The organism is Flavobacterium sp. CR10 (genome assembly GCF_055814415.1).
The window spans coordinates 5,418,894-5,476,564 of sequence record NZ_CP185985.1 but is presented as its reverse complement, the minus strand read 5'-3'; the positions used below and the strand labels follow the sequence as shown (position 1 = coordinate 5,476,564).

General features: G+C 33.8%; 55 protein-coding genes (1 of these 55 only partly in view). 22 read left to right on the top strand and 33 right to left on the bottom strand.

All coding sequences use genetic code 11. The annotated features are described in order from the left end of the window. Positions 1-39: 39 nt before the first annotated feature. A complete protein-coding gene (gene mtaB / locus ACNRYB_RS23030; RefSeq protein ID WP_473728890.1) occupies positions 40-1,374 on the top strand; it encodes a tRNA (N(6)-L-threonylcarbamoyladenosine(37)-C(2))-methylthiotransferase MtaB in 1,335 nt (444 codons plus the stop codon). Between the two features lie 150 nt (positions 1,375-1,524). Here the strand turns inward: mtaB and ACNRYB_RS23025 are convergent, their stop codons facing one another. The 9 genes from ACNRYB_RS23025 to ACNRYB_RS22985 all read right to left on the bottom strand — a co-directional run bounded on the left by ACNRYB_RS23025 (position 1,525) and on the right by ACNRYB_RS22985 (position 9,459). Further along, positions 1,525-2,031, bottom strand: a complete 507-nt coding sequence (locus ACNRYB_RS23025) for a hypothetical protein (protein ID WP_473730263.1) — start codon at positions 2,029-2,031, stop codon at positions 1,525-1,527. Positions 2,032-2,147: 116 nt separating this feature from the next. Continuing rightward, a complete protein-coding gene (locus ACNRYB_RS23020) occupies positions 2,148-2,864 on the bottom strand; it encodes a 3-ketoacyl-ACP reductase (RefSeq protein WP_473728889.1) in 717 nt (238 codons plus the stop codon). Positions 2,865-2,978: 114 nt separating this feature from the next. Next, a complete protein-coding gene (locus tag ACNRYB_RS23015; RefSeq protein WP_129745024.1) occupies positions 2,979-3,566 on the bottom strand; it encodes an LURP-one-related family protein in 588 nt (195 codons plus the stop codon). Positions 3,567-3,666: 100 nt separating this feature from the next. Further along, the gene (locus ACNRYB_RS23010) at positions 3,667-4,026 is read right to left on the bottom strand and encodes a hypothetical protein (RefSeq protein WP_119792632.1); all 360 of its coding nucleotides are present in this window, start codon (positions 4,024-4,026) and stop codon (positions 3,667-3,669) included. Positions 4,027-4,031: 5 nt separating this feature from the next. After that, entirely contained in the window at positions 4,032-6,152 is a 2,121-nt protein-coding gene (locus ACNRYB_RS23005) for a vWA domain-containing protein (RefSeq protein WP_473728888.1), read from the bottom strand. A gap of 70 nt (positions 6,153-6,222) precedes the next feature. After that, positions 6,223-7,194, bottom strand: coding sequence for a hypothetical protein (locus ACNRYB_RS23000; RefSeq protein WP_473728887.1), 972 nt, complete (start codon positions 7,192-7,194; stop codon positions 6,223-6,225). Between the two features lie 2 nt (positions 7,195-7,196). Beyond that, the gene (locus ACNRYB_RS22995) at positions 7,197-7,697 is read right to left on the bottom strand and encodes an RNA polymerase sigma factor (protein WP_473728886.1); all 501 of its coding nucleotides are present in this window, start codon (positions 7,695-7,697) and stop codon (positions 7,197-7,199) included. A gap of 192 nt (positions 7,698-7,889) precedes the next feature. Continuing rightward, positions 7,890-8,513: a hypothetical protein gene (locus ACNRYB_RS22990; RefSeq protein ID WP_129745032.1), complete on the bottom strand. Its 624-nt coding sequence runs from the start codon at positions 8,511-8,513 to the stop codon at positions 7,890-7,892. Positions 8,514-8,622: 109 nt separating this feature from the next. Continuing rightward, complete coding sequence (locus tag ACNRYB_RS22985; protein WP_473728885.1) at positions 8,623-9,459, bottom strand: DUF6929 family protein; 837 nt, start codon at positions 9,457-9,459, stop codon at positions 8,623-8,625. Positions 9,460-9,552: 93 nt separating this feature from the next. Between ACNRYB_RS22985 and ACNRYB_RS22980 the strand changes: the two genes are divergently transcribed. The 3 genes from ACNRYB_RS22980 to ACNRYB_RS22970 all read left to right on the top strand — a co-directional run bounded on the left by ACNRYB_RS22980 (position 9,553) and on the right by ACNRYB_RS22970 (position 12,628). Next, a complete protein-coding gene (locus tag ACNRYB_RS22980; protein ID WP_473728884.1) occupies positions 9,553-10,431 on the top strand; it encodes a PPK2 family polyphosphate kinase in 879 nt (292 codons plus the stop codon). Positions 10,432-10,687: 256 nt separating this feature from the next. Continuing rightward, the gene (locus tag ACNRYB_RS22975; RefSeq protein WP_473728883.1) at positions 10,688-11,707 is read left to right on the top strand and encodes a sensor histidine kinase; all 1,020 of its coding nucleotides are present in this window, start codon (positions 10,688-10,690) and stop codon (positions 11,705-11,707) included. 207 nt (positions 11,708-11,914) lie between these two features. Continuing rightward, a complete protein-coding gene (locus ACNRYB_RS22970) occupies positions 11,915-12,628 on the top strand; it encodes a LytR/AlgR family response regulator transcription factor (protein WP_473728882.1) in 714 nt (237 codons plus the stop codon). 2 nt (positions 12,629-12,630) lie between these two features. Here the strand turns inward: ACNRYB_RS22970 and ACNRYB_RS22965 are convergent, their stop codons facing one another. Both ACNRYB_RS22965 and ACNRYB_RS22960 read right to left on the bottom strand, forming a co-directional pair. Continuing rightward, positions 12,631-13,566: a DUF6268 family outer membrane beta-barrel protein gene (locus ACNRYB_RS22965; RefSeq protein WP_473728881.1), complete on the bottom strand. Its 936-nt coding sequence runs from the start codon at positions 13,564-13,566 to the stop codon at positions 12,631-12,633. A 165-nt stretch (positions 13,567-13,731) separates the two neighbouring features. Then, positions 13,732-14,250 carry a hypothetical protein gene (locus tag ACNRYB_RS22960; protein ID WP_343708062.1) on the bottom strand — a complete coding sequence of 173 codons (519 nt, stop codon included), beginning with the start codon at positions 14,248-14,250 and terminating at the stop codon, positions 13,732-13,734. Between the two features lie 189 nt (positions 14,251-14,439). Here ACNRYB_RS22960 and ACNRYB_RS22955 point away from each other — a divergent pair, with 189 nt between their 5' ends. From ACNRYB_RS22955 to ACNRYB_RS22945, 3 genes are all read left to right on the top strand, one after another. Further along, the gene (locus tag ACNRYB_RS22955; RefSeq protein WP_129745044.1) at positions 14,440-15,822 is read left to right on the top strand and encodes an MATE family efflux transporter; all 1,383 of its coding nucleotides are present in this window, start codon (positions 14,440-14,442) and stop codon (positions 15,820-15,822) included. A 69-nt stretch (positions 15,823-15,891) separates the two neighbouring features. After that, positions 15,892-16,119, top strand: coding sequence for a hypothetical protein (locus ACNRYB_RS22950; RefSeq protein WP_008468034.1), 228 nt, complete (start codon positions 15,892-15,894; stop codon positions 16,117-16,119). A 46-nt stretch (positions 16,120-16,165) separates the two neighbouring features. Continuing rightward, a complete protein-coding gene (locus ACNRYB_RS22945) occupies positions 16,166-18,103 on the top strand; it encodes an LTA synthase family protein (RefSeq protein ID WP_473728880.1) in 1,938 nt (645 codons plus the stop codon). Positions 18,104-18,286: 183 nt separating this feature from the next. Here the strand turns inward: ACNRYB_RS22945 and meaB are convergent, their stop codons facing one another. The 5 genes from meaB to ACNRYB_RS22920 all read right to left on the bottom strand — a co-directional run bounded on the left by meaB (position 18,287) and on the right by ACNRYB_RS22920 (position 22,050). Beyond that, positions 18,287-19,384 (bottom strand): methylmalonyl Co-A mutase-associated GTPase MeaB, encoded by a 1,098-nt coding sequence (meaB, locus tag ACNRYB_RS22940; protein WP_473728879.1) that lies wholly within the window; start codon positions 19,382-19,384, stop codon positions 18,287-18,289. Positions 19,385-19,705: 321 nt separating this feature from the next. Further along, positions 19,706-20,347 (bottom strand): NAD(P)-dependent oxidoreductase, encoded by a 642-nt coding sequence (locus ACNRYB_RS22935; protein WP_473728878.1) that lies wholly within the window; start codon positions 20,345-20,347, stop codon positions 19,706-19,708. A 57-nt stretch (positions 20,348-20,404) separates the two neighbouring features. Further along, the gene (locus ACNRYB_RS22930) at positions 20,405-20,812 is read right to left on the bottom strand and encodes an RrF2 family transcriptional regulator (RefSeq protein ID WP_343708057.1); all 408 of its coding nucleotides are present in this window, start codon (positions 20,810-20,812) and stop codon (positions 20,405-20,407) included. A gap of 148 nt (positions 20,813-20,960) precedes the next feature. Beyond that, positions 20,961-21,425: a DoxX family protein gene (locus ACNRYB_RS22925; RefSeq protein WP_473728877.1), complete on the bottom strand. Its 465-nt coding sequence runs from the start codon at positions 21,423-21,425 to the stop codon at positions 20,961-20,963. A gap of 58 nt (positions 21,426-21,483) precedes the next feature. Beyond that, on the bottom strand, positions 21,484-22,050 hold the full coding sequence (locus ACNRYB_RS22920; RefSeq protein WP_473728876.1) for a Crp/Fnr family transcriptional regulator: 567 nt from the start codon (positions 22,048-22,050) through the stop codon (positions 21,484-21,486). 106 nt (positions 22,051-22,156) lie between these two features. Here ACNRYB_RS22920 and ACNRYB_RS22915 point away from each other — a divergent pair, with 106 nt between their 5' ends. After that, positions 22,157-23,068 carry an AEC family transporter gene (locus tag ACNRYB_RS22915; protein WP_473728875.1) on the top strand — a complete coding sequence of 304 codons (912 nt, stop codon included), beginning with the start codon at positions 22,157-22,159 and terminating at the stop codon, positions 23,066-23,068. A 112-nt stretch (positions 23,069-23,180) separates the two neighbouring features. Further along, positions 23,181-23,819, top strand: coding sequence for a peroxiredoxin (locus ACNRYB_RS22910; RefSeq protein ID WP_290967008.1), 639 nt, complete (start codon positions 23,181-23,183; stop codon positions 23,817-23,819). A gap of 184 nt (positions 23,820-24,003) precedes the next feature. Here ACNRYB_RS22910 and ACNRYB_RS22905 read toward each other — a convergent pair whose 3' ends face one another. The 4 genes from ACNRYB_RS22905 to ACNRYB_RS22890 all read right to left on the bottom strand — a co-directional run bounded on the left by ACNRYB_RS22905 (position 24,004) and on the right by ACNRYB_RS22890 (position 29,217). Continuing rightward, positions 24,004-26,241 (bottom strand): cation:proton antiporter domain-containing protein, encoded by a 2,238-nt coding sequence (locus ACNRYB_RS22905; RefSeq protein ID WP_129745056.1) that lies wholly within the window; start codon positions 26,239-26,241, stop codon positions 24,004-24,006. A 169-nt stretch (positions 26,242-26,410) separates the two neighbouring features. Next, the gene (purB, locus tag ACNRYB_RS22900; protein WP_066033777.1) at positions 26,411-27,757 is read right to left on the bottom strand and encodes an adenylosuccinate lyase; all 1,347 of its coding nucleotides are present in this window, start codon (positions 27,755-27,757) and stop codon (positions 26,411-26,413) included. Between the two features lie 69 nt (positions 27,758-27,826). Further along, complete coding sequence (locus ACNRYB_RS22895) at positions 27,827-28,519, bottom strand: sterol desaturase family protein (protein ID WP_473728874.1); 693 nt, start codon at positions 28,517-28,519, stop codon at positions 27,827-27,829. Then, complete coding sequence (locus tag ACNRYB_RS22890) at positions 28,516-29,217, bottom strand: SIR2 family NAD-dependent protein deacylase (RefSeq protein WP_473728873.1); 702 nt, start codon at positions 29,215-29,217, stop codon at positions 28,516-28,518. The genes ACNRYB_RS22895 and ACNRYB_RS22890 overlap by 4 nt, the downstream gene beginning before the upstream one ends. Before the next feature lie 166 nt (positions 29,218-29,383). On the opposite strand from ACNRYB_RS22890, the gene cysC reads away from it, so the two are divergent. From cysC to ACNRYB_RS22870, 4 genes are all read left to right on the top strand, one after another. After that, positions 29,384-29,911: an adenylyl-sulfate kinase gene (gene cysC / locus ACNRYB_RS22885; RefSeq protein ID WP_473728872.1), complete on the top strand. Its 528-nt coding sequence runs from the start codon at positions 29,384-29,386 to the stop codon at positions 29,909-29,911. Between the two features lie 5 nt (positions 29,912-29,916). Then, the gene (locus ACNRYB_RS22880) at positions 29,917-30,606 is read left to right on the top strand and encodes an aspartyl/asparaginyl beta-hydroxylase domain-containing protein (protein WP_473728871.1); all 690 of its coding nucleotides are present in this window, start codon (positions 29,917-29,919) and stop codon (positions 30,604-30,606) included. A gap of 1 nt (position 30,607) precedes the next feature. After that, complete coding sequence (locus tag ACNRYB_RS22875; protein ID WP_473728870.1) at positions 30,608-31,576, top strand: sulfotransferase family protein; 969 nt, start codon at positions 30,608-30,610, stop codon at positions 31,574-31,576. A 61-nt stretch (positions 31,577-31,637) separates the two neighbouring features. Next, positions 31,638-32,300, top strand: a complete 663-nt coding sequence (locus ACNRYB_RS22870) for a TrmH family RNA methyltransferase (protein WP_129745068.1) — start codon at positions 31,638-31,640, stop codon at positions 32,298-32,300. An 88-nt stretch (positions 32,301-32,388) separates the two neighbouring features. On the opposite strand, the gene ACNRYB_RS22865 is transcribed toward ACNRYB_RS22870, so the two are convergent. The 7 genes from ACNRYB_RS22865 to ACNRYB_RS22835 all read right to left on the bottom strand — a co-directional run bounded on the left by ACNRYB_RS22865 (position 32,389) and on the right by ACNRYB_RS22835 (position 42,125). After that, the gene (locus ACNRYB_RS22865) at positions 32,389-33,984 is read right to left on the bottom strand and encodes a PepSY domain-containing protein (protein WP_473728869.1); all 1,596 of its coding nucleotides are present in this window, start codon (positions 33,982-33,984) and stop codon (positions 32,389-32,391) included. Between the two features lie 82 nt (positions 33,985-34,066). Further along, positions 34,067-36,223 (bottom strand): TonB-dependent receptor, encoded by a 2,157-nt coding sequence (locus ACNRYB_RS22860; RefSeq protein ID WP_473728868.1) that lies wholly within the window; start codon positions 36,221-36,223, stop codon positions 34,067-34,069. An 85-nt stretch (positions 36,224-36,308) separates the two neighbouring features. Then, complete coding sequence (locus ACNRYB_RS22855) at positions 36,309-36,653, bottom strand: hypothetical protein (RefSeq protein WP_111378385.1); 345 nt, start codon at positions 36,651-36,653, stop codon at positions 36,309-36,311. A gap of 234 nt (positions 36,654-36,887) precedes the next feature. Next, entirely contained in the window at positions 36,888-40,232 is a 3,345-nt protein-coding gene (gene secA / locus ACNRYB_RS22850) for a preprotein translocase subunit SecA (protein WP_473728867.1), read from the bottom strand. An 87-nt stretch (positions 40,233-40,319) separates the two neighbouring features. Continuing rightward, positions 40,320-40,541 carry a DUF2795 domain-containing protein gene (locus ACNRYB_RS22845; protein ID WP_007138072.1) on the bottom strand — a complete coding sequence of 74 codons (222 nt, stop codon included), beginning with the start codon at positions 40,539-40,541 and terminating at the stop codon, positions 40,320-40,322. A gap of 238 nt (positions 40,542-40,779) precedes the next feature. Next, entirely contained in the window at positions 40,780-41,349 is a 570-nt protein-coding gene (locus ACNRYB_RS22840; protein WP_473728866.1) for a cob(I)yrinic acid a,c-diamide adenosyltransferase, read from the bottom strand. Positions 41,350-41,432: 83 nt separating this feature from the next. Then, complete coding sequence (locus ACNRYB_RS22835; protein ID WP_129745078.1) at positions 41,433-42,125, bottom strand: ABC transporter ATP-binding protein; 693 nt, start codon at positions 42,123-42,125, stop codon at positions 41,433-41,435. A 273-nt stretch (positions 42,126-42,398) separates the two neighbouring features. On the opposite strand from ACNRYB_RS22835, the gene ACNRYB_RS22830 reads away from it, so the two are divergent. Continuing rightward, positions 42,399-43,058, top strand: coding sequence for a hypothetical protein (locus tag ACNRYB_RS22830; protein WP_473728865.1), 660 nt, complete (start codon positions 42,399-42,401; stop codon positions 43,056-43,058). A 57-nt stretch (positions 43,059-43,115) separates the two neighbouring features. On the opposite strand, the gene ACNRYB_RS22825 is transcribed toward ACNRYB_RS22830, so the two are convergent. The 4 genes from ACNRYB_RS22825 to ACNRYB_RS22810 all read right to left on the bottom strand — a co-directional run bounded on the left by ACNRYB_RS22825 (position 43,116) and on the right by ACNRYB_RS22810 (position 47,419). Further along, the gene (locus ACNRYB_RS22825) at positions 43,116-43,907 is read right to left on the bottom strand and encodes an O-methyltransferase (protein WP_473728864.1); all 792 of its coding nucleotides are present in this window, start codon (positions 43,905-43,907) and stop codon (positions 43,116-43,118) included. 22 nt (positions 43,908-43,929) lie between these two features. After that, on the bottom strand, positions 43,930-44,400 hold the full coding sequence (locus ACNRYB_RS22820; RefSeq protein WP_129745084.1) for an FKBP-type peptidyl-prolyl cis-trans isomerase: 471 nt from the start codon (positions 44,398-44,400) through the stop codon (positions 43,930-43,932). A gap of 101 nt (positions 44,401-44,501) precedes the next feature. Then, positions 44,502-46,364 carry an ABC-F family ATP-binding cassette domain-containing protein gene (locus tag ACNRYB_RS22815; protein WP_129745086.1) on the bottom strand — a complete coding sequence of 621 codons (1,863 nt, stop codon included), beginning with the start codon at positions 46,362-46,364 and terminating at the stop codon, positions 44,502-44,504. 89 nt (positions 46,365-46,453) lie between these two features. Beyond that, positions 46,454-47,419 (bottom strand): T9SS C-terminal target domain-containing protein, encoded by a 966-nt coding sequence (locus tag ACNRYB_RS22810; protein WP_473728863.1) that lies wholly within the window; start codon positions 47,417-47,419, stop codon positions 46,454-46,456. A gap of 150 nt (positions 47,420-47,569) precedes the next feature. On the opposite strand from ACNRYB_RS22810, the gene ACNRYB_RS22805 reads away from it, so the two are divergent. Then, entirely contained in the window at positions 47,570-48,988 is a 1,419-nt protein-coding gene (locus ACNRYB_RS22805; RefSeq protein WP_473728862.1) for an undecaprenyl-phosphate glucose phosphotransferase, read from the top strand. Positions 48,989-48,992: 4 nt separating this feature from the next. Here ACNRYB_RS22805 and ACNRYB_RS22800 read toward each other — a convergent pair whose 3' ends face one another. Next, entirely contained in the window at positions 48,993-49,730 is a 738-nt protein-coding gene (locus ACNRYB_RS22800; protein WP_473728861.1) for a tyrosine-protein phosphatase, read from the bottom strand. A gap of 111 nt (positions 49,731-49,841) precedes the next feature. Here ACNRYB_RS22800 and ACNRYB_RS22795 point away from each other — a divergent pair, with 111 nt between their 5' ends. Beyond that, on the top strand, positions 49,842-51,032 hold the full coding sequence (locus ACNRYB_RS22795) for a DUF5009 domain-containing protein (protein WP_473728860.1): 1,191 nt from the start codon (positions 49,842-49,844) through the stop codon (positions 51,030-51,032). A 292-nt stretch (positions 51,033-51,324) separates the two neighbouring features. Here ACNRYB_RS22795 and ACNRYB_RS22790 read toward each other — a convergent pair whose 3' ends face one another. After that, positions 51,325-51,903, bottom strand: a complete 579-nt coding sequence (locus tag ACNRYB_RS22790; protein ID WP_473728859.1) for a hypothetical protein — start codon at positions 51,901-51,903, stop codon at positions 51,325-51,327. 157 nt (positions 51,904-52,060) lie between these two features. On the opposite strand from ACNRYB_RS22790, the gene ACNRYB_RS22785 reads away from it, so the two are divergent. The 6 genes from ACNRYB_RS22785 to ACNRYB_RS22760 all read left to right on the top strand — a co-directional run. Next, positions 52,061-53,209, top strand: coding sequence for a hypothetical protein (locus ACNRYB_RS22785; RefSeq protein WP_473728858.1), 1,149 nt, complete (start codon positions 52,061-52,063; stop codon positions 53,207-53,209). A 31-nt stretch (positions 53,210-53,240) separates the two neighbouring features. After that, entirely contained in the window at positions 53,241-54,404 is a 1,164-nt protein-coding gene (locus tag ACNRYB_RS22780; RefSeq protein WP_473728857.1) for a glycosyltransferase family 2 protein, read from the top strand. Between the two features lie 84 nt (positions 54,405-54,488). Continuing rightward, positions 54,489-55,847 (top strand): dihydrolipoamide acetyltransferase family protein, encoded by a 1,359-nt coding sequence (locus ACNRYB_RS22775; RefSeq protein ID WP_473728856.1) that lies wholly within the window; start codon positions 54,489-54,491, stop codon positions 55,845-55,847. Between the two features lie 219 nt (positions 55,848-56,066). Beyond that, positions 56,067-56,837, top strand: coding sequence for a 3'-5' exonuclease (locus ACNRYB_RS22770; RefSeq protein ID WP_248727902.1), 771 nt, complete (start codon positions 56,067-56,069; stop codon positions 56,835-56,837). An 88-nt stretch (positions 56,838-56,925) separates the two neighbouring features. Continuing rightward, positions 56,926-57,537, top strand: a complete 612-nt coding sequence (locus ACNRYB_RS22765) for a fumarylacetoacetate hydrolase family protein (RefSeq protein ID WP_473728855.1) — start codon at positions 56,926-56,928, stop codon at positions 57,535-57,537. Beyond that, a protein-coding gene (locus ACNRYB_RS22760) for an Hpt domain-containing protein (protein ID WP_008468078.1) crosses the window boundary here: on the top strand, positions 57,537-57,671 show its 5' portion. Its footprint extends 210 nt past the window's final position; the window shows 135 of its 345 coding nt (coding positions 1-135); the start codon lies at positions 57,537-57,539; its stop codon lies off the right edge, out of view. Before ACNRYB_RS22765 ends, ACNRYB_RS22760 begins: the two co-directional genes overlap by 1 nt.

The following is a 57,671-nucleotide window of genomic DNA, read 5'->3' as shown; positions in this document are numbered from 1 at the left end:
AAATTTTTTGACAACGATTTCATTAATTTAAGACAAATTATGGAAAATAGAAAAAAAGTTGCCTTTTATACGCTGGGTTGTAAACTGAATTTTTCAGAAACCTCTACAATTGCCAGAAGTTTTAATGACGAAGGTTTTGACCGCGTCGATTTTGAAGATGTTGCAGATATCTATGTGATTAATACCTGCTCTGTAACAGAAAATGCCGATAAACAATTTAAACAGGTTGTCAAGAAAGCCATGAAGCTTAACGATAAAGCTTTTGTTGCCGCTGTTGGCTGTTATGCGCAATTGAAACCAGAAGAATTAGCCTCAGTTGATGGAGTTGATTTGGTTTTGGGAGCTACAGAAAAATTCAAAATCACAGACTATATCCATGATTTGAGCAAAAACGATATGGGTGAAGTTCACTCGTGCGAAATTGCCGAAGCCGATTTCTACGTAGGAAGTTATTCTATTGGAGATCGTACAAGAGCATTTTTGAAAGTTCAAGATGGTTGCGATTATAAATGTACCTATTGTACAATTCCGTTGGCAAGAGGAATTTCGAGAAGCGATGCTTTAGAAAATGTATTGAAAAATGCCAAAGAAATTTCTGCACAGAATATTCGTGAAATTGTTTTAACCGGTGTAAATATTGGTGATTACGGAAAAGGAGAGTTCGGAAACAAAAAGCATGAACATACTTTTCTGGATTTAGTTCAGGCTTTGGATAAAGTAGAAGGAATTGAGCGTTTGAGAATTTCGTCTATTGAACCAAATTTATTGAAAAACGAAACAATTGAATTTGTTTCTAAAAGCCGAACTTTTGTACCGCATTTTCATATTCCGCTGCAATCAGGAAGCAATGATATTTTGAAATTAATGAAACGCCGTTATTTACGAGAAGTATACACGGAGCGCGTTGCTAAAATTCGCGAAGTAATGCCTCATGCTTGCATTGGTGTTGATGTTATTGTAGGTTTTCCTGGAGAAACAGATGAGCATTTCTTAGAAACCTATCATTTCTTAAATGATTTGGATATTTCTTATCTGCACGTTTTTACTTATTCAGAAAGAGACAATACAGAAGCAGCAGAAATGGAAGGCGTAGTTCCTTCAAATGTTCGCGCTAAACGCAGTAAAATGCTTCGAGGTTTGTCAGTTAAAAAACGCCGAGCTTTTTACGAAAGCCAATTAGGAACCAACAGAACGGTTCTTTTTGAAAGTGAAAATAAAGAAGGATACATTCACGGATTTACTGAAAATTACGTAAAAGTAAAAACGCCATGGAATCCAGAATTGGTAAATACTTTGCAAGAAATCAACTTAACAAAAATAGACGAAGACGGAAGTGTTCGCATTGAGTTTTTGAATAAACTGGCGGAAGCTTAAAGATAAAGTTTGTCATTCCGAGGAACGAGGAATCACACTCGAAACTCGACAAAGATTGACAATTATAGCATATGGAATTACAAGTGTGATTCCTCGTTCCTCGGAATGACAAAAAAAGCCTCTTATTAGAGGCTTTTCTGTTTTTATAAATTACTCATTATCCTGAACAACCAATTTCAAAGAATTAATATAATCAGTATCAAATTCTATAACTCGAATTTTTTCCGGATTAAAGCCTAGTTCTCCTCCAAATTGACCTCTTGTGTCTAAGAAATCTATGGTTAGCTCTTGATCATTTAATGTTATTAGTTTTCCTAAGTAAGCAGATTTAGATGATTTTTTGGCAATTTGAAAAATGCCATATTTCTGGGAAACGTAATTAATAATTGAAGCTAAATCTTTGATTGGGATAATATCATCAGAATTAATTTTTAATCCCTTCAAACGAATTACTTTTTCTGTAAAAGCTAGATCATGATCTCGGTTTACGGCTTCAATATTTTTATTTCTCAGGATAACAAAACCATCCAAAACAAAATCTACAGGATTATTTCGAAGCAAAATCCAATCATCAGAATAATCAATTAAAAACCCGCTGAAGATTTCTTTTTTATCCTGAAATTCTATTTCGACCAATTGTCTTAAATATTGTTCCATCATGTTTTTTTAAAATTCCAATAATTAAATTCCAAACACTAAACTTCAAAAATCAAATCCCAAATTCCAAATGCTATGAGATTGGAATTTGGAATTTAAATGTTGTAATTTATTTTTTAAGGATTAGTAGACCAAATACTGCTGTTTTTGATAAACACTCTTCGGTTTAATTTTAACTGTGCAATAATTAAATCTGCCATATCCTCAGACTGCATTACTTTTTCTGGGTTTCCGTCAGTTAAGTTTAAGTCTTTTGCCATGTCAGTAGCAACAGTACTTGGCGTTAGCGCCGTAACACGAATATTGTGTTTTCTCATTTCCTGCATCAAAGAATCGGTTAAACCTAAAACCGCAAATTTAGAAGCACTGTAAGCGCTTGTTAATGCATTTCCGTTTAATCCGGCAGTTGACGAAATATTGATAATATCTCCAGTTTGTCTTTCGATCATGTTAGGGATAACGGCACGAGTAGTGTAATAAGTTCCCATTAAATTCACCTGAATAATTCTTTCCCAAGCTTCTGGCTCCAATTCTAAGAATTTTCCAAAAGAAGCAATTCCAGCGCTATTGATTAAAATATCGATGTGTTTAAATTCAGCGATAGCTTTTTCAACGGCAGAATTGGTAGAATTAATATCAGAAACATCAGCAGACAGCGCCAATGTTTTTACGCCAAGTTTTGCAGTTTCTGCAGCAAGCTGATCAATATCATTTTGAGTTCTTGAAACCAAAATTAGGTTTACACCTTCTTTTGCCAAAGCAATTGCTACAGCTTTTCCAATTCCTTTTCCTGCGCCGGTAATAAAGGCATTTTTATTTTTTAAGTCAGTCATGATTGTGTTTTTAGAAATGCAGAAAGCATCATTTTAAGTCTTACAAAAATAAGCTTTTGAAAACTAAAATGATGCTTTAAAAGGTATTCTTAATCTAAGTTTAACAACTTTTTGTTATTCTTTCAGAACCATATCAATACACATGACAGCTCCTAAAATCAATTGTCTCAACGGACTGTCAGCAGCAACTGTTTCTTCAATTTGAAGCACATAATTGTCGGCACTTGTAAAAAACTCTTTTCCTAATCCTGCCCATTTTTTACTTACTTGTGCCAATTGCTTGTTTTCGTGTGAGAATTTAAAATCCCAGCCAGTCCATTTTCCTTGCAAAGTAGCCACAGGTTTTTCATTTTTATCTAGGATGTTAAATTTTCCTCCGATTGAAAAGAATTTCTGTTTGAAAGTTCCAATCAAACGATCTTTTTCGTCTAATACTTCAACAGTAGATCTAAAGATGGCAACACCTCTTCTTACTGTAATTAACTTTTCTCCAGAGGCAGTTGTAATTTCAACATTAAACGGAGTTGCTCTTTTGTAATCTGTAAAACGAAATACTTTTGTGAAGAAGCCAAGATTGTTCTCTCGGCAGTTCATGATGATTTGATTGGTTTCTGGATGATAGATATCGTAGTTGTTTGCGGCTTTGAACATTCCAACATGTTCTTTTACTAAAAATAGATTTTGGCTTAAAATAGGATTCATACGTGTGTAAAATAAGTTTTAGAAATAAAGCCGCAAATGTAATACAATATTTATTAATTGCTAATTGCCCAATCAGACAAAGAACTTCAATAAACCATCTTTAATCTGCCTTCTTTTTACTAATTATGACAATCGCACCATTTGCTCCTTGGTCTCCATAAATTAATTTAGCTTCATTTGGTTGTAATGCTTTCATAGACTCAATAGCATCGGGTTTAATTTTGCTAATCTTTTCTTTATCAATGATTTTTCCGTCCAAAACATATAAAACTTGAATGAGTGAAGCTCTGTTAGGTCCGCATATAATTACTTTAGCTGGCTGAACTTGCTTGGAATCACTAATGGTTAGTTTTTTTGTTTCTTGAATCGTGTCTTTTTCTACCTTGGAAGCTGTTTTATCCTGAGCCTTTGCTATATAGCTTATCAGAAAAAGGAATGAAAGAAATTTTATTGCTCTCATGTTTATTAATTATACTGTTTAGAAGTTTCAACCAAACGAATAAACTCAGCTTTGTAACCTTCGCCATCATTTGAATTTCCTTGCTTCGCCAATTTTACAATTTCTTCAGAAGACTTGTCTGCAATTAATTTTGAATCTCTTAATTTCAAACCAAACCAAGCTACGGCAGAACTAAATTTCATATCATCGCTCGCTTTATCCAAAGCAACCGATTTGTTCTCGATTACCTGAACCATTTCAATACTTTTATCGCCATCAGGTTTTTTGTAACGGAATTTTATAGTTGCCAATTCGTTGCTGTAATTGTTTGAACTGGTTTCAGTTTTAGTGTATTTTAAAGGATCTGGCTGTTCAGCTAAATAATCACTTTTTACACCAGCAGGAATAATTTCATACAAAGCCGTTACCGTATGATTGCTTCCCAATTCACCCGCATCAATCGCATCATTTTTAAAATCTTCTGGACGTAATTTTCTGTTTTCATAACCAATCAAACGATACGCTTGAACTTGTTTCGGATTAAATTCGATCTGAATTTTTACATCTTTCGCGATAGCAAACATCGAACCTTTGAATTCTTTTCCTAAAAAGCGATTGGCTTCCTGAATGTTATCGATATAAGCGTAGTTTCCGTTTCCTTTATCGGCCAAGATTTCCATTTTGCTGTCTTTGTAATTCCCCATTCCGTAACCTAGACAAGTCAAGAAAACGCCTGTTTTTCTTTTTTCTTCAATGAGTTTTTCCATATCTGAATTAGAAGAACTTCCGACATTGAAATCTCCGTCCGTTGCTAGAATTACACGATTGTTTCCGCCTTTAATAAAATTTTCAGTTGCCGTTTTATAAGCCAGTTCAATTCCTGCTCCTCCAGCTGTACTTCCTCCAGATTGTAATTTATCCAAAGCATCAATAATTGTTTTTTTCTCATCTCCAGAAGTTGGAGGTAAAACCATTCCTGCCGCACCCGCGTACACTACAATGGCAACTTTATCTTTTGCGCGTAATTCATTTACCAATATTTTTAAAGATTGTTTCAATAAAGGCAATTTATTCATGTCGCTCATTGAACCCGAAACATCAATTAGGAAAACAAGATTTGAAGCAGGTAAATCATTAGTTGGAATGTTTTTTCCTTGCAAACCAATCTTTAAGATTTTGTTGTTTTTATTCCAAGGCGAGTCGCTCACTTCTGTATTGATAGAAAACGGATGTTCATTTTTTGGCTGCGGATAAGTGTATTTAAAGAAATTTACCATTTCTTCTACACGAACCGCATCTTTAGGGACTTGCTGGCCATTGTTTAAAAAACGTCTGATATTGGTATAAGAAGCATTATCAACATCTATAGAAAATGTAGAAAGCGGAGCTGTTTTTGGACTTTCGAAAGTATTTTCAACAAAAGCATCATAATCTTCCTGAGTTGGTTCTGTTGGAATTGGCATAATGTTTAATTTTTTATCCAGTTCTTTTTCAGAAAGGTTTTTATAGATTTCATTTTTAGTTGAAATAACCACAACACCGTTTGAAGCTTTGCTTCCATAAATTGAAGTCGCAGCTTGGTCTTTTAAAACCGAAACATTATCGATATCATTCGGATTTATTTTTGCCATTTGATTGGCTTTTGCTGGAACTCCGTCAATAATGTACATTGGTTCATTTTTTGGAGAAACTGATTCATTTGCTCGAATAGAAACAGTTGGACTTGGAGCGTAAAGGGAATTACTTTCAGCTTGAACTTTTGCTCTTTTTCCTTTGCGTTCCGAGACAGAACCGGTTAGCATTGATTTTTTTTGGACACCATAACCAACCACTACAACTTCGTTTAATGTCTGATTATCTGGAAGAAGTTTGATATTAATTGTATTTGAATTTTGAACCTTTTGACTTTGGCTTTTATATCCAATGAAACTGATAACCAACATGTCACCTGTTTTTGCTTGAATACTGTATTGGCCATCAAAATTTGTATAAACACTGGTTTTTGTGTTCTGATTTAAAACGGTTACACCTGGAAGTGGCTGTTTTGTTTCATCTGAAACGATTCCAGAAATGGTTCTTTCTTGTGCTATGGTTACGAAACATATAAGCATAGCAATGGCTGATGAAATAAGTTTTAGACTTTTCATGATAATAAGTTTTAGAATTAATGTTTGGGTTTTGCTTTGTCAAAGCTGCAGACTTTGACAAAGCATAAGATTATTTTTTCGGAGCTGGTTTTCCGTTTTTTGTAGTAATTATAACAACTCCTTTTTTGCCTCTTTCGCCATATTTTTCGGTCGCTTCAAGGTCTTGCAAAATGGTTATGGTTTTAATGTCTTGTTTGTCTAAAGGCGCATATGGGCTTGTTGGATTTTTGCCAAATAAATCATTTTCTGAATAGTAAATTCCATCAATAATGTACAAAGGTTCATCAAGGACAACAAGAGAATCTACATTTTCTGGATTTAGATTTGGAAGCTCATCTCGCATCATTTTGTCTTTTTTTGCATCGTCGCTGTGAGCCATTGCATTTCCGTTAAGAATTACTAAAGGTGCACTCTTTTTTGCTTTTTGCGTTGGAGCGGCCGAATAGGCAACTTTTGCAGATTCTCTTTGAGAATAACCTGAATAGCCCATATCTGAAGTCACTTCTTTTTTTGAAGAAACATTATCTTCTTCTTCAAAAGTTTCATGTAATAATGTTTGAGCTGGCATTGTCGTTTCTGCCGTAATTTTTGGTGTCGGAGCAGACTGAAAAGCTTCTGCCTGTGGAACTGCTATTTCTTGAACAGCAACTCGTTGTTTGTTTTTAGTTTGATTCTCCAAAATTTTAACCGCTTCTTCGTTTGAAACTATCCCAGAATCTGAAGATGGAGTTGCATCTTTTTGAATTAAAACAGGCTCTTCGGTTTGAGGCTGTTCTAATTTTTTTTCTTCCAAAACTACTTTTGGAGTTTCTGTTATGGTTTCTTTATTAGAATGTAAAAACTGAAAGCCTAGAGAAAGCAATAATAGAAGAGAAGCTGCAACTGCGATTTTTTTCCATAATGCTATTGTTTTTTTGTCTTCTTTTTTGTCCAGTTTTTCTTCTACGCGCGCCCAGACTTTTTCCATTCCTGGGAAGTCTTGAAACTCGGCTTTTTGCGAAGCTTCTTTTATTTTATCGAATAATCTATCTTGATTGTCCATGACTATTTTGCTTTTTGATAATACAGTTTGTTAACCAGTTCTTTCAGTTTGGTCTTAGCGGCATTCAATTGTGATTTTGAGGTGCCTTCAGAAATCTTCAGCATTTCGGCTATTTCTTTGTGTGAGAAACCTTCAATGACAAAAAGGTTAAACACAGTTTTACAGCCGTCAGGAATATGGTTTAATAAATTAAGTAAATCTTCTTCTTCCAATGTATTCAGTTCGTCGACAGAAGGCTGCGAAAGCAATTTCACATCGTCTAAGTACATATTAAAGTTGGTTTCTTTTCTAATCATCGCCAAACAATGATTTACAGTTATGCGTCTTGCCCAAGCTTCAAAAGCATAAGCTTCTTTTAACTGTTCTAGTTTGGTGAAAATAGTAAAGAAAGAATCGGCCAAAGCTTCTTCGATTTCCTCTTCCTTTTTTAAATATCTTTTGCAAAGGCGGTACAACTTTGGCGCCATGTATTCGTACACCTGACGCTGGGCATCGCGGTGCATTTTTTTACAGTTTGCTATTTGAGTCTCGTTTATCACAATTGTTGTCTTTCTTGTATAGAGAGTAAAAAAGATAAAAAGGTTGGGACGGGGGTGAAAAAAATATTAAAATATTTTTTTTAGGTTCAGAGTTGCAAAGATTCAAAGTTACAAAGGTTTTATCGTAGAGACGCACTGCTTTGCTTCTTATCGTAATTATTCTCCTAAGCAAACATCATTATAAAATTCTACAATTTCTTTAATGTCTTCGAAAATCCATTTGTCGCTTTTTAGTTTTTTTACGATAAAATCGCAGTCGGCAAAAACTTTCGAAGTGTTTTTTCGCCATGAGTTTACAATCCCGCAGTTTAAACATGTTGGATATTTGTCTTTTTGTTTTTTGACATAATAAAATTCAGAAGATTCAGTTGGTTGGGAAAAAGAATTGGTTTGAGGATTGTAAGTTGCCGGTCGTTCATCATGAGGATTATAAATTTGATCGAGAAGACTAAAATCTGAACCAAATTTTTTATATAAGGTAGCTTCTCCTTTAATAATGATCTCGACCAGTTTTGGCTTGTCTAATGAATTTAATTTCACATATTCAAAAGTCCGTCTAGCATTAAAATTAAGAAACGTGATTTTTTTAACAAACTCTTCATTCCAAGTATCAGGCTTGTCTTCGGGCGCAACCTTAAATTTTATTTTGTTGAAATTTAAAGAAGCAAATCCTTCAATAGAATCTCCATCTTTGAAGTAAATTATTGCTTCTTCTGTTTGAGAATAAATTTTAAGGCTGATAAAAAATAGGATGAATATAATTCTGTAGAGTTGTTTCATTTAAGGGAGTATTTTTAACCTTTGTGTTTCTCTGCGAATACCTTTGTGAATCTTTGTTTAATAGCTCTTTCGCAAAGATTCACAAAGCGACAGAGAGATTCGCTAAGTTTTATTTAATCGGCAAAGTCAATTTATAAATCTTCGTTTCTAAAACTTCTGTATCATTATCTTCGCAAAGCAAAAATTCGATTTTGTTGTTTTCTTTTTTATAGAAAGTCAGACCTTCAAATTTATTGGTTGCTGTAATTTTTTGAGTGAAATCTATTTTCATGGTTTTTACATCAATTCTTCCGATGAAACTTCCTAGAATTTCTCCGTCATCATAAGTCGATTTAGTGTCTTCGGCAGTTGAGAGGAAATAGATTTTATCGTCGACCAAAACAGCATCTGTAAAACTGGAACGAACGCCTTTTATTTTTGGCAGTTTGTAATTAACAGAAATTAGAGCAAATTCTTCTCCTAGATTTTTGGCGTGAATGGTAAAAATGGTGTTTTTGTTTGAAACGCCATTTCCGCGATTGAATAAATACCAGTTTTCGCCATCAAAAATAGCGCCTTCTAGATTAAAGTCTTCTGGTTTAATTTCTCCGAAATTCTGCATTACAGCATATAGATCGACTAAATTGTTTTTTTGTAAAACAGTTTTCGATTTCAAATCAAATTCAATCATTTTGTTTCGGTTTTCGGTTGAACCAGAACCAAAAACATAAAGCGTATCATTATGATGTGTAAGTGACTCAAAATCGGGTTTTAAGTTTTTCGGAATATTCTGCGTTGGATTGTCAATCAAAGCATGCTGATTCAATTGCTGATTTTGCATATTGTATTCGTAAAGAAATCCGCTGTTGTCACCAATTACATAAATCGCATCGTTATTGTAAAATAATCCCGATGCCGAGCCGATTCCGATAATTTGAAATAATATTTCTAATGTGAATTTTTCCATGAAATGTTGTTTTTTATTGCAATGAATAGCAGTTCCGATAGCTATCGGAATTCGTAAAATTACTATATTTATAAGACAAAAAATGAAAAAGATATGAAATCAATAGACCCGAAAGATTTTAAAGTTGTAGATAAAATAAAGCTTAAAGAAATTCCAACTTTATTAGATGTAAAAGCTGACGATGACGAAAAAGAAGAAAAACTAGATAAAGTTCAAGCTAAATTGAGCGATTTGCAAGACGTAATGTATGCGCACAACAAATATAGCGTTTTGATTTGCCTGCAAGGAATGGATACTTCGGGAAAAGACAGTTTGATTCGAGAAGTTTTTAAAGAATTTAATCCGCGTGGAGTAGTGGTGCATAGTTTTAAAACACCAACTTCGGCAGAACTGGAACATGATTATTTGTGGCGTCATTATATTGCGCTTCCAGAAAAAGGAAAGTTTGCTATTTTTAATAGAACACATTATGAAAATGTTCTAGTAACACGCGTACATCCTGAATATGTTTTGGCTGAAAACCTTCCAGAGATTAATTCTGTAGATGATATTACGCCTGATTTTTGGAAAAACAGAATTGAACAGATTAATAATTTTGAGAAACACATTTGCCAAAACGGAACAATCGTAATGAAATTCTATCTGCATTTGAGCAAAGAAGAACAGCGCCAACGTTTGTTGCGCCGTTTGGAAGAAGAAAAGCACAATTGGAAATTTTCGCCAGGCGATTTGAAAGAGCGAGGTTATTGGGATGAATATATGAAGTATTATGAAGAAGCGATAAATAAAACTTCTACGCCACATGCTCCATGGTATATTGTTCCTGCTGATGACAAAGAAATGTCACGATATATTGTAGCGAAAATTATCTGGGAAGAAATGAAAAAACACACAGATATTAAAGAACCTGAATTGGACGAGAAAACGGCTATAAATATAGAATTATATAAAAAAGAATTAGGAGAGAAATAATTAGAGAATTGAGATAATTAGTCAATTAGATAATTTTTTTGACCCCGATAAGTTTTTAATAAACTGTCGGGGTTATTTTATATTGCTTTTAAATTCCATTTGTCAAAATAAAAACGCAGTTCGTCAAACTAATTTGAATAACGCTTGTGGTTTATGCTACTTTGCTGTTTGTTTAAAAAATATAGAACTACTTTTGAAGTTAAATTTCTCAACAAATTATTTATAGATGATTGCAATCAATAAAAATAGGCATTGGATGTTTTTAGTCTTTTTTTGGAGCTTATTAGGCATCACGATTTGGGCGCAGATGATCGAAGATTACGATTTTTCGACCGCTACGATTCAGGCCGTCTTGGTTTTGTTATGTTCTGCTGTTTTAGCTCATGTGTTAAGTGATGTTATATTGCCAAAAGCGCTAAAACAAAATAAAATGAACTCGTTTGCGGTACAAAGCGTTATTGTTGTGCTGCTTTTGGCATTTTGTCTGTCATTGATTTATATTGTTTTTTCTGATTCGGTTATGAGAAGAAAAGCATATCCTGAAGCAGCAGATGTGGATTCTCTTCATTTTTTATGGGCGCGATTTTATGGAAACATTCCGTCAGCGATTTTAATTTGCGGTACTGCTTGTGGACTTCGATTTTATCAGGAGCACAGCGTTATCGAAAAAAATCATGCACAATTGCAGCAAGTTCATTTAGAAGCTCAAATCAAGATTTTACAAGATCAGATCAATCCGCATTTGATGTTTAATGTATTAAATCATATTCATATTCTAATGCAAAGCGATGTAAAACTAGCTTCAGATTTATTGGTTCAGTTTTCGGATATTTTGAGGTATCAATTGTACGAATGCAATAAGGAATATGTGCCTTTGCATCTTGAAATTAAATATCTTAAAGATTTAATTGCTGTTGAAGAAACTCGTTGGGGAAACGAATTGGAAGTGAAAAGCAAATGGAGCATTGAAAATGGACAGCTTCAGATTGTACCGTTGCTTTTGGTTCCTTTAATTGAAAATTCTTTCAAACATGTTTCCCGACTTCCAAATCAAAAAGGATATGTTCATTTATCTTGCGAGCAAATAAATCATCAGCTGAATTTTAAAATAGAAAACTCTTATACGGAGCGATATAAAATACCTTCAAAAAATCAAGGATTAGGCTTAGAGAATGTAAAGAAAAGACTGGAAATACAATATCCAGAAAAACACAAATTAGATATCCATAAAACTGATTCTGATTTTACAGTTACAGTGACTTTAGGTTTAAAATGATTTTTTAGCCACAAATTGCACGAATTAGCACGAATTTTAAATCTGCAATGCTTTGTGTTCTAAGCATTCTTTACAAAAATTAAAACTTTGCGAACTTTGCGTAAAACCTTTGTGAACTTTGCGGTTAAAATTTTTAGCCACAGATTAAAAGGATTAAAATGATTTTGAAAATTTTTAAAGAAAAAATCTACCAGAAACAAAAAAACTATGAAAATGAAATGTCTCATTATCGATGATGAACCTATAGCAAGAAACGGAATAGCAGATTTTGTTTCTAAAATTGATTTTCTCGAAACTGTTGGCACTTGCGCTTCGACTCTAGAAGCCACTTCTTATCTTCAGGAAAAGCAGATCGATTTGATGTTTTTAGATATCAATATGCCTTATCTTACGGGATTAGAGTTTTTAGAATCATTAGAAAATCCGCCATTGGTGATTTTTACAACCGCTTACTCAGAACATGCTTTAGATGGATATCGACTTCAAGTTGTAGATTATTTATTAAAGCCCATTACTTTTCAGCGTTTTTATCAGGCTTCATTAAAAGCAAAGCAATGGCATCAAATGTTGAATTCGCCAAAACAAAATCAATTGGATCCGTTTTTATATGTGCGTCAGGAAGAAGGATTTCAGAAAATTTCTTGGATTGACATTTTATATATCGAAGGAATGCAAAATTATGCTAAACTTCATTTTAAAGATAAAGTGCTGATTATTCATCAAACTATGATTTCATTAGAAGAAACACTTCCAAAAGAAATTTTCTTTCGAATCCATAAATCATTTCTCGTAAATGTTACGCATATAGATTCTATTTCTGGCGGACGCTTATTTATAAAAGGACAAGAACTACCTATTTCAAGAACACGTCGTGAGGAATTATTGAAAGAGGTAGTCTATAAAAACTTACTTAGCAGATAGCTCTAGAATTTCCATTTTAGGGCTATTGCTCCATAAAAGGTGGTGGTGAATCTTGGATCTGCAATATCTTTTTCCTTAAAGATTTCTTTAATTTTTCGGTTTGTTGTCGAAAAACTTCGAAGCAGAGTAGTTCCTCCAGTTGGTTCTAAAGTCCAGTGTTTTCCAAATTTCATCTGAGGTCGTAAGCCTGCAATTATCTGTTGATATCCAAGTAAGGTAGATTTATTTCCAATTTTGGTTTCGGCAGTCATTCCGCTTAATTCTACTACTGCTTTTAAGTCAAACGTATCAGACATTCGATAGCCAACTTCTGCGCCTTCTGGAAAAGCAACTTTAAAATGCAGCGCTCCTGTAGATTCCCAGTTAAAATAAATTCCAGGAAGAACCATCGGCACACCAAAACTATTAGTCAAGACCGGACCTGCACCCAAAGCCAGTTTAGGATTGAATTGTTTGATAAAAAGAATTCCGCCTTGAAGCAGGACATCATCTTTATTAATTTCGACCATATCTGTATAAACACCTACAGAAGCCATTATTAATAAAGACCAAGAAGAAGAAATAGAACGCAAATGTTTAACTCCAACTTGCGTATTGAGCAATTCATCTGGAAATCCGCCTTGAAATTCTACTGGAAGATCTTGAATGTTGTAATTCCTGTTTTCCATTTTGGCATAACTGGCATTAAAAAATACCGACCATAGTTTTGGATGATCGTATTTGTCCATTTTTAAAGACAATGGCACTTCAAAAGCCAGCTGTGCTCTTTTAAAATTACTTTCTGCATTTGTTTTTGTGCTGTCCATTGGCCGTACATATTTAGAAAATGGGACATAATCGAGTTTAAATTCACCTGAAATTCCTGATTGTGAACGTGCAGCTAGGGTAGCCAATAAAAAAAGAAAAAGATGCGATAGATAAAAGATTGTTTTGTTCATGATTTGATTAATTTTTCTGCGAATTACCACGTTCTAAATCAATCCCGAAAAATCATTTGACTACCAGCACTTTTTTTTTGACCAACGGTATAGAATAAAAAATCCGACAACTATATAAGCTGTCGGATTTTTACCAAAAACAAAATAATAAATTAAACCTATTTTTTATAGTTTAAAACCATAAGCAACACGCAATGCTACTTGATTGGTTCTAAAATCATGATAATCTTCGTAACGAACACTTAAATCGATGTACTTGTTGGCATAACCAATTCCTGGAGCCCATAAAAAGGTAGTTTTATCGTAACCGTTTGTTACAGCAAAACCAGCACCCAGCTCTCCTAAAACATAAAATTGATCTTTTAAGACAAAAGCTTTAAAACCTGCTTTTGCTGGAATGAATCCAAGATCTTTTACGTTATTTCCAAGTTCATCTTTCCCCATAAATAAATTTGTAAATCCCGTTGTTAAGGTTAATGATGTTTTTTTAGAAAGATCGTACTGTAAACGTACATCCCCACCCAGAGACCAGTCATAATCGTTATCGGTTGGAAGTCCTCCATTTAAACCGACTCCTAATCTAAAACCCTGATCGTAATTTTCGACTTCGCTATCTTGAGCAAAAGTTGTGTTGGCAAATAAAAACGTGAACGCAGCTAGGCATAACATCTGTAATTTTTTCATGGCTTATATTTTTGAAATTTCTATGATGTAAAATTATATGCAAGGCGTTTGGAGTTTGTTATACAATTTTTAAAAATCGTTACATAATATTGAGTTCGTCTTATTTTTGTCTTAAAATTGGGATATATTTTTATTAATAGGATAGAATTCCAAGCTTCTGAGTATCTTTGCGCACAAAATTGAATACAAGTGAATTTAAAGCAGTACACCAAAGAGTTTTCGTATAATTTAAGACTTGCATATCCTGTCATTTTAGGAATGGTCGGACATACCTTAATTGGTATTGTCGATAATATAATGGTTGGTAAAATAGGAAGTACAGAATTGGCGGCAGTTTCGCTTGGAAATAGTATGATTTTTATCGCCATGTCTTTAGGAATTGGTTTTTCTACAGCCATTACGCCAATTGTTGCCGAAGGTGATGCAGAGAAAAATGATACTAAAATTCGATCTGCTTTTCATCATGGATTATTTCTTTGTACAATTCTAGGATTGGTGCTTTTTACCGTAATTATGTTTGCAAAACCCATTATGGAATTGCTGAAACAACCTGCAGATGTAATTGTGTTGGCAAAACCCTATTTAGGATGGGTGGCTTTTTCTCTAATTCCGTTGGTAATGTACCAAGGATATAAGCAGTTTGCAGACGGAATGTCGTTAACCAAATATTCTATGTATGCCATGGTAATGGCAAACGTTCTTCACGTTGGTATAAACTATGTTTTAATTTATGGGATTTGGATTTTTCCAAAAATGGGAATTATCGGTGCCGCTTTAGGAACGGTAATTTCTAGGATCTTTTTGGTAATGTTTATGCATATCATGCTTTCGCGAAGAGACGATTTAAAACGCTTTTTTAAAGGTTTTAGTTTTAATGAAATAAAAAAAACAACCATAAAAAAGATCATCAGTATCGGATTTCCTTCTGCAATGCAGATGCTTTTTGAAGTAGTTTTATTTACGGCTTCAATCTGGCTTTGTGGAAATATCGGGAAAACAAGTCAGGCAGCAAATCAGATTGCTTTAAGTTTGGCGTCGATGACTTTTATGTTTGCAATGGGATTGAGCGTAACTTCTATGGTTCGTGTAAGTAATCAAAGAGGATTGATGGATTATAAAAAACTGATTGTTGTAGCGCGTTCTATTTTCCTTCTTGCTATAATCTTAGAAACGGTTTTTGCCATTTTCTTTATCGTTTTCCACGATTATCTGCCTTATATTTTCTTGAATATGGAAAATACAGGACAAATTTTGGATAATGAAGAAGTAATTGCCATTGCATCAAAACTGCTTTTAATAGCTGCGATTTTCCAGATTTCTGACGGAATTCAAGTTGTGGTTTTAGGTGCTTTACGCGGATTACAAGATGTAAAAGTGCCTATGTACATTACCTTTGTAGCCTATTGGGTTATTGGTTTTCCTATTTCGTATTATTTAGGAGAACACACAGAATTGAAAGCTCAAGGTGTTTGGGTCGGACTTTTGGCTGGATTAACTGCGGCTGCAATTTGTTTGTATGCTCGTTTTCATTACTTAACAAAAAGATTGGTTAAGAATTCAGATGCAGAATAATTAAATTTGAAAAAATAAAAGGCTGATTTTAGCAAAACAATAAATAATCAATTACTAAAAAATAAATATATGGAATTACCTAAATTTTTACTTGGAGACAACACTGATTTCCCAGATGATATTTTTATCATCCACCTAGATTATCCAAGATTTATTATCAATTTGAAAGATGATGAGGTTGAATTTTTAGAAGAACCTGAAGATTTGGATGAAGCAGAATTAAACGCCGAAATGGAAAGTTTAATTGAAAAGGCAAATGAGTTTTATGATAGAGAAATAAACCGTTACGAAGAGTAATCGTGTTTTTTGAAAATCACTTTTACGTTCTTAATATTTTTTATTGATGAAGAAATTATCTTTTTTAAGGCCTATATTAAATTTTATAGCAATCGGATTATTGATAACCACTCTAAGCCGAATCTTTTTGTTTTTTCTTTTTAAAGAAAGAGTAGAGCAGACACCAGATTTCTGGTATATTTTTCCAATCGGGCTCCGAATGGATTTGATATTACTTTGCTACCTATCTTTTTTGCCAGCGGTTTTGATTACTTTTTTGCCAAATAAGTGGATAAAATTCACAAACAAATTTTTGGTAATCTATAGTTTTCTATTCCTGTTTTTAATTCTTTTTGTAGAATTAGCTTCGCCAGATTTTGTCAAACAATATGATACAAGGCCGAATAAGATTTTCTTAGACTATCTTATTTATCCGAAAGAAGTGGTTGGAATGCTTTTGAAAAGTTATCTGACTTCTATCATCGTGACATTCTTGATTTTGGGAGTTGTGATTTATTTTGCTTTCAAAAAGGGAAAAAAATATTTTAATACAACCAGCGCAGATTACAAATTCAAATTAATGGTTTTTCCATTAGTGGCATTTTTATTGTTTTTTGGAGCACGTTCGAGTCTAACTTCAAAACGACCTATTAATGCCAGTAATGCTGTTTTCTCAACAGATCAATTAACGAATACTTTAGGATTAAATTCATTTTATACGGTTGCATTTGCGGCGTATTCCATCAAAAATGAAGGAAATACCAAAATGTATGGTAAAATGGATGAAGCCGAAGCGATTGCTCGTGTGAAAAAATACATGATTGCTGGGCCAAATGATTTTACCGATAAAGATATTCCGTTTTTGCACGTACAGCAGCCAGATTCTGTTGTGCAAAAGCCATACAATCTAGTTATCTTTTTACAAGAAAGTTTAGGTGCAGAATATGTTGGGATTTTAGGAGGAAAACCATTAACTCCAGAATTTGATAAATTATCTAAAGAGGGAACTTTGTTCACCAATTTGTATTGCACAGGAACCAGAAGCGTTCGTGGAATTGAAGCGGTTGTGACCGGATTTTTGCCTTCGCCATCAGAAAGTGTTGTAAAGCTTGGAAACTCACAGCAAGGATTTTTTACTTTAGCGGAAGCATTAAAACAAAAAGGTTACGATACCAGTTTCATTTATGGCGGAATGGCCAATTTTGACAACATGGCTTCTTTTTTCAACGGAAATGGTTTTACAGACATTGTGGACCAAACTGATTTTGATTCTGATGGAAATAAATATGCTTTCAAAGGAACTTGGGGCTATTCTGATGAAGATTTGGTGACCAAAGCCAATCAGTATTTTAAATCAAAAGGCGATAAACCGTTTTTCTCTTTAATGTTCTCGACTTCAAATCACGAACCTTTTGAATATCCGGCAGGAAGAATTAAACCTTATGATAAAAAGCCTAATACGGTAAACAATGCCATGAAATATGCTGATTTCTCTATTGGAAAATTCTTTGAAATGGCTAAAAAAGAACCGTATTTTAAAAATACAATTTTCATTGTAATTGCAGATCACAATACCAGAACGTATGGTAAAAATTTAGTTCCAATCAATAAATTCCATATTCCAGCATTTATCATGGGGCCAGGAGTTCCAAAAGGAGCTATTTATGATAGACTGGCAAGTCAGATTGATATTCCGCCGACATTATTAGGATATTTGGGTATGCCGTTTGAAACACCAATGGTAGGACGAAATCTAACTAAACTAGATCCGAAAGTACAAGGAAGATCAATTATGCAGTTTAATGATATCAATGCATTTAGAGTAGAAAGCCAAGTGGTGATCATGCAACCCAATTTGAAACCACTTCAATTTGAAATTAAAAACGATACCACTTTAATTCCTGTAAAACTAAACGAAGATTTAGCAAAAGATGCTTTAGCGCACGTTATTACAGCAGGAAATTTGTATAAAGAAAGTAAGTATAAGCTTAGACCTAAAAAATAGGTTCAAAGGTGTAAAGTGACAAAGGTTCAAAGGTTCAAAGGTTTTACTTTGGACCTTTTTCTTTTTTAGTGAAATTGAAATGCTTTGCGGGTTCTCGACTCCGCTCGAACAGACAAGATTGTGTATTGAGATTGTTGAGGAATTAAAAGGAGCAAAGCGACTTTTTTCTACTTTGCACCTTTGTCACTTTGAGCCTTTATCAAAATATAATTTTAATAACTCAGCAGCAGCTGCAAACGATGAAATTTCATTGTTTTGCACTGCTTTTTTGTTTTTTTCTAAAAGCGAAATTATTTCAGGCTGATTATAGAAATTCTGTTTCAGTTGTTCGTTGATGGTTTCCATCATCCAGAAGTGATTTTGCTCATTTCTTTTTTCTTGGAAAAACCCAGTTTCTTTCGTCATTTCAAAATAATCAGAAATAGTGTTCCAAACTTCAGGAATTCCATCTTTTGTCAACGAACTGCAAGTAGTTACTTTCGGTTGCCAATTTGATTTTTTTGAAGGAAATAAATGCAAAGCGCGATTAAATTCTACTTTCGCCTGATTTGCTTTTTTTACATTATCGCCGTCAGCTTTGTTAATGACAATGGCATCTGCCATTTCCATAATGCCGCGTTTAATGCCTTGAAGTTCGTCGCCAGCACCAGAAATCTTTAAAAGTAAAAAGAAATCGACCATGCTATGAACGGCAGTTTCACTTTGGCCTACACCAACGGTTTCAATAATAATAGTGTCAAAACCTGCGGCTTCACAAAGAATGATAGTTTCTCGGGTTTTGCGAGCTACACCGCCTAAAGTTTCTCCAGAAGCACTTGGACGAATAAAAGCATTTTCATCTTTCACCAATTCTTCCATTCGGGTTTTGTCGCCGAGAATACTTCCGTGCGAAAGCGAACTGCTAGGATCAACCGCTAAAACGGCGACTTTTTTTCCTAATTCTGTCAAGTGTTTTCCAAAAGCCTCGATAAAAGTGCTTTTCCCAACACCTGGAACGCCTGTAATTCCAATGCGAATTGATTTATTGGCATGAGATAAACAGCCTTGAATAACTTGGCCAGCTTTATCAAAATGGTCCGGATTGGTGCTTTCAATTAAAGTAATCGCGCGACTGAGAGAAGTTCGGTTTCCTTCTAATATACCATCAATTAATTCTTGAGAAGTGGGTTGTTGCCTGCGTTTGCTTTTAATTTGATTGATAGCCGAAATGTTGGTGATTTCGGGAGGTGAAATTCCAGCTTTTTCGGATATGCTGCCAGTTTGTTTATTAGAATTTGACAAAACGCACTTTTTAGAAATGTAAAAGTACAGAAAACAAAAACAGTTTCAAAAAGTTAGTTTGCCACGAAGTACACTAATTAGCACGAATTTGTTCTAGCTTTTTTGTCTTCCTGAGCGAAGTCGAAGGACACGCAAGTAGCTCGATAAAGATTGGTTACATGCAAAGAGACCCGACAGGTTTTAAAACCTGTCGGGTCTAAATGGTATTGCGGAATTACTTTGTGTGTCCTTCGACTTCGCTCAGGAAGACATCGCATTTGCGAAAAGTTCTGAAAAAAAACTTAGAATCTTAGTGCCTTAGCAACTTAGCATCTTTAAAAATTAATATCCAGCCGTAAACCTAACTTGGTGATGTTTTGGAGTTTCTACTTCATCAGCAATTACAACCGCTAAATCTTCTACAGATAAAATACTTCTTTGCTCGTCATTGAAAACAGGATTTTCTAAGCCTAAACGGTATTTTCCAGTTCTTCCTGTTTTAGTTCCAGCGTGCATTTCGAAAGCAGGACTAAAGAATGCCCAATCCAAATCTTTTTCTTCTTTGATGATATTTAAATAATGTCTCGCTGCATTGGCACCAGGAAAAATCTCTTTTGGAAAATCTGGAGTATCAACAGCCTGTAAATCTGGAGCAACATATAAACTTCCTGCGCCACCGATTGTGATGAAACGTTTAACGCCAGATTTTTTAACCGCTTCTTGAATAGCTTTTGAACCTGCTAAAAAGTCATCGTAAATATTAGGGTTAGTCCAACCTGGATTGTAGGTATTCACAACTGCATCATGACCTTTCAAGATTTCTGCCAAAGCGTCAACGTTAAAAATATCTGCAGCAACCCAAGTAGCATTTGCCGTATCTTTTGGAGTTCTTGCAATAGCAGTAATTTCATGTTTTCTGTCTGCTAATTCGTTTAAAATTGCTGAGCCAACAAATCCTGTAGCTCCGATAAGTGCGATTTTCATAATATATAAATTTATTTAGTAATAAAAAATGTTACAGTTTAGATTAAAAAAATAGTTTTAAAACTGATTCGAAAAATCTTCCAATGAAATTCCCTCCAGCTGTTTGCTGACATTTTGATTCATTTCGCTATACAAAGCTTCCAAATGCTGATTGATGTTTTTTCCAACAGGGCAATCAGGATTCGGCTGATTTTTTGCGAAACCTAAACCAATCGTTTCAAAGGTCATTTCGAATATTTGTTTTAAAGTCAGATCAGCAGCGTTAACTGCCAATTTGGTACCGCCATTTTTTCCTTCTTTACTTTCTACAATATGATGTGCTTTTAGGTTGGCAATTTCTTTTCGAACCAAAACAGGATTTAGATTAATACTGCCCGCAATATATTCCGATGACAAATAATCATTGGGGAATTTATGGAGCAAAGTAAGAATGTGAATCGTTATGGCAAATTTACCTGAAATCATACTGTAATAAAATATGTTACAAATTTACATCTTTTTGTAACACAAAACACTAATTTAACTAAAAATTAATTATAGCAATTAAAATTACAAAATATACTAATGGAAAAAGCACGTCATTCATATTAAAGATGTGCTTTTTTCGAATTGACTATTTTGATTTTTGATTGATTCCTAGTGAAGAAAAATATACCCATGCTATAAAAAGAAGTTGCATTGGTATTCTGATCCATAAATACGATAAACCTTTGCCAGTATAGTCGGCTGTCTGTAAATTGATATTGTGGATTGCGGCATAGATGTTAGCTGGAAGCAGTAAAATAAAAAATAAAATCAGCAGTTTTCCTGTAAGGACTTTGGTTTTCGGGAGTAGCAATCCAATTGCTGCAATTAATTCTATGACTCCTGTAACTAAAACAATAGTATTTGCCCAAGGCAAAAAAGAGATCATCATTGCCATTCCTTTAGCAAAAACAAAATGAGCAATAGCAGTAAATACTAGCATAACTGCCATAGCGACTCTGCCAGCAAATGCTAATTCAAACCGTTTAGTGGTGAGCCAAATAATAAGCAGCGTCGCGATAAAAACTCCAAAAAGCACGATTAAGGTTTCCATATCTTTTTTTTATTGTACAAAGTTGCGCAGTAAAGAAAGCTAAAACAATGAACCTGGGTTAATAAATTCGTTTTCTGATTCGGCTTAAAGCTTGTGGAGTAATGCCAATGTAAGAGGCAAGATATTTTTGCGGAATTTTTTGTATTAAATGCGGTTGCTCTGTGAATAAATTAAGATATCGCTGCTCAGCAGAATCGTTTAGCAAAGACAGTTCTCTCTTTGATTTTTTAATAAATAAATCTTCGCTTGCTAATCGGCCAATGGTATTGCCAATTTTAGTTTTGGCATAAATGTCTTGAAGATCATTATATGAAACGCGCCAAAGTATGGTGTCAGAAAGCGCTTCGATTGTATAGTTTACAGGTAATCTGGTAATAAATGAATCATAGCCACTTGTAAATTCGCCATCAAATACAAAAGTAAAGGTCAAATCTTTATTCTCGGAAGGAACATAATATCTAAGAACTCCTTTTTCTATAAAGGAAAGATAATTTTCTATATGACCAGTTTGAAGTATTGCAGTTTTCTTTGGAAATTCCTGTCGAATGAGTTTTGACGAAAAGATATTCCAATCTTCATCAGAAAGTTTGGTCATTAGTTCAAGATTATCCCTTATTTGCTGCATAGATTTTTAGAATTACATATTAAAAGTAACAAAAAACTCAAAGAGAGAGGATAATTTGTTCAGTCCATCAATTTATAATTTCCTACTTTTGTCTTGAAGCCATGATATGAACAACTTTATACTAATATTTCTCTTTCTTTCGCTAGGTTTAGTTTTGCAGCACGTAAAACAGTTTCCCACTCATATCTATAAGACGCTCAATAAAATTGTTATTTATTTCTGCCTTCCTGCGATTACTTTATATCACATTCCGAAAATAAAATGGAGTAGCGAATTGCTATTTCCTATAGGAGCAGGGTGGGTTACTTATATTTTGGCTTTTATATTTTTTCATTTTTTAGGAAGAAGAAATGGCTGGTCTAATAAATTGATTGGATGTTTGATTTTGACGGCAGGATTAAGTAACAGTTCTTTTCTCGGATATCCGATTATTGAGGCTTTATTCGGAAAGAAAGGTTTGGAAACGGCTGTATTAGTTGATCAGCCAGGAACTTTTGTAGTAGTTTCTACACTTGGCGTTTTTACAGCGGCTTTTTATTCTAAAGGAAGTCCGAACGCATTAGGGATTTTCAAAAAGATTATCACGTTTCCGCCATTTTTGATGTTTGTTTTGGCATGCCTGATGAATATTTCCGATTATAATTTAAATGAAAATATCCAATTTGTATTACTGAAAATCGGAAGTTTAGTAACACCTTTAGCTTTGCTCTCTGTTGGCTTGCAATTGACTTTTGATCGAAAAAGCCAGCACTGGAAATTTTTACGACTTGGACTTTTCTTTAAACTGCTTTTGATTCCTTTTATAATTTTTGTGCTCTATGTTTTCATTTTTAATCAGCATTCTGAAGTTATAAAAATTACGATCATGGAAACCGCCATGGCGCCAATGATAACGGGCGCAATCTTAGCTTCAACATACGGATTAAAACCAAAATTGAGCAGTATGATGATTGGCTTCGGAATCCCGATTTCTTTTATAACGCTTGCTTTTTGGTACTTCATTCTTACTTTTATTTAAGAGTAAAATACTAATTATATCGAAAAAGTAGAATTTTAACTTTTTTTAAGAAAATCGATGTTTTCTATATGCTTTTTTTGGTTAATTTTAGAGGAACTAAAAAATATAAATTATGTCAACATTAAGATTAGGCGATATAGCTCCAGATTTTCAAGCAGAAACTACGCAAGGACCAATTAGTTTTCACGAATGGCTAGGAGATTCTTGGGGTGTTTTATTTTCTCATCCAGCAGATTTTACGCCAGTTTGCACAACTGAATTGGGAACAGTGGCGAACTATGTGCCAGAATTCAAAAAAAGAAATACTAAAGTTATTGCTCTGAGTGTAGACGGTTTAGATTCGCATAAAGAGTGGATTAAAGATATCAACGAAACTCAAAATACAGAAGTAAATTTCCCAATCATTGCCGATGAGGATAAGAAAGTAGCTAATTTATACGATATGCTTCATCCAAATGCAAGCGATAAATTTACAGTGCGTTCGGTTTTTGTTATCGGACCAGATAAAAAAATCAAATTAACGCTGACTTATCCAGCTTCAACAGGAAGAAATTTTGACGAATTACTTCGTGTAATTGACAGTTTACAATTAACAGCAAATTACAGTGTTGCAACGCCAGCAAACTGGAAAGATGGAGAAGATGTGGTAATCGCGCCTGCAATTCCAGATAGCGATATTCCAGCAAAATTTCCAAAAGGTCATACGCCAATTAAACCTTATTTGCGTTTGACACCGCAGCCGAATAAATAATTTTAAGGTTCTGAGATACTAAGATGCTAAGGTTCTAAGTTTTTTAGAATTTTAGCATTTTTTGTTTTTAAGAAAAACAAAGAAAATATAAAAGCGTTGAAATTTTCATAAATTGAAAATCTCAACGCTTTTATAGAAAAACTTAGAATCTTAGCGCCTTAGAACCTTAGCATCTTTAAAAAACTTACTTGGCTGCCAACAAAGCATTCATTCTTTTTTTATCTCCTACAACCCACAGAATATCATTTTTCTCTAAGATCAAACTAGATTCTGGATTTAGGATACGGTTTCCGTTTCGCTCAATTCCTACGACCATTCCGTCTGTTTTGGCTCTGAATTGGCCAATACTTTTTTGAATGAATTCGTCTTGAGAAACTTCAAGCTGACGCAAAACAATATCGGTTTCTTCTACTTTTGTAGGAGGTTCTGTTTCGTTTTGAGTTAAGAATTTTGTGAATTCTGCGATTTGTGCATCAGTTCCGATTACGCAAATTTCATCGCCTGGAAATAGACGTTCTGTTTTGGTAGGAATCGGAATTGTGACTTCTCCTCTTTTAATGTAGGCAATGTTGATTCCTAACTGTTCACGAATCTTCAATTCCTGTAAAGTCTGCCCCACTAAATTGGATTCTTTTTTAATTTCGAAGAAAGACATGTGTCCGTCCCACGGCATTAAATTGGCATATCTTCTGTCGATCTTTTTGTTTTCGCGATCGTTGAGGTTTTTCAAAAAGTGATTTTCAATTTTATGGTATTGCTCATTTAGTTTTTTAGGGAAAATTTGATACGCTCCAATTGCAATAATCAGCGCAACGAAAGCGACTAAAGGAGAGAAGAAAATATTCAATAGGAATCCGACAAAGAATAAACCAAGACTCATTCTTATCAGGATTAGCATTAAAAGTGCACCGCGGTATTTGCGTTCTTCCCATAGCGCTTCGACTTCATCAACTTTTACACGACGGAGCGAAAGTGCCCATAAAAATGGTGCAATTACAACCAATGTCAGTAAAGCCGCTAAAGTATTTCCGAATCTTGTGTCGGCAACCAATGGCGCTACAAATTTGGAAGACAATAATATAATGGCCGTAATAATAATAGTATGAAGAATAATTTGCGTAATCGAAGAGCGAAGTACAATCTGCCAAGTACTGACAGACTTAATGGCTTGCGCATTCACACTATAGCGGTTAATATTTTTAACCCATCTTTTTGGCATTTTTGCTTCTAAAAATAAAGCAAATCCTTCCGAATATTTAATTAAGAACGGAGTTGTAAACGTGGTAATGGCAGATACAGCCACAATAATTGGGTATAAGAAATCGCTTGTAACTTTTAATGACATTCCGAGAGTAGCAATAATAAACGAGAACTCTCCAATTTGTGCCAAACTCATTCCCGTTTGAACCGATTGTTTTAAGGGCTGACCAGAAATCAAGGCTCCGATAGAAGAACTAAAGGCTTTTCCAAATATGGTCAATAAAGTAATTATAGCAACAGGAAGTGCATAATTTACCAATGTTACAGGATTAATTAACATTCCGACTGATACAAAGAAAACAGCGCCAAAAAAGTCTTTTACAGGCTGAATTAAATGTTCAATTTTTTCTGCCATCGTAGTTTCAGCAATAATAGATCCCATGATAAAAGCACCTAAAGCTGGAGAAAAACCAACATTTGAAGCAAAAATTACCATCATTAGACATAATGCTAATGAGATGATGAGTAGCATTTCATCTGTCATCAGATGTTTAGCTTTTTTGAAAATAGTTGGAATAATAAAGATTCCCCCTAAAAACCAGATAATTAAAAAGAAAATAAGTTTTAAAACAGATTGTAATAATGCTGTTCCCGAAACCTGATCGCTCACAGCAATAGTTGATAGCAAAACCAGCATCAGAATGGCCACAATATCTTCGACAATTAAAGCCCCGAAAACAATTCCAACGAACTTTTTTCCTTTTACGCCCAATTCGTCAAAAGCTCTGATGATAATGGTTGTAGACGAAATAGAAAGTGTTGCTCCCAAGAAAATACTGTCCATTTTTCCCCAGCCCATCCATTGCCCGACTGCATAACCAATTACGGTCATAAACAAAATCTGGGTTATGGCGGTGACAGATGAAGTCCCTCCAACCTTCATTAGTTTCTTAAAGCTGAATTCGAGTCCTAAACTAAAAAGTAAAAATATAACCCCAATTTCTGCCCAAACTTCGACACTTTTCATGTCGGTTATAGATGGGAAAAAATCAAAATGGTTTCCGGCCAAAAATCCTGCGATTAGGTAGCCCAAAACCAAAGGCTGTTTCATTTTTCTAAATAATAGAACGGCGATTCCGGCGGTCATCAGGATTAATCCTAAATCACTAATTAAAGGTTGTAAGTGGTGTGAAGTTTCCGCAGCGGCATTTAATGCAATCATATAAAAACGTGGTATTTTTTTAGCGGCTGATCCAGCTTTTTATTTCAAATGAAATTCATTGGCTCCTATTAAAATAAAAGGAGTCTAACCTGGATTTGCCTCTGGATTTAATAAAAAAAAGCTATCTCGATAAAGATAGCTTTTTTTGGTAAAATATTTGGTATTTTTCTTAAATTCCTGTGTAATTACTAGGCGTTATAGCCAATAATTCTGCTCTAACGGCATCTGAAACTTCTAGAGTCGCAATAAAGTTATGAATCGCATTTTTGTCAATCGCTTCATTAGTTCTTGTTAATCCTTTTAAAGCTTCGTAAGGATTTGGATATGCTTCGCGACGTAAAATAGTTTGAATAGCTTCAGCAACTACTGCCCAGTTTTTCTCTAAATCTTCAGCAAATTTACTTTCGTTTAAAAGCAATTTATTTAATCCTTTCAAAGTAGCTTCAAAAGCAATAACTGTATGTCCAAAAGGAACACCAACATTACGTAAAACAGTACTGTCAGTTAGGTCACGCTGTAATCTTGAGATTGGTAATTTTGCAGAAAGGTGTTCAAAAATAGCATTTGCAATTCCTAAGTTTCCTTCTGAGTTTTCAAAATCAATTGGATTTACTTTGTGCGGCATTGCAGAAGAACCAATTTCTCCAGCTTTGATTTTTTGCTTGAAATAATCCATTGAAACGTACGTCCAAATATCGCGATCTAAATCAATGATAATCGTGTTGATTCTTTTTAAAGCATCGAAGAAAGCAGCAAAATGATCGTAGTGCTCAATTTGAGTAGTTGGGAAAGAATGTTTTAAACCAAGATCAGTTTCAACAAATTTATTTCCGAATTGTTTCCAGTCAATTTGCGGGTATGCTACGTGGTGTGCATTAAAGTTTCCTGTTGCTCCTCCAAATTTAGCTGCAAATGGAATGTTGAATAACAAACGCATTTGCTCTTCTAAACGCTCTACGAAAACCAAAATCTCTTTTCCTAAACGTGTAGGAGAAGCAGGCTGTCCGTGTGTGCGTGCCAGCATTGGAATGTCTTTCCACTCAACGCTTAATTCTTTTAATTTTGCAATTACGGCAATTAAAGTTGGCATATAAACTTGCTCAAACGCTTCTTTTGTAGAAAGCGGAATGGCAGTATTATTAATGTCTTGAGATGTTAATCCGAAGTGAATGAACTCTTTGTATTGAGATAAACCTAATTTTTCAAAAGCATCTTTAATAAAATATTCAACCGCTTTTACGTCGTGGTTGGTTACTTTTTCTGTTTCTTTAATCCAAAGAGCATCTTCAGTTGAGAAGTTTTTGTAAATGTTTCTCAAGCTTTCAAATAAACTAGAATCAATACCTTGCAACTGAGGCAACGGAATTTGGCATAAAGCAATGAAGTATTCCACTTCAACCAAAACACGGTATTTTATTAAAGCTTCTTCAGAGAAGAAAGGTGCTAAATTTTGAGTTTTATTTCTATATCTTCCATCAATTGGCGATATAGCATTCAATTCGTTTAGAGTAGTCATTGTGATGTTGTTTTTTCGAAAGGTGCAAATATAAGGTATTGTTAAAACTTCTGAAAGCTATATTTGAGCTTAAATCATGGTTTTGAAAATTTTATCCCAAATGGTAAAGTAAAAACCGTAATTGTGAGATTCATTTTTATGATGATCATTATGAAATTTCGTGGTAGAAATCCATTTTGTAAAGGAATTGCGGTACCAAAAAGAAGGAAATATGTCTTTTTTTAAATGTCCAAATATTCCATAAGAAAGATTTAGAACCAGATAAATAATGATACTTAAATAATTAAACTTCAAAATCGTAATTAAAAACAGCCATATAAAACCAAAACCTAAAGTTTCTATTGGGTGAAGAACATATAAACTGTAAACGTTGGTTTCGATATGTGTATGATGAAGTTTATGAATTGGGTAAAGCCATTTTAAATGATGAACCAGGAAATGAAAAATGAACATGAAAAGATCCATCAGAAGAATTAACAGAAGTGTATCAAAAATAATTAGTTTAATAGATGCTGAAAAGTCTACTTTCATAATTCCGCAGCGATACAATTCAAAACCGATTAAAGTGATGAATGTGTTGCAAAGAAGTGTAGAAAGAACCCATTTTCGATCTTTATTCTTTAAAAAGGTGTTTTCTGGTTCCAGCATTTTTCCAATTAAAACAGATAAACCGACCAGCGCAGAGTTTTCTATTAAAAAGAAAACAAAGAGCCAGAATAGATTAAATTGAGTTAGTTGCTGTAACCAGCTTTCAAAAATCATGTTGTTTTTTCTAAATCCAGTAATTTTTCTCTTAAATCGGCAACTCCTTCAGAAGCAAATTTGGCAATCGTTTCAACTTTATTTCGAAGATTCGGAATCGAAATAGGTTTTGGATCAATATAAAAAACTGGTGTAGTGCTTGGTGTGTAAGCAATTAATCCCGCTGCTGGATAAACTTGCAGAGAAGTCCCGATTACAGCAAAATAATCTGCGGTTTCTGTAATATCAATAGCTTCTTCAAGTGCAGGAACTTCTTCACCAAACCAAACAATGTGCGGGCGCAATTGATGTCCATTTGCATCGAAATCTCCTGTTAGCAAATCTTCAGTCCAATCTAAAATCAGGTTTTTATTTTGAGTGCTTCTTACTTTTAGCAATTCGCCATGCAAATGCAAAACGTTTGTGCTTCCTGCGCGTTCATGAAGATCGTCAACATTTTGAGTGATAATTTGCACTTCGAAATCTTTTTCCAATTCAGCCAAAATAATATGACCCAAATTCGGATTTACTTCTTTTAACTGTTGGCGTCTTTTATTGTAGAAATCTAGAACCAGCTCTTGATTTTTATGCCAGCCTTCTGGCGTGGCAACCTCCATCACATCATGTCCTTCCCATAAACCATCACTGTCGCGAAAAGTTTTTATACCGCTTTCAGCACTGATTCCTGCTCCTGTTAAAACAACAAGTTTCTTTTTCATTCTTAGTTTTATTAAAAGATAAAAATAGTGATTTCTTTATTTAAATGCTTAGTAAATAGTAAGGAGTAGCTATACTTTTTTAGATAAAAGAATGGGGGTTTATACGCTGTGTCTCTCTTTCTGAATTATTTAATTTTAATGTCAAGTTTGGTAAAAGCAATTCAAGATGATTTTAATTCAATTTACAGGGCTTTCTGGTTCAGGAAAAACGACTTTGGCGGAAAATGTCAGACATCTGCTGCTTCAAAACAATTACGAAGCTGAAATAGTAGATGGCGATGTTTACCGACAGACTATTTGTAAAGATCTGGGATTTTCTAAAGAAGACCGATGCGAAAATATAAGACGACTTTTTAATGTTGGCCGAAGCATGATTGAAGAAAATAAAATTGTTCTGATGTCGGTTATAAATCCCTATGAAAATGTTAGAAGTGAATTAAGAACTTTTGAATTTGTAAAAACAGTATTTCTAGATTGTTCTATTAGCAATTTGATTGAAAGAGACCCGAAAGGATTGTACAAAAGAGCTTTGTTGCCAGACCATGATCAAAATAAAATTAGAAGTTTTACAGGGATAAGTGATGTTTTTGAAATTCCAGAAAAAGCAGATTTAATATTAAAGACAGATTCAGAAACTGTTTCGGTTTCTGCCGATAAACTATATAATTTTATAATTAGCAATTTAAATTCTTAAGGCTTATGAATCCTTCTTCTTGTCAGCTTCCCATTTCTTTTTCGATAGAAAAATTGCAGAACGATTTATTGACTTGCGAGACTAATTTGTGGACACCGCATTTTAATACCTATCGCTATGAAGGAAAATGGACGAGCGTTTCTTTACGATCGCAATCGGGTTTAGAAAATGATATTTTATCTTTTCCTGATAAAGAATATAAAAATACGCCTTTGCTTGACAGTTGTCCGTATTTTAAAGAAATAATGGATTGGTTTGAATGCGAAAAAGAAGCGGTGAGATTATTAAGACTTGGCCCAAATAGTGAGATAAAAGAACATGTTGATAATGATACGTCATACGAAGACGGTTTTTTTAGAATTCACGTTCCTATTTTAACCAATTCTGAAGTTTATTTTTATGTTGATGAAAAACTAGTTCCAATGAAAATGGGAGAGTGCTGGTATGCCAATTTTCAATTGCCGCACAGTGTTCAGAATAAAAGTTCGGAGCCTAGAATTCATTTGACTTTGGATTGCATGAGAAATGCTTGGTCTGATGAATTGTTTTCTAAAATGGGTTTTGATGTGAATTTCGTGCCTAAGAAACAATATTCAGACGATGTAAAACAGCAGATTATTGCAGAACTTTCTAAAAATCCTTCTGAAACTAATGCTAAGATTATTGCCGAACTTCAATCACAAATGAATTTATAAAATGGAAAATGTAAAAGATTGTATTGCAAATTGGATTCCGATTAAATTGATTGAAAAAGAGAATAAAGTTTATTTTGAGTGGCTTTATTTATCAGATATTCCTTTTGCAGATCCTTTTTTTGAAGAAACAATTGCAAAATGCAGAAGCCACAGCTATAATTCAAAGTCGTTTAAATTAATTAGTACAGCAGAAAATCTGATTGATTGGTCTAAAGAACTTGATTGTGTTGAATTGAAAGGATTGGTTTTTCATGTATCAAGATGCGGTTCTACTATGCTGAGTCAGTCTTTGGCCACTTCGTCTGAAAATATTATGGTCTCTGAAGCTCCTATTATTGATCAGATTTTAAGAAGCGATGCTTTTGACGGAGATACCAAATCGGTTTTGCTTAAATCGGTTATCAGATTGCTTGGGCAGAAACGATTTTCTGAACAAAAAAATCTGATTATAAAACTAGATGCATGGAGTATTTTTAAGGCTTCTTATTTAAGATCGGTTTTTCCTGAAATTCCTTTTGCTTTATTGTATCGAAATCCAGGAGAAGTTTTAAGATCGCACCAAAAAATGGCGGGTATGCATATGGTGCCAAATGTAATTCCGTTGAGTGTTTTTGGAATTATTCCTGAAAAAATTCAAGAGATAAGTTTTCAGCAGTATCAAGTTTTAGTTTTAGAAAAATATTTTCAGGGTTTTCTACACTTTTATGAAATTGACAGGAATGTAATTATGCTCAATTATAATGATGGAATGAAAAATGTCATAGAGCGATTTGTATCTTTTATTGATGTTGATTTTTCTGAAAGCGAAATAAATCTAATGCTGGAACGTCTTAAAAAACACTCTAAAAATGAAAATGCGGTTTTTGCGGGAGATTCTTATAAAGATGATGTTTTGTCTGTTAATTTGGATGAAGTTAATCTGCTTCACGAAAAGCTTAATGCTAATTTCATTGAATATTTAGCTCGTTGAAAATTTAGGCGAAGACGTCTTTCTCTTTAATTTATGTATTTTTGCGCCAAACATAAATAAAATGATTGATTTAGATTATCTCGCATTCTTAGAAAACATATTAACTGAAAATAGAAAAGCTAATTTTTTAAAAGTACTAGAAAATAGAACAAAACATTTTACAGTTGCAGTAGAAGATGTTTATCAGATGCATAATACAAGCGCGGTAATGCGAAGCTGCGAAGTTTTTGGAATTCAGGAATTGAATGTAATCGAGCAACGTTTTGGAAAAAGAATCGATAAAGAAATTGCTTTAGGCGCGCAAAAATGGGTTGATATTAACAGATTTGATTCGGTTTCAGGATGCCTTTCTGATTTAAGAAGCAAAGGTTACCAGATTATTGCAACAACTCCACACGAAAAAGATTGCATGTTGGAAGATTTCGATATTACAAAACCAAGCGCTTTATTCTTCGGAACTGAAAAAGAAGGTTTGTCAAAAGAAATTATGGACAATGCCGATGGTTTCTTAAAAATACCAATGGTTGGTTTTACAGAAAGTTTAAATATTTCCGTTTCTGCTGCAATTATCATTCAAAGCTTGACAAACAGACTTAGAAGATCTGATATCGATTGGAAATTAAGCGACGAAGAAATTTTAGCAAAACGTTTGGATTGGGCTAAGAATTCGATAAGAGATATAAAACGAATTGAAGAGCGTTATTACCAAGATAACCCAAGATAAATTTTTTAAGATTCTAAGATACTAAGATTCTGAGATGCTAAGTTTTTTTCTTAGAGCCTCAGAATCTTAGTCTTTCAGAACCTTTTATTTACTTTTTCAGAAAAAGAATAAAACCTAAAATACTAACAATTAGAATCGACAAAGCAGCTAAAACTGTTGCGAGATCGCGAATATTTTTTCCAGCCCAATCCATAAATAGAAATTTATGAAGAATGGCAAAAGAATAGCCTTCAACTCGATCTGAATTATTGACAACTGTAGCCAATCTTGATGTTGAAGTTTCTATAAAATAAGTTGCTTTTTCTGGCGTGTCGTAAGCCAATTTTACTACAGGAAGCCTTTTGTTGACAAAACCGTATTCTCTGCTATCAAAATCGGTTAACACTTTTGACTCAAGCAATTTTATGTTTTCGAATGAAGGTTGAGAATCATCTTCAGAAGTTTCGATCATTTCGCAACAAGACGCTTTTGGCGCTCCATCCGTAAAATAATACGCTAAAAATTCGGCATATTCTAAATCCAGATTTGGGGCAACTTTATTTGTTGCTGCATTAATGTAAACCACTTCAGATTTTGAATCTTCTTTTTTGTTCCATTTCGAATCTGATTTTGGCATTTTGAATCTTTTTGTTTCTTTTTCAAGTAATTGACATCTGTAATAAGTATTGTCATTCAGCGTAATTAAACTGATATTTTGAAAACGGGACCAATCTAAATTTAAATTATTATTTGCTCCAGGAATTTCTTTGGTTTCAAAAGTTGGTTCATAAACCATTTGTGATAAAGTATAAGGCGCCCATTTTGTAGTCGCATGATAGGCACCGCTGAAAGCAAAAGTCAATGTAAAAAGCGAAATCCAGATTCCGATTTGGCGGTGGTACTTTCTCAATCCTTTTTTTGGCGTTAAACTATCTGTTTTTTTGAATTGTTTCCAAAGCAAACCATAAATGAGAATCCCACTCAAGGCAGAAAACCCAATAATTGACAATAAGAAAATCATTGTAATAATTCGGATGCTATTATTACTTATGGCATCTATAAAAGACCAATTGTGAAAAGTGTCGAAAAACCAGATAAAAGTTTGTCGAGAAATCGGATTATAAGTCGCCAATTTGCTTGATGAGGTTTCTACATATACCTGCATGCCATCTGGACGGTCAAAGCTTAATTTATAAACTGGCAAATAACGGTTGACATATTTGTATTGCGACGTAAATTCCGTTACAACTTCGCTGTTTTTTATTTTGCTTTTTTGGTCATCTAAGAAATAACGAGAAAGCCATTCGGCGTATTTTTGATCTCCGTTTTCTAGTTTTTTAGCAGTCGAAACATCGTAATACCAAAGTTCGCCAAGAATAGTTTTTACCTGATAATAAGTCGTGTTATTGAAAGTGACAATTCTGAAATTTTTGAATTGCGATATTTCATTCTTCAGCAAAACTTCCTGAATAGAATAATGCAATTGGCTTTTGTCAATGATGGGTTGTTCAATTTTATCATGAGCAATTTCGGGTTTGAAAAAGTGCGCCATAAAAGGATGCATTAAACCAGAAAATGTCCAGAAAATTACAGGAACAATTGTAATCAATCCAATAACACGATGCCATTTGTACATGTTTTGTTTGATTTTTTTGATGAATTTGGAATCTTTCTTAGAAGATTTTTTATGTGTTTCTTTACTCATGGTCAATTTTTTTTGCCACAGATTTAAAAGATTAGAAAAGATTATTTAATCTGTGTTAATCATTTTAATCTGTGGCGAAATTTTATTTTTTTAATGAAAAATTATATTGAATTCCGAATACAAAAGTTCTAGGTGCCGCAGCAGTATAAGTTGGCTGTGCATTGGCAACATTGGTTCTTGTAACATTGTAAGCGTATAATTTGTCAGTAAGATTTAGCACGTTTCCGTAAACCTCAATTTTTTTCCATTGGTAACCAATTCGGGCATTGAAAATATTGTAGCCATCATATTTTACCGTATTGATTTGATCTTGGTAGTAACTGCCTACAAGTTGCCATTCTATTGAAGTTCTTAAATTTGGAAGCCAGTTTGGATAATAACTTACTTCTGAATTTCCTGACCATTTTGGAGCAGATGGCATTTCTTTTCCGTTCAGATCCTGAATTGGATCTGATGGTTTGTCTGAAAGTTTGAAATCAATATAAGTATGCTGTGCATAAGTTCCGCCCAGACGGATATTGAATTGTTTGGATGGCTTGTATGAAGCACCAAACTCGATTCCTTTATGACGTGTTTCTCCAGCCGAACGATAATCAGTCGAATTATCTGGAAGTTTGATGTTTAGCAATTCATTTTTGCCTTCCATATAATAAAAAGCGTAATCGAAATTTAATTTGTTTTCTAAGAAAGAAAACCATCCGCCAACTTCATAATTGTCAAAATCTGCCGGTTTTAAGTTATAATAAAATTCGGCAGGAATACCTGATGTACCGCCAGTTCCTGGTTTAGCTCTAAAAATTGAAGTAATTCCCGGAGGCGCAAAACCTTGTGAATAATTGCCATAAAATCCAGCAAATTCTACAGGATTATAATTAGCTCCAGCCTTGAAAGTAAATTTGTCATATACTTTGCTTCCTGTAGAAAGATCAATTGCATTATCATAATTCACTTTCATATTATCATAACGACCTCCAAAAGTGACAATTAATTTTTTAATCGGATTAAAGCTGAGTTGTGCGTAACCAGCAGTGTTAAAAATATCAGCTGTATAATCTGAAAGTTTAGAATCTGGATGTTCCGCAATGATTTCATACGAATCTACCGTTTGTTTTCCTCGCTGTCCTGGATTTAAATTGGCTTTTAAATCAATTACATAAGACCAATAGGTAACAGGGGAATAATCGTATAAAGCTCCAGCAACAATTTTGGTATTCAAGAAGTCAAATTTTTGCGTATGTTGTCCAATTGCACCATAACTTTTAAAGTTGTTCGAATTTACTTCGCCTTTAGCCGTCGTCGGATTTACTGTAGGGCTCCATTTGATTCCGTATGATGGATTTTGCCCTAATTTATTGTCACGCAAATAAGCGGTAATGTAACTGCTAGAATTGCTATTCCAGTCATGTTCTAATGTTAAACGAGTTCGCAAAGCATCCGATTTTCTATAAGTAAAATCAGAAGTGCTTTTATAAGTTCTATTGTTAAAAGCTTCTTCGTTTACAGTGCCACTCATGTCCGAATAATATTTTCCGTACATCGTATTGCTGATCAGTCGGGTAGAAGGCGAGATGTTGTAGTCAATTCTCGCATTCAAATTGTCTTTATTGTAATCAGAATACGTCATCCAACCATTTTCCTGTAAACTTGAAATTCCAGCAATATGAAAACCGACTTTTCCGATTGTGGCACCTCCAGCCGCCTGAAATCTTCTGTAACCATAATTATCGGCCTGAATTCCAAATTTAAGCTCAGGATCAACAGGTGGTTTTAAAGAAATTAAATTTATAGTGCCACCAACAGCTTCGGGCCCGTATAAAGAAGAAACCGGACCTTTTACAACTTCAATACTTTGCAGATTATATTGGTTTATTTCTAATAAAGCATTATGATTGAAAATTCCCATTGGTCGAATCGGCAATCCGTCTTCAAGGTATAAATAATAGGCATTTGTAGTCATAGGTTGGCGAATAGACATCATATGCTGTTCGTTTCCTAAATTCACCATTAATACACCTGGCGTTTTATTGATAATTTCGTAAACCGCAGTTGCTTTTGTTTCGTTAATCGTTTTGGCGGTTAATTTGCTTATAGCAACTGGTGTTTCTTTTCTTAAAGTTGCTGTACGATTAGCCGTTACAAAAACATTTTCAAGTTCTTGCTTTGTTGTGTCTTGCTCGGTTTTGTTTTGTGCAAAGACACATTGCCCTATGATTAATAGGGTAAAGTATATTTTTTTCATTTGGAATTATATAAATTAAAGCTGTAAGCTATAGGCTTTAGGCCGTAAGCGAACTGCAAGTCTTAGAATTTTGACTTTTTAAAATTTATATAAAATAGGATGGAGGGTGAAAAATTGAATTTGCGATTGCAATAGGCTTTTTATCGAACGAAGCGAAAATTTTTGCTTTTGATTCGATAAGTCCTGTTAATTTAAAATTGTTTAAGATTGAAGTCTGAATGTAAACTACCTCTGCTTTTTCTTTCAGATTGTTTTGCATTCTTTTTTCGTTATCTGCGTATTTTTTTAAGCTTTTTTGGAGTTCACAACGACCATTACAGCTATTGAAAACCATTTTGCGTTGTACACAGATTGTTTTAGAAATTTCTTCTTGATTTAATTTGAATGAGGTATAAACAAAGAAACTGCCAAAAGAAGGAACTAATAGCATGCAGGAAAGAAATATGACCAAAAGCCGTTTCAAAGTATGTTTCGTTGTTTTCGAGAGCAAAAATACATTTTAAATCTTATCTACAAGAATGATTTTGTCATTTAATGTTAAAAAACAACAACGTGATATTTTTGGATATGAAAAACCCGACAGATTTTAAAAACCTGTCGGGTTTAATATGTAAATTAAGTACTAGTTTAAAACTGAAAACTGCGACTGAATACTAAAAAAATATTAGTTAATTAAAACCCAAGTTCCAGCAGCGATCAAAGCTTCAGCTTTTTTGTACTTCATTGTTTCTGTTTTACCAGTAGCAACTTCCTGAACAACAACAGTATCATTTCTGTTGATTTTTGGCATATCTCTAACGATAGTTTCAGTAACCTGACGCTGTTGAGTTTCTCCAGCCTCACGGTTCACGCTTTCGCTATTTGGAATTTCGTCTTTACTTAACTGTAAGTTTTCTTTTGGACGAGCTACTTCTCTTGCTTCGTGAATTTCAGGAACGTTTTGAGCTGGTAAATCACCTTTGAATAAGAATGAAATTACTTCTTTGTTAACGTTGTCTAACATTCCTCTAAACAAATTGAAAGCTTCTAATTTGTAAATAAGCAATGGATCTTTTTGCTCGTGAACAGCCAATTGAACAGATTGTTTCAATTCGTCCATTTTGCGTAAATGCTTTTTCCACGCTTCATCAACAATAGAAAGCGTGATGTTTTTCTCAAAATCAGCGATTAATTGAGCACCTTCGCTATCATAAGCTTTTTTCAAGTCAGTTACCACATTCAAAGTTTTGATTCCGTCTGTAAAAGGAACTACAATTCTTTCGAAATGATTGTTTGGCTCTTCGTAAACTCCTTTGATAATTGGGAAAGCTTCTCTTGCGCTTCTTTCAGTTTTTTCTGTGTAGAATGCTAAAGCTTCTTTGTATACTTTTCCAGTAACTTCGATATCATTTAATTTTGTGAAATCTGCCTCAGAAATTGGAGAAGTGATTCCGAAATAACGAATTAAATCAAATTCAAATCCTTTGAAGTCATTCGCCACTTTATTGTTGCTTACGATTAATTCGCAAGTATCATAAAGCATATTGGCAATATCTAGTTTCAAACGCTCTCCAAACAATGCGTGACGACGACGTTTGTAAACTACTTCACGTTGAGAGTTCATTACGTCATCATATTCTAATAAACGTTTACGAACACCAAAGTTGTTTTCTTCTACTTTTTTCTGAGCACGCTCGATAGATTTAGTCATCATAGAATGTTGAATAACTTCACCTTCTTTCAATCCCATTCTGTCCATCACTTTCGCCACTCTTTCAGAACCGAATAAACGCATTAAGTTATCTTCAAGAGAAACGTAGAATTGAGAACTTCCTGGATCTCCCTGACGACCAGAACGACCACGCAACTGTCTGTCTACACGACGAGAATCATGACGCTCTGTACCAACGATTGCTAGACCTCCCGCAGCTTTTACTTCTGGAGATAATTTAATATCGGTACCACGACCAGCCATGTTTGTAGCAATTGTTACAACTCCAGCTTTACCAGCTTCTTCAACGATTTGTGCTTCTTGCTTGTGCATTTTAGCATTCAATACGTTATGAGTGATTCCTCTCATTTTAAGCATACGGCTTAATAATTCTGAAATCTCTACAGAAGTTGTTCCAATCAATACTGGTCTTCCAGCTTTTGATAATTCAGTAACATCTTCGATTACAGCGTTAAATTTTTCACGTGTAGTTTTGTAGATGTAGTCTTCTTTATCTTGTCTTGCAATTGGACGGTTTGTCGGAATTTCAACAACATCCAATTTATAGATTTGCCATAACTCGCCAGCTTCTGTAACAGCAGTACCAGTCATACCTGCTAATTTGCTGTACATTCTGAAATAGTTCTGTAATGTAACTGTTGCAAAAGTTTGAGTTGCAGCTTCGATTTTTACGTTTTCTTTTGCTTCGATCGCTTGGTGAAGACCGTCAGAATAACGACGTCCGTCCATGATACGACCTGTTTGTTCATCGACAATCATAATTTTGTTGTCCATGATAACGTACTCTACGTCTTTTTCGAATAAAGCATAAGCTTTTAAAAGCTGAGTAAGAGTGTGGATACGTTCGCTTTTTACACCAAAATCTTGGAATAATCTTTCTTTAGCTTCCGCTTCAGCGTCTTTGTCTAGTTTTTGTTTTTCAATCGCAGCGATTTCTGTTCCAATATCTGGTAAAACGAAGAAATCTGCATCAGTATCTCCAGAAAGGTATTTGATACCATTGTCTGTTAATTCTACTTGATTGTTTTTCTCTTCAATCACAAAGTATAAAGCCTCATCAACTTTATGCATTTCGCGATTGTTATCTTGCATGTATTGATTTTCAGTTTTTTGAAGCAATTGTTTAATTCCTTCTTCACTTAAAAATTTAATTAATGCTTTATTTTTAGGTAAAGATCTGTAAGCTCTCAATAATAAGAAACCTCCATCTTTAGTATTTCCTTCTTTGATTAATTTTTTAGCTTCAGCTAAGAAACCATTTGCTAACTGACGTTGTTGTGAAACTAAGTTTTCAATTTTTGGTTTCAATTCATTAAATTCGTGACGGTCTCCTTGAGGAACTGGTCCAGAAATAATAAGCGGCGTTCTCGCGTCGTCAATTAATACAGAGTCAACCTCGTCGACAATGGCAAAATTGTGTTTTCTCTGAACTAAATCGCTTGGCGAATGTGCCATGTTATCTCTTAGGTAGTCAAAACCAAACTCATTGTTAGTTCCGTAAGTGATGTCAGCGTCGTAAGCTTTTTTTCTAGCTTCTGTACTTGGCTGGTGATTGTCAATACAGTCAACAGATAAACCGTGGAACTCGAATAAAGGCGCTTTCCACGTGCTATCACGTTTCGCTAAGTAGTCGTTGACTGTTACTAAGTGAACTCCGTTTCCTGTCAAAGCGTTTAAGTAAAGTGGAAGAGTAGCTACCAAAGTTTTTCCTTCTCCCGTTTGCATTTCGGCAACTTTACCTTCGTGCAGTACCATACCACCAATTAATTGAACATCGTAGTGAATCATGTCCCAAGTGATATCTTTTCCTGCAGCATTCCATTTGTTAGCCCAAATAGCTTTATCGCCATCAATAGTGATGTATGATTTTGTTGCTGAAAACTCGCGGTCTTTTGGAGTTGCTGTAACTTCAATGTGTGAGTTTTCTTTAAAACGACGAGCCGTTTCTTTTACAACAGAAAACGCTTCTGGAAGAATTTCCAATAAAGTTTTTTCAGAGATTTCATAAGCCTCTTTTTCAAGAGCATCTATTGCATCATAAATATCTTCTCTTTTATCGATGTCTTCGATGTTTTCTACTTCAGCTTTTAGTGAAGCAATTTTAGCATCTTTATCAGCTCTAGCTTCTTTGATTCTATCTTTAAAATAAACGGTTCTTCCTCTTAATTCGTCGTTTGTAAGACTCATTAAAGGAGCTTCGAATGTTTTAATTTTATTTAAGTAAGGTTGTAAAGCTTTGACATCTTTCTGCGACTTATCGCCGACAAAGACTTTAATAATACTGTTTATGAAACTCATGATTTATTGTATTTCTTTTATTATATAATATGTATTTGAACCAAAAAAAAAGTCTCTATGATGAGACTTTTTCCTTTGGTTTATTTTTTAATATTCATCCTCATTCCAAAGATAATCTTCGTCTGTTGGATAATCAGGCCAAATTTCTTCCATTGATTCATATATCTCCCCTTCATCTTCGATTGACTGAAGGTTTTCTACCACCTCTAATGGAGCACCAGCTCTAATGGCGTAGTCAATAAGTTCATCTTTGTTAGCAGGCCATGGCGCATCACTTAAATAAGATGCTAATTCTAATGTCCAATACATCTGTTATCTGTTTAGTTTGTGCAAAAATAAATTTTTTACTGAAAAAGACAAGTAAATTTTGATTTATTTTAATAAAATTTAAGAACGTCAATTGCTAAATTCCAATTTTTAAATTCCAAACCCCAAAAAAGGCAGTTATAGCGCCTAGTTTCGGAATTTTACTATGTAATTTAAATTCCTGTATTTTTACTTTTTCCTTGGAATTTGGGATTTCAAAAATTTGGAATTTCCAGAAAATTTATTTTCTGGGTATCCATTTCACTTCCTCCGCTTTTAAGTCTGAGGACAACTTTCGTGCCAAGACAAAAAGGTAGTCAGAAAGTCGGTTTAAGTACTGTATTGCTATTTCTGGAACGTGTTCATTATGACTTAAATGCACTGCTAAACGCTCTGCGCGACGGCAAATACAGCGTGCTATATGACAATGTGACACGGTAGGGTGTCCACCAGGCAAAACAAAATGAGTCATTGGTGGAAGACTTTCATCCATTTTATCTATTTCGTTTTCGAGTAATTCGATATCCGAACCAATTATTCCGAGATTTTCCAAGCGAAGTTTTCCGTTTTTTAAAACTTCTTTCTCTTGTGGAGTTGCCAAAATGGCACCAACTGTAAAAAGACGATCTTGAATTTCGATTAAAATGGTTTTGTAATGCGAATCCATTTCCTGATCGCGAATTAATCCGATATAAGAATTTAATTCGTCAACAGTTCCATAACTGTCAATGCGGATATGGTCTTTTGGTACACGGGTTCCTCCAAAAAGGGCCGTTGTGCCTTTATCTCCAGTTTTTGTATATACTTTCATTTTTTTTTAAGATGCTAAGGTTCTGAGATACTAAGATTCTAAGTTTTCTCTTTTTGCGATTAAACGATTTACCAAATAAACGATTAAACAGTTTTTCTCGTGTCGCTTTCAATTAAACCATCTCTTAAGCGAATAATTCTGTGCGCGTAAGCGGCAATATCTTCTTCGTGAGTTACCAGAATTACAGTATTTCCTTGTGCGTGAATGTCTCCAAAAAGCTTCATAATTTCAACAGAAGTTTTACTGTCTAAGTTTCCGGTTGGTTCATCGGCCAAAATAATCGAAGGTTTGTTTACTAGTGCTCTCGCAACAGCCACACGCTGGCGCTGCCCTCCAGAAAGCTGATTGGGCTGGTGATCCATTCTGTCGGCAAGATTAACTTGTTTTAAAACTTCAGTAGCGCGGGCCATTCTTTCAGATTTTCCGTAACCGGCATAAATCATTGGTAACGCGACATTATCTAAGGCAGTTGTTCTTGGTAAAAGATTGAAAGTCTGAAAAACGAAACCAATTTCTTTGTTTCTAATTTCGGCCAATTCATCATCTTTCATTTTGCTGACATCTTTTCCATTTAAAATATAACGACCCGAAGTTGGTGTATCTAAACAGCCTAATAAATTCATTAATGTAGACTTTCCTGATCCTGAAGGTCCCATTAAAGCAACATATTCGCCTTTTTGTATTTCCAGATCTATTCCTTTTAAAACATAAACAATTTCGTTTCCTAAAGTAAAATTTCGTTTAATGTCGGTTATTTTAATTAATGGTTCAGCCATTTTAGTTTACAATTTTGGATTTAAAAGTACAAAACACTTTTGAATAAGTAGTTGATAATTGGTTTTTGTTACAAAAATCCCCTTGCTTATTATGATACATTTTTTAAATATAAATATGTTATATCATTCGTAATAGATTTTGTATAATTCTTATTAATTCTTGTGTTTTATAGTTTTAAAATGTTTTTAATTTTTAAAATATGAGAATAATGTAATTTATTAAGTTATGTATTGGGTAAATTTGTTTGTATAATTAATTAACAACTAAAGATTATGAAAAGTATAAAAATAGCCACAGGAATTGTATTATTAGTATTTGGACTTACGTCGTGTAAAGATGAAAAACAAGAAAAAGCTCAAAAAACAGTAGAGAACTATGTTGTATATGTTGACTCTGTTAAAAATGTTGCGGCTGCCGATTTGAAAGATAATTGGAAAAGTGTAGAAGCTGAATACGACAGAAGATCTCAAGAAGCTCAAGCTGCTTTGGCTGATATCAAAGACAATGCTGCTGCGACTGAAAAAATAAATGCAAGTAAAATTAAATACGAAGAATTTAAAAAAGAATTGACCGCCCAATTTGCCCCTCCAGTTCCTAGTCCGAAACAGCAATTAAGAGATGCTTTGTTTGGTGCAGGAAAAATTGGCGATGATATGAATTTTAATTGGGTCAATGCCCAAAATATTCATAGCGTTTATCAGCAGTTTGTTCATACTGTAGAAAATAATAAAGACAAATATTCTAGAGAAGACTGGGATGAAGTTAAATTAATGTATGAAGCTCTTGACAGCCGTAAAAATACAGTTGAGAAAGAAGGATTGTCAGCAGAGGATAACAGAAAAATTGCTGGTTTGAAAATCAAATTTGCACCAATGTACACTGTAAACAGAATGGGAGCTAAATCTGAAGAAAATAAAGAAGCTAAAAAATAGACTTTTAAAAATTTTGAATTAGAAATGAAAAAGACGATCAGAAATGATCGTCTTTTTTTATGCTCGTATTATAAAATGTTCTTTCGGCTGTTCTCGTCTAAAAAATACAAATCCCCATTGAAAAGTGTCAATTGTGACTTTTACTTTTGGATGATTTTTAATCATTCCCCAAGCTTCTTCCATGTCTTCTGACCAATGAATATCATCGAAAATCCAAACAGAATCATTGTTGATTGTTGGCAATAAAAGTTCAAAATAAGCTAAAGTGGCTTTTTTAGAATGATTTCCGTCAAAATATATTAAATCGAAGTTTTCAGTCTCAGTTTTCAGTCTCAGCTGAATATCTTGAAGATAATTTTCAAATTCTGTTACAACTGAATCTACATTATGGCAATCAAACGCTGCGAATTGATTTTGAGCAACATTTGCCGTATTCGGACAGCCTTCTAATGTAATAACTTTTGCATTTTTATTTCCTAAAGCCAATGCAGCAGTCGCCAAACCTAAAGAAGTTCCAATTTCTAATACATTTTTAGGTTTGAAATAATTGGAAACTCTAAATAACAATTCAGCACGTTTTGGCGAAATTCCTGCTGTTTGCGCAATTTTAGAAATCTGTCTTCTGTTTGATTTAAAAACTCTCGATCCTGCTCCAAAATCAGTCACTTCAATGAAGTTTTTATTCTCTAAAAGCGTTTTTCTATACTTTTTAAGAATCTCATATTCTGGTTTAGATTTCTTATCATAAAAACATTTTGTAAGCAGACTAAAAACAAATGGCGAATGAACCGCGTGTTCGTTTTTAGAATGCCAAAGAAATTTTAAATAAGATTGTATTTGAAACAGCACTCTTGAATGTTTTGTTCTTCTATTAATTTACTGAAATTAGTTTTATTTCAAAAATTAGTACAGAGCCCGCAGGGATGTTCTCAACTTTGCTGCTTCCATACCCTAAATGCGCGGGAACAAACAAAATACCGCTTCCGCCTTCTTTAAAAAATGATAACCCTTGCTGCCATCCTAATATTAATTTGCTTAATGGAAAAGTTGCTCCAGAAGCATTCTGATCAAAAACAGTTCCGTTGGTAAGGGTGCCTTTATAAGTAACAGTAACATTTGACTGCGATGTTGGTTGCTTTCCGGTTCCTTCTTCTGTAATAATATAATGTAAACCAGTACTCGTTTTTTGTGCTGTTAGATTATTTTTAGTCAAATAATCTGTAATTTCTTTTTCGTTTTCAACACTATAGTCTATTTTATCTGGAATTCTTTCTAATCCTGAGTCACTTGTGCAAGAAATAAAAAATGTAAGAATAGAAAATGCTACTAATAATTTTTTCATGTGGTATTTATTTTTAAAAGTCGTAAATATATAAATTAGTTTTTTAGTTGCAGTTATGGTTTTTAGATATTAACATTCGTAACTTGGTGTCTGAAATAAAACTATCCTTCAAGCTTAGCAGAAAGTTCAAACCAGCGTTCTTCTTTTGCTTCTATTTTGTTGATTATATTTTGAAGTTCATTGGCTTTTTTTTCGATATCAGCATCGGCAACTTTTCCGTCAGAGAATAATTGTTCGATTTTAGCTTTGTCAGCTTCGAGATCTTTAATTTCTCTTTCGATTTTCTGATATTCTTTTTGTTCATTAAAGCTTAAATTTCCAGTAGGATTATTTTGTTTCCAATCTTTCTTTTCAGCTTTGTTTTCTTCTTTTTGAGCAACATCGGCACTGTCTTCATAAGCACGGAAATCAGAATAGTTTCCTGGGAAATTTTCTATTTCGCCCTGTCCTCTAAAAACAAATAAATAATCGACAATTTTATCCATGAAATAACGGTCGTGAGAAACCACCAATAAACATCCAGGATAATCTAAAAGGAAACTCTCCAAAACGTTCAACGTAACAATATCCAAATCGTTTGTTGGCTCATCTAGAATCAAGAAGTTTGGATTCTGAATCAAAACCGTACATAAATACAAACGTTTTAATTCACCACCACTTAATTTCTCCACATAATCATATTGTTTTTTCGCGTCAAAAAGAAAACGCTCTAACAATTGTGAAGCCGAGATGATCTTTCCTTTAGTCAGCGGAATATATTCTCCGTATTCTTTTATAATGTCAATAACACGCTGGCCTGGTTTCGGGTTGATTCCTGACTGCGTATAATATCCAATTTTAATAGTGTCTCCTTTTACAACGCGCCCGCTGTCTGGCGGAATTGTTCCTGTAAGCAGATTCAAGAAAGTAGATTTTCCGGTTCCATTTTTACCAATAATTCCGATTCTTTCCCCACGCTGAAAATCAAAACTAAAGTTATCCAAAATAACACGGTCTTTGAATTTTTTAGAAAGTTTATGAAGCTCGATAATCTTGCTTCCCATTCTTTCCATATTTATTTCAAGCTCAACTTTGTTTTCTTTTCGTCGGCTTTGCGCTTTTTCTTTGATAATGTAAAAATCGTCCTGACGCGATTTAGATTTGGTTGTTCTCGCTTTTGGCTGACGGCGCATCCATTCTAATTCTTTTACAAAAAGGTTTTTCGCTTTGTCAATACTGGCATTTTCAGAAGTAATTCTTTCTTCTTTTTTCTGCAAGTAATAAGAATAATTTCCTTTGTATTGGTATAATTTTCCGTTGTCTAGTTCGATAATTTCGTTGCAGACACGCTCCAAAAAGAAACGGTCGTGCGTTACCATAAACAGCGTAATGTTTTCTTTAGCAAAATAACTTTCAAGCCATTCAATCATTTCTAAATCTAAATGGTTGGTTGGTTCATCTAGAATCAATAAATCTGGGCGATTGATTAGAATTATTGCCAATGAAAGACGTTTTTTCTGCCCTCCAGAAAGATTTTTTACTTTAAGTTTAAAATCTTCCAGTTTTAATTTAAAAAGAATCTGTTTGTATTGCGTTTCAAAATCCCATGCATTATGCTGATCCATGGCGTCGAAAGCTTTTTGGTAAGCTTCTTCGTCAGAAGGATTTTCTAAAGCCTTTTCATAAGCTTCAATAACTTTAAGCGTTTCATTGTCTGAAGCGAAAATACTTTCTTCAATCGTAAGTTCATCCTGAAGATTGTTGTCTTGCGAAAGAAACGCCATTCTGATTCCTTTTCTTAAAACAACTTGTCCTGTATCTGGTTCTTCCAATCCGTTAATGATGCTCATCATCGTGGTTTTTCCAGAACCATTTTTGGCAATAAAAGCGATTTTTTGGTCCTTGTTGATTCCAAAAGAAATGTTGTCAAAAAGGACTCTTTCGCCAAATGACTTCGATATATTTTCTACAGATAAGTAATTCACTTTGTAAGTATAAGTTATAAATTATGAGTTATGAATGTTTCTAAAACATAACTTTCTGCAAAAGTAAACTATTATCTTGCATTTGCGAATTATTTATGGAGATACGAACCCAATGCAGAACTCAAATCTAAATAATGAATTTGCTGCGGATTGTTTAACACAGGTTTGCGAACCAAAGATTCATTCGTAATAAAATAATGCAAACCGTCTTTTGTTGCAATTCCTTCTACTTGATGAAAAGGAAGTTTTAAATCGATGCGTCTTTTGTTTCCAGATAAAAAATCCTGATTTTTAAAATCGTAAAGCAGATATAAAAACGGTTTTCCAACTTTGGTATAGCCGCACAAAGTAATGAGTTTTTTATCTTCTAGATAAGTTGCGCCAGTAACCAGACCTTTGAAGTCGAGTGTTGCTTTGAGTTTTGCAGTTTGTGTTTCTTCTTGCTTCGACAAAACATAAATATTAGTTTTAGACGATTTCCATTGTTTGGTAAACAGATAAATGCTGTCTTTAGAAACAATAAAAGCTTCGCAGTCAAAATCGGTTTTGTTGGGTTTTGAAGGAGAAAAATCGGTTTGATCAGAGTAGGAAAACGAAATAGTTTCAATATTAGGACTGCCTTCCAGAAAAGATTTTTTTTCGATTTTAAGAATTTTCAAATCCGATCGATTTCCAGAATAATTATTTCCAAAATCCCCAATATAAATATGTGTAATGTCTTGCGAGATTTCTTCCCAGTCGTGATTTACTGCCTTTTCCAAAACGATTTTCTTTTTGATTTTTCCTAAAGAATCGATGCCGTAAATTGTTTTGTCATGATCGTCATTATGTGTCCAAAACAGATTTTCAAAATTAATTAATCCAGAAGTTTCTTTTAACGAATCGCTTAACTGAAAAGAATATTCGGGCTTTATTTTCAGATTTTTATAGCTACAGCTTCCGTTGTTTTGTCCAGATTCAGCATTGTAATTTTCTGCCTGTGGATCTGTACAGCCAGGAATTTGAGAATAAACCGAAGCGGTGATTGTCAGGAAGAAAAATAGAATTTTTAGCATGAGTGCAATGTTAAGTCTGCATAAGATAAAAGTAAAGTTTTAAATAATAGAATGAAATAAGTATTCAAAAAATATAATTTAAGTGTTATTTTGCATTCACTTTAAGTGCAAAAGTCTTTTTTATTCTTTTGGATAAAACGAAGCTCCGCAATGAAAATTTTACAAAAATTATCACATTACCGAATTTCACGTTATTACAAACTTTTGTTTGTAGTAGTTGATATTGTATTATTAAATCTTGCGACTATTCTTTCTGCATTGGCTAGATTTGGCAATTTAGAAAAACTTTTATCTAAAGACGAAAGAACCATTTCGCTTTTGGCTGTTTTAATATGGGTTGCTTTACTGCTCCAAAAAGATTCCAATCGAAGCGTGAGGGTAGAACCAATAGAATCGATCTTATGGAGAACAATCAAAAAAATTTCTATTCATGCGGCCTTAGTGTCGATATTTGTCGTTTACCTAAAATACGTTGATATTTCAAGACTTCGCTTGGTTTATTTTTATCTGATATTTTTTGGATTGCTAATGATTTCGCGCTATTTTTCAATGAAGCTTTTAAAATATGTTCGCGCAAAGGGGTACAATTTTAAAACTTTTATAATTGTAGGAGCCAATAAATCAGGTGAAAAAATTCGAAAAGTGCTTGCAAAAGATCTAACGTTCGGATATCGTTTTTTGGGTTTTTTTGATGAAACAGAAAATAATCAAGATGTTGATTCAGATTTAATTGTTGGAAAATTCGATGACGTTGAAAAGTTTGCTGTCGACAAAAAAATTGACGAAATGTATGTGGCGCTGCATATTGACAATATCGAAATCATTAATGAATTGACCAGAATTTGCGAACAAAATATGATTCGTATCAAATTCATTCCCGATTTTCAGCTTTATACAAAAGCAAGCAAAGTAGAAGTTGCTTTTTATGAAAATACGCCAGTTTTAATGTTTCGTCCTGAACCTTTAGAATTTGCTTCAAACAGACTTTTAAAAAAAGCTTTTGATGTTTGTTTTTCGAGTCTAGTCATTTTACTCGTATTTCCGTGGCTGTTCCCGATTATTATGCTCATTATAAAACTGGAGTCCCCTGGCCCTGCCTTTTTTAAGCAGGAAAGATCAGGAAGAGACAACAGATCGTTTATGTGCATAAAGTTTCGAAGTATGTATGTAAATGGTATGGCTCATAAAAAGCAAGCTGAAAAAGGAGATAGCCGAATTACCAAATTTGGTGCTTTTATCCGAAAAACGAGTATAGACGAACTGCCGCAATTTTTTAATGTCTTTCTTGGCGATATGTCTGTCGTAGGTCCAAGACCTCACATGGTTAATCTTGCAAAAGAATATAGCGATCTTATCAATAATTATTTGGTACGTCAATATGCTAAACCTGGAATTACTGGCTGGGCGCAGGTCAATGGTTTTCGAGGAGAAACAAAAGTCTTAAGCGATATGGAAAACAGAGTGGAATATGATATTTGGTATATCGAAAACTGGAGTTTTCTGCTTGACATTAAAATTATTGTAAAGACTATTATCAATATTTTTAAAGGAGAAGAAAACGCTTATTAGGTTTTTAGAACTTAAAAAACTGATTATTCTTGATAACTTCTTTTAAAGGATCAATATTTTTAATTTTTATTTTATCGTCAAAAGCTGCAATATGCTTTTTATGATGAACATCGGTTCCGCAAAAATTATACATTCCTTTTGCTAAAAGATCGTCGGCAGTTTTAGCAATCTGCGATCCATAATATTCTACTGTAGAAAGCAGATTCAGTTGGAAAAGACAGCCCGCATTTTTTAATTTTTCATATTCCGAAAACCTGTTGTGGTAAAAAACATATCGCTCAGGATGTGCCAAAACCGGAATATAGCCAGCGAGTTGTATTTCAAAAATAGTTTTGTAGATATTTAACGGAGCATTTAAATAGGATATCTCTACCAAAACATAGTTGTCTTTTAAGGTCAGTAATTTTTCTTCTTTAAAATGATTTTCGAACCAGCTGTCAATAAAATATTCAGCTGCCGCTTGAACAGGCATTTTAATTTTATTTTCTTCTAATATCTTTTGAGTTTCTTGAAGTGTAGATTGGATAATTTCAGGAGAATTATCCCAAACATAATGGTTGATATGAGGTGTTGTTACCATTTGAGAAACTCCAAGTTTTTGTAAAGCTAAAACCAATTCAATTGATTTTGTCATGTTTTTTGCTCCGTCATCAATTCCTGGCAAGATATGAGAATGAATATCTACAAAACTGCCATCAAACAGTTCTTTTAATGCGGGTTTTGATTTGAGGAATGATAACATGTAACAAAAATGTATAAATCAGTTTTATAACGCGCAAAATTAATCTAGAATTTGTAACAAGACATTTTAGAATTATGTTATATTTGATTTTTAGTAAAAAAGTAAAAAATTATGAAAATAAAAGAGAATTTGTTTAATCAGCGTATTGTTTCCATTGATGCTTTGCGTGGAATTACCATTTTTGTAATGATTTTTGTAAACGAACTTGCGAGTATTCAAAATGTGCCTCAATGGATGAAACACATGCCCGCTGATGCAGATGCAATGACTTTTGTTGATTTAGTTTTCCCTGCTTTTTTATTCATCGTCGGAATGTCGATTCCGTTTGCTTTTAATGCCCGACTTATAAAAGGAGACAGTCCAAAAACAATCTGGACACATACTTTAAAAAGAGCAATTGCACTTATTGTAATTGGTGTTTTTATGGTCAATGCCGAATATGGATATGATGCCACTAAAATGATTATTGCACCAGCATTTTGGGGACTTTTGGCTTATAGTATGCCAATCCCGATTTGGAATAAATATCCAAAAGATTTTCCTCTTTGGTTAAAAAACGTATTGCAATACGGAGGAATTTTAGTTCTCATAGCACTTTATTTTATATATGTTCAAGATACGGGAGATCGCGGAATGACGCCAAAATGGTGGGGAATTCTCGGTTTGATAGGTTGGGCGTATCTTTTTACAGTTATTTATTATTGGCTGGTTTCAGGTAATTTATGGGCTATGATTGCTCTTTTGGTTTTTGCTGTGGTTATGAACTCTCTTAATTTAACCGAAAACTCTTTTGTTCGAACTACTTCTTGGTTGAGTTTTATAGCGGGACATCTTACGCATGTTTCTTTGACTTCGGCAGGAATAATCATTTCTTTATTGTTTTTTGATCGAAAAATAAATTCCAAAATCAACTGGCCGGTAATTGGCTTTGTTGTTCTGTTTACTGTAACAGCAATTCTGCTTCGTCCTTATTTCGGAATTTCAAAAATAAAAGGAACGCCATCTTGGACAATGTTCTCTGCAGCGATTTGCACCGCTTTGTTCTATTTTCTGTATTGGCTGATGGAAGTTAAAAAACAAACCAAATGGAGCGAATTCTTTATGCCTGCAGCGGCAAACCCATTATTGATTTATATTTTGCCAGGCGTTATTTATTATTTCTGTAAAGCTTTCAACCTTCATATTATACCGGGATATTTTAGAGTGGGAGTTCCAGGGATTTTGTGGTCTTTAGTGTTTTCAATAATTATGCTTTTTGTAATGAAAATTTTAAACAGATACAAAATTCAGTTGCATCTTTAAGGTTTCAAGTTTCAGGTTTCAAGGTGATGAACTTTACCGCAAGTGCGCAAAGAATTGCGCAAAGTGCACAAAGATTTTTTTCTAACGCAAAGCTCGCAAAGGTTTACGCAAAGTGCGCAAAGATTTTTTAAGCAAAATGTTTATAAACACAAAGTTCGCAAAGCTATGTCAACACAAAGCTTTGCGAACTTAAATATTCTCAAAGTATAACATGCAGTAAAAAAAAATCTTAGCGTACTTTGCGTTAAAAATTACGCGTTCCAACAAAACCTGAAACCTGAAATAAAAAAAACTAATATATAACCGATTTAATCTTTAGAACCGAACCAGAAACGGGGTTATAATTGACAAAATTGAATTTGCATATATTATGGATATTCAAAAGTTTTCCGTCAGGAAGTTCATCTTGTCTAAAATCTGACCAAGGAATTTTTACGGTAGAAAAATGTTTTGGAGAAGCGGGAATACTTACTCTTGGATGTGAACCTCCATGCACACAACCCGTTCCCTCGTCATTTCCCTCTCTTGCCTGTAGTTTTATAATTTGGGTTGATTGATAAGTAATTTCCACCAATTTAGAATCATTTGAAAGATTGGTCGGAACACCATCATTGGTTTCAGAAGGCGTAATCATGACATTCAATTCTATTTCTCCCTTCGGATTGTCTTTTGCCGTAACAGCAACAATTCCTTTTTCTAGTCTAATTTTGTTTATTTCCTCTTCGCTTTCTATTGCAGGCCCAGCAATAAACCATTTATTCGATTTTACAAGATTTACTCCATTCTTTTGATGCTTTGCAGAAAAACCAAAAAGCAACAGTAATGGTAAAAATATAAAAATTCGTAGCGTTTGCAAGTTTTTCAAAATCATAAGTTTATCATTTCAAATATAACTTTTTTGCTTCATTCAAAAATCTTTTTAATTCAGATAAAATTTTGATTTTATTCTTAATAAAATTTTAAATTTGTAAGAGACGGTTTTTAAGATATTGTGCGTGAATAGTTTAAGAATTAAATACATCTTAGTTTTGTTTTTAATAGGATCGTTTTGTCAGGCTCAAAATGATAGTACAGCCGTGGGAACTCGAGATATCTTAGATGTTATTCATAAAATTTTTGATAAACAGGATACAATTCGTCCAGATAGAAAACGAAAGCTAACTTTTTCTTTGTTGCCTGTTCCAGTTGGTGTTAATTCTAGCAATGGTTTGGTGGTTTCTTTTCTTACGACTTTTTATTTGGGAGATGCCGAAAAAACCAAAATGTCCCAAATTACCTTTTCGCCTTATTTCAGTTTCAGCAATCAATTTGTATTTCCAATCCAATCTTATATTTATACAAGTGATAATAAATGGAATCTAATTGGAGATTATCGGTATATGATTTATCCTCAGGATACTTACGGATTGGGCGCGGACAATTCTGATAAAGAAATGTCAACTCTCGATTACAAACAGTGGCGTTTTTATCAATTTATAACAAGGCAGATTGTAGGAAATTACCGTCTGGGAGTTGGTTTTCTTTTCGATAATTATAAAAATATTTCTGAAGAATCTTATATAGACGGAGAAACCGATTATTATAAATATATGAATGGGGATTATTCTGATGAGACTTCTTTCGGATTTGCAATTCAAGGTTTGTATGACTCAAGAGAAAATATTATTAATCCAGAACAGGGTTTATATGTCGAAGCCGATTTGCGAATCAATACCAGCGGAGTAGAAGGAGACAAGTGGCAGTCTATCTATTTTGATGCCCGAAAATACCATTCTTTTAGTAAAACCAAACATCGTGTTTGGGCTTCTAGAGCATTTTTTTGGTCCACTTTTGGAGGGAAACCACATTATCTGGATTTGCCAAGTATTGGTTGGGATCGAGAAGGAAAAACGGGTCGCGGATTCACCAAAAATAGATATCGAAGCAATGCTTTAATTTATTTTGAAACCGAATACAGAACCGATATAAGCCGAAACGGATTTTTTGGCGCTGTTTTTTTTACCAATGTTTCGTCAGTTTCCAAACTTGATACGTATGAATTTAAAAAATGGAATCCTGCGGTTGGAACCGGAATTCGTATTAAATGGAACAAACGCAACGGCAGTAATTTGGCTTTGGATTACGGAATCAGTAAAAACGACTGGTCGTTGCGCTTAGGGTTATCAGAAAATTTCTAACTTCGGCCAAAATCTACAGACTCAATTATTCATGCAGTTATCGGTTGTTATTTTAAACTACAATGTGCGTTACTTTCTCGAATTATGCCTTTTAAGTGTTCAGGAAGCAATTGCGTCAATCGATGCAGAAATTATCGTGGTAGATAATAATTCATCAGATGAAAGTGTTTTCATGATGAAAGAAAAGTTTCCAGACGTAAAATTGATTGAAAACAAAGAGAATTTTGGTTTTCCAAAAGGCAATAATATTGGAGTTCATCAAGCGAAAGGGAAATATGTTTGCATTCTAAATCCTGATACTGTTGTTGCAGAAGATACTTTTACAAAGATTCTGGCTTTCGCCGAAAGGCAAAATAATCTCGGAATTATTGGCTGTAATTTAATTGATGGAACTGGAGAATTTCTGCCAGAGAGCAAACGCGGAATTCCGACGCCTTGGGTTGCCTTCACAAAAATATTCGGATTGTATAAAATCTTTCCTAAAACCAAACTTTTTAATCAATATTACGCTCAAGATCTAAATGAAAATGAAACAGGAAAAGTAGATATTCTTGTTGGTGCTTTTATGTTTTTAGAAAGAAAATTGTATGGAGACTTGAATGGTTTTGATGAAGATTGTTTTATGTATGCCGATGATATTGACTTATCGTATCGTGCTTTGCAAATGCAAAAAGCAAATTATTATTTTCACGAAACCACTGTTTTGCATTTTAAAGGAGAAAGTACCATAAAAGACGAAAAATATATGAAGCGCTTTCAAGAAGCCATGAATTTCTTTTATCAGAAGCATTTTAAGAAATCTTGGCTCTTTAGTGTTTTTATTCAAGTTGGCGCTTTTTTGTTTTCAATCGCTAAAATGTTTCAAGGAAAACCAAAAGAAAACCCATTGCCAGAAAGTTATTTTTTATGCTCCGAAAATGAGAATTTCGCTAAAAAACTAGCTTCGATTTTGGAAAATAAAGTTGTTTTTTTAGATTTCAAAGGAGAAAAAATGGTAAATTCGTGCCTAATTTTAAAGGGTAAAAAGGCAGAGATCATTTTGGATAATCAGTATATTTCATTCAAAAAATGTATCGAAATCATAGAAACTCTTAAAGATAAGCAGGTTACTTTTAAAATTTTTCCCAAAAATACAGGTTTTATTATTGGAAGTAATTCAAGGAATGACAGAGGGCAAATCGTGAAAATTGAGTAAAAAATTATATTAAGTGTAATTTATGTTTGAAAATTTCATTAATTTCGCAATCTGAAAATCAAAAACATCTTTTAGATTAACAATATGGCAAGATTTGAATTAAAGCTTCCTAAAATGGGAGAAAGTGTCGCTGAAGCAACCATTACAAACTGGTTGAAAGAAGTTGGAGACAAAATTGAGGCTGATGAAGCTGTACTCGAAATTGCAACAGATAAAGTTGACAGCGAAGTGCCTAGTGAAGTATCAGGAATTTTAGTTGAGCAATTGTTTGGTAAAGATGATTTAGTGCAAGTGGGGCAAACTATTGCCATTATTGAAACTGAAGGCGGAGAAACAGCAACTCCAGAAGCTGTAAACGCAGTTCAAGAAACTGCTGCTCCTGCAGAAGCTGCCGAAATCGAAAAAACAATCGAATCGGTTAAAGAAACGGTAACTTCTCATGATTTCTCAGGATCAGATAAATTCTTTTCTCCTTTAGTAAAAAATATTGCAAAAGAAGAAGGTCTTTCTTTAAGTGAACTTGAAAATATTGCTGGTTCTGGAAAAGACGGACGAGTAACAAAAGAAGATATTCTGAAATATGTAGAAGCTCGTAAATCGGGTTCTGTTCAAGCTCCTCAAACAGTTGAAGCAACTCCAAAAGTAATTGTTGAAACTCCAAAAACTGAAGCTCCAAAAGCAGTTGAACCAATTGTTCAAAAAAGCCAACAAGCGGTTCCAGTTTCTGTAAACGGTGCTGACGAAATTGTTGAAATGGACAGAATGCGTAAGTTGATTTCATGTTATATGGTGGCTTCGGTTCAGACTTCGGCTCACGTACAATCTTTTATTGAAGTTGACGTAACGAATATTGTGAAATGGAGAGATAAAGTAAAAGCTGCTTTCGAAAAAAGAGAAGGTGAGAAATTGACTTTTACTCCAATTATGATGGAAGCTGTTGCAAAAGCTTTAAAAGATTTCCCTGGAATGAATATTTCTGTTGACGGAGATTATATCATTAAAAAGAAAAATATCAATTTAGGAATGGCGGCAGCATTGCCAAACGGAAATTTAATTGTTCCTGTAATTAAAAATGCAGATCAATTGAATTTGGTTGGAATGGCAAAAGCGGTGAACGATTTAGGAAACCGTGCAAAAGCTGGAAAACTAAAACCAGACGATACTCAAGGTGGAACTTATACTGTAACGAATGTTGGTACTTTTGGAAGTGTTTTTGGAACACCAATTATCAACCAGCCACAAGTAGGTATTCTGGCGCTTGGTGCAATTCGTAAAGTTCCCGCGGTTATTGAAACTCCAGAAGGAGATTTCATCGGAATCCGTCAGAAAATGTTCTTGTCGCACTCTTACGACCATAGAGTAGTTGATGGAGCTTTAGGAGGAAGTTTTGTGAAAAGAGTAGCAGAATATTTAGAAGCTTTTGATGTAGATAGAGATTTCTAAAAATCGATTATAAAATAAATTCAAATCCGATAAGTTTTAAACTTGTCGGATTTTTTTGTTTTGTAAGAAAAGAATTAAGTAGAAATGTGTAATCCAGTGTAGGACTTATTTTTGAAAAGTTAAAATTAGGATTTGAAAGCATTTTTCGACAAAAAAAATCAGAATAAAGGAGGATATTCGGCTTTAAAAATTACATTTGTAAACTTATAAAAATTAGAAATGGAATTAAAACTTAACAAGCCAATTTGCTTTTTTGATCTCGAAACAACGGGAATTGATATCGGTAAAGATAGAATCGTAGAAATTTCAATATTCAAAGTTTTTCCTAACGGAAATAAAGAAAGTAAGACTTGGTTGGTTAATCCAACAATTCCAATTCCTCCACAAACAACTGCAGTTCATGGCATCACTGATGAAAAAGTGGCTAACGAACCAACTTTTGCAGAACTTGCTCCGCATATTCACAATATGATTAAAGACAGTGACTTGGGCGGATTTAATTCAGATCGTTTCGATATTCCGCTTCTTGCTGAAGAATTGCTTCGTGCGGGAGTTGATTTTGATATGAAAAACAAAGTCTCTGTCGATGTTCAAACAATTTTTCATAAAATGGAAGAGCGTACTTTAAGTGCAGCTTTGAAGTTTTATTGTGGAAAAAGTTTAGACAATGCCCATTCAGCTGAAGCTGATACAATGGCGACTTACGAAATTTTAAAAGCACAATTAGATCGTTATCCAGAATTAGAAAATGATATGAAATCATTATCTGAATTTACAACTCGTAAAAAAATCGCCGATTTTGCAGGAATGATTGCTTTTGATCAAGATGACGAAGAAATTTTTACTTTTGGAAAACATAAAGGTGCAAAAGTGGAAAAAGTTCTAGAAACAGAACCTGGATATTTCAGCTGGATTCAAAATGCTGATTTTCCGTTGTACACCAAAAAAGTTTTGACAGCAATTAAATTGAGAAAATTAAATACAAAGTAAGTTTCTAAGATGCTAAGGTACAGAGATTCTAAGTTTTTTTAGTTTCTTAGTAGCTTAGCATCTTATTATCTTAGCAACTTAAAAAAGAATGAAGATTATCTGTGTCGGCAGGAATTATGCCAATCATATAGAGGAATTAAAAAATGAGCGTCCAAGTGAGCCGGTGGTTTTTATGAAACCAGATTCTGCGGTTTTGCTGAAGCAGCATCCGTTTGTTATTCCTGAATTTTCAGAAGATGTTCATCATGAAATTGAAATAATCGTAAAGATTAATAAAGTCGGAAAATATATTGAGCCGAAATTTGCTCATAAATATTATGATGATATAAGTGTAGGAATTGATTTTACTGCGAGAGATTTGCAAAGTAAATTGAAAGGAAAAGGACTTCCGTGGGAAAAAGCTAAGGCGTTTGACGGTTCAGCGGTTATTGGAGATTTTTTGCCAAAAACTGATTTTGTTTCTATGGAAAATCTTAATTTTGAATTGAAAACAAATGGTGAAACAGTTCAAAAAGGAAATTCAAGCATGATGCTTTGGAAGATTGATGAATTAATCTCTCATGTGTCTCAGTTTTTTACTTTAAAAATTGGAGATATTATTTTTACAGGAACGCCGGCAGGTGTTGCAGCTGTAAAACCAAATGATGTTTTAGAAGGCTTTTTAGAAGATAAAAAATTATTCAGAATACAAGTAAAATAATGGCTTTAAAGTACAACCTTTCGAAAGTATATGCGCTTTCAGATAACGATCCTGAATTTGTAAATCAAATTTTAACTTTATTTGTTACAGAAGTTCCGGAAGATTTAAAACAAATTAAAGAAGGAATTAAAAAG

What these genes read in the sequence shown, in the direction of transcription:
- mtaB (WP_473728890.1), top strand. Translation starts at nt 40, where the DNA reads ATGGAAAATAGAAAAAAAGTTGCCTTTTATACGCTGGGTTGTAAACTG.
- ACNRYB_RS23025 (WP_473730263.1), bottom strand. Translation starts at nt 2,031, where the DNA reads ATGGAACAATATTTAAGACAATTGGTCGAAATAGAATTTCAGGATAAA.
- ACNRYB_RS23020 (WP_473728889.1), bottom strand. Translation starts at nt 2,864, where the DNA reads ATGACTGACTTAAAAAATAAAAATGCCTTTATTACCGGCGCAGGAAAA.
- ACNRYB_RS23015 (WP_129745024.1), bottom strand. Translation starts at nt 3,566, where the DNA reads ATGAATCCTATTTTAAGCCAAAATCTATTTTTAGTAAAAGAACATGTT.
- ACNRYB_RS23010 (WP_119792632.1), bottom strand. Translation starts at nt 4,026, where the DNA reads ATGAGAGCAATAAAATTTCTTTCATTCCTTTTTCTGATAAGCTATATA.
- ACNRYB_RS23005 (WP_473728888.1), bottom strand. Translation starts at nt 6,152, where the DNA reads ATGAAAAGTCTAAAACTTATTTCATCAGCCATTGCTATGCTTATATGT.
- ACNRYB_RS23000 (WP_473728887.1), bottom strand. Translation starts at nt 7,194, where the DNA reads ATGGACAATCAAGATAGATTATTCGATAAAATAAAAGAAGCTTCGCAA.
- ACNRYB_RS22995 (WP_473728886.1), bottom strand. Translation starts at nt 7,697, where the DNA reads ATGCACCGCGATGCCCAGCGTCAGGTGTACGAATACATGGCGCCAAAG.
- ACNRYB_RS22990 (WP_129745032.1), bottom strand. Translation starts at nt 8,513, where the DNA reads ATGAAACAACTCTACAGAATTATATTCATCCTATTTTTTATCAGCCTT.
- ACNRYB_RS22985 (WP_473728885.1), bottom strand. Translation starts at nt 9,459, where the DNA reads ATGGAAAAATTCACATTAGAAATATTATTTCAAATTATCGGAATCGGC.
- ACNRYB_RS22980 (WP_473728884.1), top strand. Translation starts at nt 9,553, where the DNA reads ATGAAATCAATAGACCCGAAAGATTTTAAAGTTGTAGATAAAATAAAG.
- ACNRYB_RS22975 (WP_473728883.1), top strand. Translation starts at nt 10,688, where the DNA reads ATGTTTTTAGTCTTTTTTTGGAGCTTATTAGGCATCACGATTTGGGCG.
- ACNRYB_RS22970 (WP_473728882.1), top strand. Translation starts at nt 11,915, where the DNA reads ATGAAAATGAAATGTCTCATTATCGATGATGAACCTATAGCAAGAAAC.
- ACNRYB_RS22965 (WP_473728881.1), bottom strand. Translation starts at nt 13,566, where the DNA reads ATGAACAAAACAATCTTTTATCTATCGCATCTTTTTCTTTTTTTATTG.
- ACNRYB_RS22960 (WP_343708062.1), bottom strand. Translation starts at nt 14,250, where the DNA reads ATGAAAAAATTACAGATGTTATGCCTAGCTGCGTTCACGTTTTTATTT.
- ACNRYB_RS22950 (WP_008468034.1), top strand. Translation starts at nt 15,892, where the DNA reads ATGGAATTACCTAAATTTTTACTTGGAGACAACACTGATTTCCCAGAT.
- ACNRYB_RS22945 (WP_473728880.1), top strand. Translation starts at nt 16,166, where the DNA reads ATGAAGAAATTATCTTTTTTAAGGCCTATATTAAATTTTATAGCAATC.
- ACNRYB_RS22935 (WP_473728878.1), bottom strand. Translation starts at nt 20,347, where the DNA reads ATGAAAATCGCACTTATCGGAGCTACAGGATTTGTTGGCTCAGCAATT.
- ACNRYB_RS22930 (WP_343708057.1), bottom strand. Translation starts at nt 20,812, where the DNA reads ATGATTTCAGGTAAATTTGCCATAACGATTCACATTCTTACTTTGCTC.
- ACNRYB_RS22925 (WP_473728877.1), bottom strand. Translation starts at nt 21,425, where the DNA reads ATGGAAACCTTAATCGTGCTTTTTGGAGTTTTTATCGCGACGCTGCTT.
- ACNRYB_RS22920 (WP_473728876.1), bottom strand. Translation starts at nt 22,050, where the DNA reads ATGCAGCAAATAAGGGATAATCTTGAACTAATGACCAAACTTTCTGAT.
- ACNRYB_RS22915 (WP_473728875.1), top strand. Translation starts at nt 22,157, where the DNA reads ATGAACAACTTTATACTAATATTTCTCTTTCTTTCGCTAGGTTTAGTT.
- ACNRYB_RS22910 (WP_290967008.1), top strand. Translation starts at nt 23,181, where the DNA reads ATGTCAACATTAAGATTAGGCGATATAGCTCCAGATTTTCAAGCAGAA.
- ACNRYB_RS22905 (WP_129745056.1), bottom strand. Translation starts at nt 26,241, where the DNA reads ATGATTGCATTAAATGCCGCTGCGGAAACTTCACACCACTTACAACCT.
- purB (WP_066033777.1), bottom strand. Translation starts at nt 27,757, where the DNA reads ATGACTACTCTAAACGAATTGAATGCTATATCGCCAATTGATGGAAGA.
- ACNRYB_RS22895 (WP_473728874.1), bottom strand. Translation starts at nt 28,519, where the DNA reads ATGATTTTTGAAAGCTGGTTACAGCAACTAACTCAATTTAATCTATTC.
- ACNRYB_RS22890 (WP_473728873.1), bottom strand. Translation starts at nt 29,217, where the DNA reads ATGAAAAAGAAACTTGTTGTTTTAACAGGAGCAGGAATCAGTGCTGAA.
- cysC (WP_473728872.1), top strand. Translation starts at nt 29,384, where the DNA reads ATGATTTTAATTCAATTTACAGGGCTTTCTGGTTCAGGAAAAACGACT.
- ACNRYB_RS22880 (WP_473728871.1), top strand. Translation starts at nt 29,917, where the DNA reads ATGAATCCTTCTTCTTGTCAGCTTCCCATTTCTTTTTCGATAGAAAAA.
- ACNRYB_RS22875 (WP_473728870.1), top strand. Translation starts at nt 30,608, where the DNA reads ATGGAAAATGTAAAAGATTGTATTGCAAATTGGATTCCGATTAAATTG.
- ACNRYB_RS22870 (WP_129745068.1), top strand. Translation starts at nt 31,638, where the DNA reads ATGATTGATTTAGATTATCTCGCATTCTTAGAAAACATATTAACTGAA.
- ACNRYB_RS22865 (WP_473728869.1), bottom strand. Translation starts at nt 33,984, where the DNA reads ATGAGTAAAGAAACACATAAAAAATCTTCTAAGAAAGATTCCAAATTC.
- ACNRYB_RS22860 (WP_473728868.1), bottom strand. Translation starts at nt 36,223, where the DNA reads ATGAAAAAAATATACTTTACCCTATTAATCATAGGGCAATGTGTCTTT.
- ACNRYB_RS22855 (WP_111378385.1), bottom strand. Translation starts at nt 36,653, where the DNA reads ATGCTATTAGTTCCTTCTTTTGGCAGTTTCTTTGTTTATACCTCATTC.
- secA (WP_473728867.1), bottom strand. Translation starts at nt 40,232, where the DNA reads ATGAGTTTCATAAACAGTATTATTAAAGTCTTTGTCGGCGATAAGTCG.
- ACNRYB_RS22845 (WP_007138072.1), bottom strand. Translation starts at nt 40,541, where the DNA reads ATGTATTGGACATTAGAATTAGCATCTTATTTAAGTGATGCGCCATGG.
- ACNRYB_RS22840 (WP_473728866.1), bottom strand. Translation starts at nt 41,349, where the DNA reads ATGAAAGTATATACAAAAACTGGAGATAAAGGCACAACGGCCCTTTTT.
- ACNRYB_RS22835 (WP_129745078.1), bottom strand. Translation starts at nt 42,125, where the DNA reads ATGGCTGAACCATTAATTAAAATAACCGACATTAAACGAAATTTTACT.
- ACNRYB_RS22830 (WP_473728865.1), top strand. Translation starts at nt 42,399, where the DNA reads ATGAAAAGTATAAAAATAGCCACAGGAATTGTATTATTAGTATTTGGA.
- ACNRYB_RS22820 (WP_129745084.1), bottom strand. Translation starts at nt 44,400, where the DNA reads ATGAAAAAATTATTAGTAGCATTTTCTATTCTTACATTTTTTATTTCT.
- ACNRYB_RS22810 (WP_473728863.1), bottom strand. Translation starts at nt 47,419, where the DNA reads ATGCTAAAAATTCTATTTTTCTTCCTGACAATCACCGCTTCGGTTTAT.
- ACNRYB_RS22805 (WP_473728862.1), top strand. Translation starts at nt 47,570, where the DNA reads ATGAAAATTTTACAAAAATTATCACATTACCGAATTTCACGTTATTAC.
- ACNRYB_RS22800 (WP_473728861.1), bottom strand. Translation starts at nt 49,730, where the DNA reads ATGTTATCATTCCTCAAATCAAAACCCGCATTAAAAGAACTGTTTGAT.
- ACNRYB_RS22795 (WP_473728860.1), top strand. Translation starts at nt 49,842, where the DNA reads ATGAAAATAAAAGAGAATTTGTTTAATCAGCGTATTGTTTCCATTGAT.
- ACNRYB_RS22790 (WP_473728859.1), bottom strand. Translation starts at nt 51,903, where the DNA reads ATGATTTTGAAAAACTTGCAAACGCTACGAATTTTTATATTTTTACCA.
- ACNRYB_RS22780 (WP_473728857.1), top strand. Translation starts at nt 53,241, where the DNA reads ATGCAGTTATCGGTTGTTATTTTAAACTACAATGTGCGTTACTTTCTC.
- ACNRYB_RS22775 (WP_473728856.1), top strand. Translation starts at nt 54,489, where the DNA reads ATGGCAAGATTTGAATTAAAGCTTCCTAAAATGGGAGAAAGTGTCGCT.
- ACNRYB_RS22770 (WP_248727902.1), top strand. Translation starts at nt 56,067, where the DNA reads ATGGAATTAAAACTTAACAAGCCAATTTGCTTTTTTGATCTCGAAACA.
- ACNRYB_RS22765 (WP_473728855.1), top strand. Translation starts at nt 56,926, where the DNA reads ATGAAGATTATCTGTGTCGGCAGGAATTATGCCAATCATATAGAGGAA.